The organism is Pseudarthrobacter siccitolerans (assembly GCF_030823375.1).
Taxonomy (GTDB): Bacteria; Actinomycetota; Actinomycetes; order Actinomycetales; family Micrococcaceae; genus Arthrobacter; species Arthrobacter siccitolerans_A.
The window spans coordinates 1,935,003-1,990,350 of the sequence record NZ_JAUSXB010000001.1; the positions used below are offsets into that span (position 1 = coordinate 1,935,003).

Genomic DNA, 55,348 nt, shown 5'->3' on the forward strand with positions numbered 1-55,348 from the left:
TGGACGAGGTGGACTGCAGCGACCTTTCCACCGGACTGGACGTTGACACGCCGGAGCAGCTGTACCTCCTGGGCTAGCGGCGGATCACGCCGGTGCTGAACAGTTCCTCCAGGCCCCGCTTGAAACCGGACCTCCCGCCGTGGGAAGGGTGCCGGACTTTTGGCACGTCCATTCCGCTGGACAGCAGGCTGCGGTGTGCCACGTTGCCCACCGCCACCACGGTTTCGATGCCGAACAGCTCCGCGAGCGACTGCCAGAACGGCGTCCCGGCCCTGGCGTCGGCAACCGTTGGCGTCCGGTTGGACTGGGGCTTTCCGGGCACGTGGGTATGCCACGGGCAGGCGCTCCACAGCAGGGGCAGGAACTGTAATTCGGCCAGGACCTCCCACATCACGGTTGCAGTCGGCTCGGCCGCGACCTCCGCTGCCTCCGGCGGCAGCGAGTAGCCCTTGCCCGGGCCGAACAAGCCGAAGCTGTTGGCCGGTCCCTGGAACATGGTGCGGTTGGTAAACGGAACTCCGGTGATCCTCATGCCCCGGAAACCCGGAGCCTCGCCCAGCAGCAGGACCTTGGGCGGCCGGTTCAGCATCTCCTCGAGGTACAGCTCCAGGTTCCGCCGGCGCCCTGCATTGCCGGGGCTGCTGTGGTCAAAGAAGTTGTTGCGCCCCGGAACCGTGGGCACGGCAGCGAGCTGCTCCACAAAGTCGTTGACAGAGGCAGTCACCGGCGTGCTCCCAGGCGAACGCTACCAGCGCGGGTGGATAACCTCACGGAAGTAGTGGTCGTAGATCCAGCGGACGCCGCCGTCGAACTCTTCATTGACTGCCACGGAAGCCGCGGCAGCATTTGCCGCAGTCTGTTCCACGTTGCGCGCCCCCGGGATTACGGTAGTGACGCCGTCCTGCGCCGCGATCCAGGCGATAGCTGCCTGGGCAGTGCTGGCACCTTCCGGAACGATCTGCTCAAACTCGGCCACGGCCTTCAGGCCCAGCTCGTAGTCCACGCCGGAGAACGTCTCGCCGACGTCGAAGGAGTCGCCGTTGCGGTTGTAGTTCCGGTGGTCGTTCTCCGCGAAAGAGGTCTCCTTCGTGTACTTGCCGGAGAGCAGGCCGGACGCGAGCGGCACCCGCGCGATGATGCCCACGTTGGCTGCCTTCGCAGCGGGTAGGACCTCGTCCAGGGGCTTGAGCCGGAAGGCGTTCAGGATGATCTGGACGGAGGCGGTGCCCTCATGGCGGATCGCTTCCAGGGCCTCGTCGGTGCGCTCCACGCTGACGCCGTAGTTGCGGATGGCGCCCTCAGACACCAGGGTGTCCAGGGCGTCATAGACCTCCGCGTTGCTGTACACCGGGGTGGGCGGGCAGTGCAGCTGGACCAGGTCCAGGGTGTCGGTGCCCAGGTTTTTCCGGGACCGGTCCACCCATTGGCGGAAGTTGGCCAGCGTGTAGTGCTCCGGCTTCTGGTCCACGCGGCGGCCCATCTTCGTGGCCACCGTGATGTCCAGTCCGGGGTTGTCCGCGAGGAACTGACCGATGGCCTGCTCGCTCTTGCCGTCACCGTAGACGTCGGCGGTGTCGAAGAAATTCACTCCCGCTTCAACGGAAGCAGCCAGGATTGCCTGCGCCTGGGCGGGGTCCACGTTGCCCCAATCCGCGCCTAGCTGCCAGGTTCCCAGCCCCACAATGGAGACGTTCCGTCCGGTCTTGCCTAAAATCCGCTGTTCCATCCCTTGACTATAGGGGGCGGTTGCGCAGCCGCCGGAATTTTACGGCCCCCGCCGCGCCGGTCATGCCGCCGCCGGGCAAGGGGCACGCGCCGCCCTCAGAGAGCCGAGCGCTGCAGGTTGGGCACCAGCCCCGCTTCCTTAAGTCCCAGGTAGATCTTGTCCCGGGCAATCGGCAGGGTGCCGAATCGCACTCCGGTGGCGTTGCGGATGGCGTTCGCGAGGGCGGGTGCCACGGGATTGAAGGGGCTTTCGCTCATGGACTTGGCACCGAGCGGGCCCAGCTTGTCGTTGGTATCCGCGAAGTACACTTCGCTGCGCGGCACGTCCGCAAAGGTGGGGATGTGGTACTGCCGCAGGATGTCCGTGGTGACCCTGCCGTCGTCGTCAATCACCACCTCCTCATACAGCGTGGCACCGATGGCCTGGGCAATCCCGCCCTCGATCTGGCCGCGGCACTGGCGCGGATTCACCACCACGCCGGCGTCCGCCGCCTGCACGCTCTGCAGGATTTTCAGCTCGCCCGTCCCGCGGTTCACCGCCACCCTGAAACCGTGGACGTTGAAGGCCACGGACCGAGGCGTCCCGCCCCAGCGGCCTTCCGCTGCGAGTTCGACGCCGGCTTCCGCAGCCGCCTGCGCTAGTTCAGCGAGCGGCACGGGCGTTCCGTCGATGATGATGGCGTCCCCGTCGAGGACGCAGGCGGAGGCCTGGGTCTGGTGGATTCCCGCGGCGAACGCGCGGATGCGTACGGCCAGTTCCTCGGCGGCGGCCAGCGTTGCCTTGCCGGCCACCACAGTGCCCGCGGAGCCGAAGGCCCCGGTATCGTGCTCCACCAGGTCAGTATCGGATTGCCGCACCGCTACCCGCGCCGCTTCCGTGGACAACGCGGTGGCCGCCAACTGGGCGTGGACGGTGGTGGTGCCGTTACCGAACTCGGCGGTCCCGACGTCGGCCTGGTACGTTCCGTCCGGCAGGAGCCGGAGCCGGGAATGGGCAAAGTGGCCGCGCGGGGGCACGGTGTCAATCATGGACAGCGCGGTCCCCTCGCCGGTCAGCCACTCCGGCCCCAGTTCGTCCAGGCCGGCAGCCCGGTAGCGCTCCCGGCCTCGGGCCAGCGCGTCGCGGACGAGGCTCAGGCACTGGTCCAGCCCGTAACTGCCGTAATGGACGTCCTCCTCCGGCTCCGGCTGGGTGGACAGCATCCGGTCCCCTTCGCGCACCATGTTCCGGCGGCGGAATTCCGCGGGATCCATGCCGATGCCGGCCGCGAGCTCGTCCATGGCCGACTCGATGGCAAAGATCATCTGGCTCAGCCCGTAGCCCCGGAACGCTCCGGCGGGGACCGTGTTGGTGTACATCGCGTGGGCGTCCACCTTCTTGTTGGTGCAGTTGTACACGCTCAGGGATTCGCCGCAGCCGTGGAACATCACACCCGGCCCGTGGTTGCCGTAGGCGCCGGTGTTGGTCAGGACATCCAGTTCCAGGGCCGTGAGCCGGCCGTCATTGCTGGTGCCGGCCTTGAGCTTGATGGTGAACGGATGGCGGGTGGTGGTGGCGGTGAACTGCTCGGTCCTGGTCAGTTCGAGCTGGACGGGCCGCCCCAGCTTGAGGGCTGCGAGCGCCACGATGTCCTCGGTCAGGACCTCCTGCTTCCCGCCGAAACCGCCGCCCACCCGGCCGGCCACCACGTGGACCTGCTTCTCCGGAAGCCCGAACACCCGGCACAGGGTCCGCCGGACCAGGAACGGCACCTGGCTGGAGGTCCGGACCTGCAGGCGGCCTTCGCCGTCCACCGACGCGATGGCGGCGTGGGTTTCCAGGGCCACGTGCTGGACGCGCTGGGTGCGGTAGGTGTGTTCGTGGATGAAGTCCGCGGCGGCGAAGCCCTCGGCAACGCTCCCCAGTTCGGAGTGGAGCTCGGCCACCACATTGCGGTCCGGGCGGGAGATGCGGGCCACCGTTCCATCCTTGTCCCCGTGGACCAGCGGAGCGCCGGGAAGGAGCGCGTCCTGCGGTGAGAAGACCGCGGGCAGTTCCTCGTACTCAACCTCCAGTGCCCGCACCCCTGCTTCGGCGGCGGCTACTGTTTCGGCCACCACCGCGGCGACGCGCTGGCCCCGGAACCGCACCACGTCATCGAGCACGCGGGTATCGTCCGGGTCATCGGTGAACAGTTCGTGCTGGGCGGTGGAGAACAGCTGTTCGGGTGCGTCCTGGTGGGTGAAGACCGCCACTACGCCGGGGAGATTCATCGCTGCATCGGTGTTGATGGACAGCACCCGGGCATGCGCATGCGGCGAGCGCAGGAGCTTAAGGTGGAGCAGGCCCTGCAGCTGGCCTGCCGGGACATCCAGGGTGTAGCGGGCGGTACCGGTGACCAATGCCCGGCTGGCGGGTGCGGGGACGTCGTCGCCCAGCTGCCCCGGCTCCGGATCCGGCTGCCCCTCCCCCGCAATTCCGGAGGCCTGACCCTTGGGAGCCGGGTGGCCGGCAGCCCCGCAGACGGCATCCGAAATGGCCCGGTATCCAGTGCACCGGCAGAGGTTTCCCTTCAGGTTCCGGGGCAGGTTCTCCTTCTGTTCGTCATCGAACGTTGCGGCCGTCATCAGCATCCCCGCCGTGCAGAACCCGCACTGGAAGCCCTGCCGCTCCATAAACTGCTGCTGGACGGGGTGGAGGTCCGCGCCGTCGCCTGCCGTTGAAGCCAGGCCCTCGATAGTGGTGACAGCGTGCCCCTCTGCCCGGACGGCGGGATAGATACAGCTGTGTACCGGAGTGCCGTCCACGTGCACGGTGCAGGCTCCGCAGTCGCCACCGTCGCAGCCCTTCTTGACGCCCAGGTTCCCCTGTTCCCGGAGGAAGGTGCGCAGGCACTGGCCGGGCCGCGGGGCAGTTTCAGCCGATACGCCGTTGATCTCGATGGCCATGCTCAGGCCCCTTCCTGCTGTGCGCGGAGTCCTTGTGCATGGTGTCCCCGGTCCGATGGCGGCCAGAAGTCGCCGGAGACCCGGAGCCCGGGCGCCCCTTCAGAGGCAGTGAGCTCGGCCCGGATCTCGTCGGCCAGGCGGTACGTCATATCCCGGCGCCACACAGGCAGGCCATGGATATCGTTATGGTAAAGGCCGGCGGGGATCGCCTCGTCGAGTGCCGCGGCCAGGGCATCGGTGTCCGGCAGCGTGTCGAAGCGCAGCTGCACCGGCCGTCTGGTGGCCGCGGTGACGGTGAGGACAAAGGACGTACCGGCGTCGAGCCTCCCGATCAGCAGAACCCCGGACCTGCCGAGGTTGCTCAACGACAGCCGGCGGAACGCCACGCGGGAGGCAAGGGCCGACGCCGGGAGGTGGATGCTGCGCAGGAGCTCGCCGGGTGCCAGGCAGTTCGTCGCGTCGCCCGTGACGAAGTCGCTCACCGGCACACTGCGGCTGGCGCCACCGGGGCCAAGGATGGTGGCGGTGCCGTCCAGTCCGGCGCAGAGCGAGATGACGGGGCCCGCGGGCAGGGACGTACACAGGTTGCCGCCCACTGTGGACATGTTCCACACCTTGAAGGAGGCCACGAAGGAGTCGCAGCAGGGACGGATGAGGTCCAATGCGGGCCAGGTTTCCTGAAAGACGCCCGGCTGCCCGGGGAGGTTGTAGAGCTCCGCGATGGTGCAGGTGGCGGCGAGCTCGATGCCGGCATCTGTCACGCTGACCGGCGTCCAGCCGGCCGAGCCCAGGTCCAGGAGGCGCTTCAACGGCTGGGGCCCAAAGGCGAAGCTGCCGTAGGAGAACAACACCGTGCCGCCGGCCAGCCAGGCGTCGCCGTCGCGCCATTGTGCGGGGTCGGTGGTGGGGACCACCGCCTCGATGGTGTTCATGTCCATACGATCTCCTGGTGCTTAACGTTGATGGGGGCCGGGGCGGGTGTGTCCGCCGATGGTGCGGCCTGCCGGTGGATGGGGCCGGAGGTCTCCCTCAACGGCTGGCGCGATGCTGCCTTGTTGCGGGCGGCGATGAGCTCGGCCAGGACGGAGACCGCCACTTCCGCGGGGGTTACTGCTCCGAGGTCCAGGCCGAGCGGTGAGTGGAGCCCGGCGATCCGCCCAGGGGGAACTCCCCTGTCCAGGAGTGCGTCCACCCGTTGGACATGGCTGCGCCGTGACCCGAGTGCTCCGATGAAAGCGGTGTCCAGTCCCAGCGCGGTTTCGAGCAGGGGAAGATCAAACTTGGGGTCGTGGGTGAGGACGCAGATCACGGTCCTGCCGTCCACGCGTCCTGCGGCGGCTTCTGCTGCGAGGTACTGGTGCGGCCAGGCGGCCACCACTTCATCAGCTGTCCGGAACCGTGCCTGGCCGGCAAAGGCCGGGCGCGCGTCCACCAGGGTGACGTGGTAGCCCAGCGGTTTGGCGGCCGGTACCAATGCGGCGCTGAAGTCGTTGGCGCCGAAGACCAGCAGGCGGGGCGCCGCGAGCCGGGACTCCACGAGCACTCTTGCGTCCCCGACACACAGGCCGGCACCGGCCAGATTCAGGACGCCCGTCGCCCCGCTGCGCAGGAAGGACTCAAGCCGGGCGGCCCGCGCCCTTCCTGCTTTAGCGCCTCCGCCCATATCCGGCAAGGTATCCGGCAACATGTCCAGCAGTGCAGCCAGTTCGGGATGTCCGGAGACACTGGCGGAACCAGGTTCGGGAATAACGACGGCGCTGCTGCCGCCACCCTCTCGCCGCAGGTCCAGTTTGCGGACCAGCGCCAACGGTTTATCCGGCGGGTAAGCCGCCAGCTGCCGCAGAGCCTTACCCAGCGCACAACCGTCGCTCATGTTGGCCGGTTCAATGTGCACGTCCAGTTCTCCCCCGCAGGTGAGGCCGGCAGCGAACGCATCTTCGGCGCTGAAGCCGAACGTCTCAAGGCGGGTGACGCCGTCGTCCAGTGATTCCAGGGCTGCCGCCACGACGGCTCCTTCCACACAGCCGCCGGACAGGCTGCCCAGGACAACGCCGCCGTCGGCCACGAGCATGGAGGTGCCCACCGGCCGGGGAACCGAGCCGCTGGCCCGGACGATGGTGGCCACAGCGAACCGCTGGCGGGCAAGGGCCGGAGCCCAGCCGTTCAGTGAAGGGATCAGGTCAAGCATGGCGGCACTCCTTCTTCCGCGCTGCGGTGGTGTCCATATTGTCGTTCCTATCGGGGGCCGGGCCAAGCCTTGGCCCGGCCCCCAATGTTTCGGGCGCGGTCAGGCGCCCAGCAGCAGGTTGATGGGGCCGCGGGCGAAGTACACCAGGAAGCCCGCGCTGACCACCCACATCAGCGGGTGGATCTTCCTGGCTTTCCCGGATGAGGCGCCGATGACCGCCCAGCTGATGAAGCCCACGCCGATGCCGTTGGCGATCGAGTAGCTCAGCGGCATGGTGACGATGGTGAGGAAGGCCGGCAGCGCAACGGTGAACTTGCTGAACTTGATCTCGCGGATCTGCGCCATCATCATCGCGCCCACCACCACCAGCGCTGCGGCCGCCACTTCGAGCGGAACCACGCTGGTGAGCGGCGTGAGGAACATCGAGCCCAGGAACAGGACGCCGGTCACCACTGACGCGAGGCCGGTCCGGGCGCCTTCACCAATACCGGCGGCGGAGTCGATGTACACCGTGTTGGACGAGCCCGAGGTGGCCCCGCCTGCCACTGCGCCGAAGCCTTCCACGATGAAGGCGGACTTCAGCCGGGGGAACGTGCCGTCCTTGTGGGCGACGCCGGCGCTCTTGGCCAGGCCGGTCATGGTGCCCATGGCATCGAAGAAGTTGGTGAACACCAGCGTGAACACCAGCATGGTGGCAGCCAGCCCGCCGATCCGGCCGAAGGCGCCGAACAGGTCGAAGTGTCCCACCAGGCCCAGGTCCGGTGCGGACACCAGCTGGCCCGAGAGAACTGGGGTGTTCAGGTGCCAGCCGCCGGGGTTGGTATCGCTGGCCGGGCCGATCTTCAGGACTGCTTCGACGACGGCGGCCAGGACCGTGGTGGCCACGATCCCGATCAGCAGCCCGCCCTGGATCTTGCGGGCCACCAGGATGCCCATGGCCAGCAGGCCGACGACGAACACCAGGGTGGGGATGGAGGTGATGGAGCCGCCGTCGCCCAGCTGGACAGGCGGGCCGCCCGCCGTCGCCCGGACGAAGCCGGAGTCCACGAAGCCGATGAAGGCGATGAACAGGCCGATGCCCACCGTGATGGCGGCCTTCAGCTCCTTGGGCACTGCGCGGAAGATGGCGGTGCGGGCGCCGGTGATCCCGAAGAGGACGATCAGGATGCCGTTGATGACCACCAGGCCCATCGCCTCCGCCCAGGTGACCTCGTGGATGACGGAAACGGCGAGGAAGGAGTTGATGCCCAGCCCGGCGGCCAGGCCGAACGGCAGGTTCGCAATGAGGCCGAAAAGGATGGTCATGACGCCGGCCGTGAGTCCGGTGACGGCGCCTATCTGTGCCGCTGAGAGCCAGCCCCCGGCGACGTCGGTGGGGGCGTTCTCCGCGGTGAAACCGCCCAGGATCAGGGGGTTGAGGATGACGATGTACGCCATGGTGAAGAAGGTGACCAGGCCGCCGCGGAATTCGCGGGCCAGGGTGGAGCCGCGCTGGGTGACCTGGAAGAACCGGTCCAGGACAGAGTCCGGCGCCGGCGGTTGGGGAGTGCCCGTTGCGGGCTTGCGGGTGCGGGGACTTGGAGCCGAATGCTCCTCGTGGGAATTGTCCAGGATGGTCATGTCAGCCGCCGGGCCTAGTAGTCGATCCTGGATTCGAGTGTGTTCCAGGTGTTGAACGGTTCCAGCGGGGCGGGAGCCCCGGGATCGTCCAGCACCAGCTTCGAGACCGGCATCAGGGCGTCCCTGTCCTGGTTGTCGAAGTATTCGTAGAAAACGGCGTCATCGAAGCCAACGGAAGCGGCGTCATGCCGGTCCGCGGCGAAGACCACCTTTTCCACCCGGGCCCAGAGCGCGGAGGCCAGGCACATGGGGCATGGCTCGCAGCTGGTGTAGAGGACGGCGCCGCTGAGGTCGAAGGTGCCGAGCTCGCGGCATGCGGTGCGGATCGCGGTGACTTCTGCGTGTGCGGTGGGATCGTTGTCTGCGGTGACGCGGTTGACGCCGTCGAACGCCCGGCCGTCAGCCGTAACGATCATGGCGCCGAAGGGGCCCCCGCTGTTCAGGACGTTGGCCGTGGCCAACCTGATGGATCTGGCCAGAAACTGTTCGGCCGTGACGGTGGTACTCATGATGCGACTTCCTTTTGCCGGGAAGCCTGATGCCGCGTGCAGGACCAGTAGAACCAGGTGCGAACGGTTACCAGGCTTCAGCATGTGCTGTGAAGGTTAAGTTGCGCCTGGTAGATAGCTTCCCGGTGACCCGGTGCCCGCCTTTGGCAAGATCGAGATTAGCACCGGAATGTGGGCTGCGCCATAGTTTTCTGGAATTTTAATTTCACAATGTGAAATCCATGTTTCGAGGTTTTCACGTCTCCAGTCACATTCTGAAGGCATTGACGCCCGTTGGCCGCTCCACCTAGCCTAGGTGCCAGCCGCAATGCTGCCGGGCACCTGAACCGGCACGGAGCGGCCACCTGGATCAGCAGACAGGGCCTCACTGAGCTGGAATGTATCCTCCAGCGCTCAGAGAAGGACAACCGTGACGCCCTCCCCCGCTTCCCGTTTGTGGATCAAAAACCCGCAGGCGGCTTTCACCGCCAACCATCTCGACGCCTCGGGCGGCCTGGTGGTCAGCGGCGGTGTCATCACCGAGGTCCTCGCAGCCGGGCAGGCGCCCTCGCAGCCGTGCCAGGAGATCTTCGACGCGCGAAACCATGTGCTGCTTCCGGGCCTGATCAACTCGCACCACCACTTCTACCAGACCCTCACGCGCGCCTGGGGCCCCGTGGCGAACGCCCCCTTGTTTCCCTGGCTGCAGAACCTGTATCCAGTGTGGGCCCGGCTCACTCCGCGGGACCTTGAGCTCGCCACCACGGTTGCACTGGCGGAACTTCTGCTGTCCGGCTGCACCACGGCTGCCGACCACCACTACCTCTTCCCGGCGGGCCTGGAGGATGCGGTCGACATCCAGGTGGAGGCCGTCCGCCGGCTGGGCATGCGGGCCACCCTCACGCGGGGGTCCATGACACTGGGAACGGACGACGGCGGCCTGCCGCCGCAGTCGACAGTGCAGGCAGCAGAGGTGGTACTGGCCGACAGCGAACGGCTGGTGCACCAGTACCACGAGCGCAGCGACGACGCGGTCATCCAGATTGCCCTGGCGCCGTGCTCGCCATTTTCGGTCACCAAGGAAATCATGGCCGAAAGCGCCGCGCTCGCCGAACGCCTGGACGTCCGGCTGCACACCCACCTCGCGGAGACCCTGGACGAGGAGGACTTTTGCCGGAAGATGTTCGGGCTTCGGGTCGTGGACTACCTGGACAGTGTGGGCTGGCTGACGGACCGCACCTGGCTGGGCCACGGCATCCACTTCAGCGACGCGGAGATTGCCAGGCTGGGAGCCGCGGGCACCGCCGTCGCGCACTGCCCAACCTCCAACATGCGCCTGGCCTCTGGAACTGCCCGGGTGCTGGAACTGGAGGACGCGGGAGTCCCCGTGGGGCTGGGCGTGGACGGCTCGGCGTCGAACGATGCCTCGAACATGATCCTGGAAGCGCGCCAGGCGCTCTACCTCCAGCGGCTGCGCTACGGCGCCGATGTTCCGGTGGAGCGGGCTCTTGGCTGGGCCACCCGCGGCTCGGCTGCAGCGCTGGGCCGGTCCGGGCTCGGCCAGCTGGCTCCGGGAATGCAGGCGGACCTTGCCCTCTTCCGGCTGGATGACCTGCGGTTCTCGGGCAGCCACGATCCGGTGGCCGCACTGCTGCTGTGCGCCGCGGACCGGGCCGACCGGGTAATGGTTGGCGGGCAGTGGCGGGTGGTGGACGGCCAGATCCCCGGACTCGATGTCGCCGGGCTGATCGCGGAGCACTCCGCGGCTGCGCGGCGGCTGGTCAACGGCTAGCTACGAACGCCTGCTGAACCCCGGCAGCGCCTGGACCCAGCGCGAGAAGCGGCCGGGAACGTGCTCACGGTCCGCGGGCAGGTAGAAGTCCGGATCCGTTCCGCCGCCGAGGGGGAGGTAGAACTCCTGGACTGCGGGCGCCGCCGCGGGTACCGGTGAAACCGGCGCTTTGTCCTGCTGGTACATCTGATCCTCCTTCGAGGCAGTTGGAATAGTTCCGCAAAATGGAAAGAAACTTTTGCTATGTGGAATAGTCTAGGCTGTGGCCAACGGCTTCGTCAATGGTTCGGATGCCTCCCGGTCACAAACCGAATTTTCGCTTTGTGATGTACACCACCGGTTTCGGGAGGTACGCTGATGTCAATTCGTGGTGTATGTCACGTAACCTGGGAGCAGCAGGCAGGGTCGTAATGAGCTGGCATCAATGGATGCCGGCTCTTTTTTGTTGGGTCGGCTCCACCGGAAACGCGCTTGAAACGCGCGCTTAATCTCAGTGATGGAACCTAGGTTCCACATACCGGAAGTTGGGACAGACCATGAGCAGCAAATTCATCCTCGGCGAAAACCAGTACGGAAAGGCCGAGGTCCGCGTCGTCAAGATCACCCGTGACAGCGACCGCCACGAAATCGAAGACCTGAACGTCACCTCGCAGCTGCGCGGTGACTTCGCAGCCGCCCACCTCGAAGGCGACAACGCCCACGTGGTGGCTACGGACACCCAGAAGAACACCATCTACGCGTTCGCCCGGGACGGCGTCGGCTCCCCCGAGGCGTTCCTGCTTCGCCTCGGCGAGCACTTCACCTCCAGCTTCGACTGGGTCACCGGTGGCCGCTGGGAAGCTGAGTCCTACAGCTGGGACCGGATCCAGGCCCACGGCGCCGGGCACGATCACTCCTTCGTGCGCAACGGCCAGGAAGTCCGCACCGCGGTCCTGGTCCGCGACGGCGCCACCACCCACCTCATCTCCGGGCTCAAGGACCTGACCGTCCTGAAATCCACCCAGTCCGGCTTCGTGGGCTACCCGAAGGACAAGTACACCACCCTGCCCGAGACCACCGACCGCATCCTGGCCACCGATGTCTCGGCCCGCTGGCGCTTCAAGACGGGCACCGACTTCAGCGCCCTGGACTTCAACAAAAATTACGACGACGTCAAGGGACTCCTGCTCGAAGGCTTCACGGAGAAGTACTCCCACGCCCTCCAGCAGACCCTGTTCGACATGGGCACCAAGGTACTGGAAGCCCACAGCGAGATCGACGAGATCAAGTTCTCCATGCCCAACAAGCACCACTTCCTGGTGGACCTCTCGCCGTTCGGCCTCGACAACCCCAATGAGGTCTTCTTCGCCGCGGACCGCCCCTACGGCCTGATCGAGGCCACCGTCCAGCGCGAGGACGCTAACCCCGCGGACATCGCCTGGTCCGGCATCGCCGGCTTCTGCTAAACCCGCTGCCGCACTTCCCGTTTTCCGGGGCCGCTCCTTCTCGAGGAGCGGCCCCGCCCCAGCAACGTCTTTCAACACCGTTAGCCAGACCCCGTTAGCCAGACAATGTCGTCTGCCATGAACCAAGAAAGTCTGCCATGAACACCAGAAAGAAACCGGCCGCTGCTGCCGCCGGAAAAGGCACCCGCTCAAGCCGCCCGGAGGACCAGCGCCTTCCCATTGCCAGCACCTTCGCCTACGGCTTCCAGCACGTCCTCACCATGTACGGCGGCATCATCGCCCCGCCCCTGATCATTGGCGCCGCGGCCGGGATGTCCTCGCAGGATATCGGCCTGCTGATCGCGGCCTGCCTCTTCGTCGGCGGGCTCGCGACCATCCTGCAGACCGTCGGCATCCGCTTCTTCGGCTCGCAGCTGCCGCTGGTCCAGGGTGTCTCCTTCGCGGGCGTTTCCACCATGGTGGCCATCGTGCACGGCGGCGGCGGGATCCAGGCGGTGTTCGGGTCGGTCATCGCGGCATCACTGATCGGCCTGCTGATCACACCGCTCTTTTCCAAGATCATCCGGTTCTTCCCGCCCGTGGTCACCGGAACGGTCATCACCACCATCGGGCTGACCCTCATGCCTGTGGCGGCCAACTGGGCCATGGGCGGCAACAACAAGGCTGAGAACTACGGCAGCATGGCCAATATTGGACTGGCTGCGGCCACCATGGCCATCGTCCTGCTGCTGAGCAAGGTGGGCAGCGCCGCTATCTCCCGGCTGTCTATCCTGCTGGCGATGGTCCTGGGCACGGGGATCGCTTTCGCCTTCGGCATGGCCGACTTCTCCAAAGTGGGCCAGGGCGAAATCGTCGCCTTCCCCACCCCGTTCGCCTTCGGCCCGCCAGTCTTCGAAATCGCCGCCATCATCTCCATGCTCATCGTCATCCTGGTGACCCTGACGGAGACTTCGGCGGACATCATCGCGGTGGGCGAGATCGTGGGCACCAAGGTCGATTCCAAGAGGATCGGCGACGGCCTCCGGGCTGACATGCTCTCCAGCGCCATCTCGCCGCTGTTCAACTCCTTCACTCAGAGCGCCTTCGCCCAAAACGTGGGCCTGGTGGCCATCACGGGTGTCAAGAGCCGCTTTGTGGTCAGCGCCGGTGGCCTGATCCTCGTGATCCTGGGCCTGCTGCCGGTCCTTGGCCGGGTGGTCGCAGCGGTGCCGACGCCTGTCCTCGGAGGTGCCGGCGTCGTACTCTTTGGTACGGTGGCCGCCAGCGGCATCCGCACGCTGTCCAAGGTGGAGTACCGGAACAACATGAACCTGATCATCGTGGCGGCGTCCATCGGGTTCGGCATGATCCCGATTGCCGCGCCGGCTTTCTACGACAAGTTCCCGTCCTGGTTCGGCACCATCTTCCACTCCGGCATCAGCTCAGCCGCCGTGATGGCCATCCTGCTGAACCTGCTCTTCAACCACCTCAAAGCCGGCAACTCCGAAAACCAGTCCGTGTTCGTGGCCGGCACCGAACGGGTTGTGCGGGAAGAGGACCTGAAATGCCTGGCCGACGGCGACCGCTATGAAGGCGGCAAGCTCATCGACTGCGAGGGCAAGGAAGTCCGGATCGAGTCGACCGAGAAGGCGTCAGAACACTAGCACCACCGAACCAAAGACGGCGGCCCGCTCCGGAAAGGAGGGGCCGCCGTCGTGGTCAGCGAAAGGAGTGGATTCAGGTGCGGTTCAGTTCCAGCGAGATGGCCTCGGCGGCTTCGCGGAGGACCGGCACCGCTCTGTCCGCAAAGTTCTCGTCCACCCGGGAGACGGGACCGGACACCGAGATTGCGGTGGGGGTGGGAGCGTTGGGCACCGCCATGGCGAAGCAGCGCACACCGAGTTCCTGCTCCTCCTCGTCAATGGAGTAGCCCCGCTCGCGGATGAGCTTCAGGTCGGCCAGGAGGTCCTCGACGTCGCCGATGCTCTTGACGGTGGGCGTCGGCATCCCGGCGCGGGTCACAATGCCGCGCACCGTCTCGTCATCCAGCTGGGCCAGGATGGCCTTCCCGACGCCGGTGGCATGGGTGTGGGCGCGCCGGCCCACCTCGGTAAACATGCGCATGGAGTGCAGCGAGGGCACCTGCGCCACGTAGATCACCATGTCCGAGTCCAGCACCGCCATGTTCGAGGTCTCCCCCAGCCGGTCCACCAGTGTTTTCAGCTGCGGGCGGGCCACGGCACCAAGCTGCTTGTTGGCTCCTTCGCCCAGCCGGATGAGCCGTGGGCCCAGTGCATAGCGGCGGTTTGGCAGCTGCCGGACATAGCCAAGGGACACCAGCGTCCTCAACAGGCGGTGGATGGTGGGCAGCGGAAGGTCTGTGGACGACGACAGTTCGCTGAGCGTAACGTCACCCCCCGCGTTCGTAATGAGCTCCAGCAGTTCGAAGACGCGCTCTACCGACTGCACGCCGCCCGAGGCTTTTTCTGCCATTCCGTTGTCTCCTACGGCTCGGAATCCGACAACTCTTATCCGCATCGTGAAAAGAGTTGTTTAGAACACCCAACATACCGCACCCCACCACGCACCGCGATGCATCCCTTTCAGTCTTATTCGGAGGGCTTGCATTTCCATCTTGTAGATAATAATATCCATAATACGAAAACATTGGTTTCGGGAGACAGACCGGACACGGCCCGATACGAGGCCCAACAGGAGGACATTCAATGGCGAACCCCAGCCCCGGAAATTCGATCACCCTGCGTGTGGAAGCACCGTCAAGCTTCAGCGCCACCAGCGAACTCGCTGCTGCCGTGGGAGCGGCCGGTGCCGCGATCACCGCACTGGACGTCAGCGAATCCCACCACGAGACACTCGTCGTGGACGTCACCTGCAACACCACCGACGACGAACACGCCGCCCGGGTCAAGGACGCCCTTAACGCGCTCGACGGCGTCACCGTCCAGCACGTCTCGGACCGCACCTTCCTGATGCACCTGGGCGGCAAGCTGGAAGTTGTCCCCAAAGTAGCCCTGCGCAACCGCGACGATCTTTCCCGCGCCTACACTCCCGGCGTCGCCCGCGTCTGCCTCGCCATCGCCGAGGACCCCGCGGCGGCCCGCAACCTGACCGTCAAGCGCAACACCATCGCCGTCGTCACCGACGGTTCTGCCGTGCTGGGCCTGGGCAACATCGGCCCCGCTGCAGCACTTCCCGTGATGGAGGGCAAGGCTGCCCTGTTCAAGCAGTTCGCCAACGTGGACGCGTGGCCGGTCTGCCTGGATACCCAGGACACCGAAGAGATCATCAAAATCGTCAAGGCCCTCGCCCCGGTTTACGGCGGTGTGAACCTCGAGGACATCGCCGCCCCGCGCTGCTTCGAAATCGAGAACCGGCTCCGAGCGGAGCTGGACATCCCGGTATTCCACGACGACCAGCACGGCACCGCCATCGTCACCCTCGCGGCCCTGGTCAACGCACTGCGCGTGGTGGGCAAGAAACTGGACGAGGTGAAGATTGTGGTTTCGGGAGTTGGCGCGGCCGGCTCCGCCATCATCCAGCTCCTCAAGGCACAGGGCGCGCAGCACATCGTCGCCGCCGGCCGCTCCGGTGCCATTCACTCGGGTGAGACTTACGGGGATGAGCACCGCAGCTGGATCGCGGCGAACACGAACGAGGAAGGCTTCGCCGGCACGCTCCACGAGGCAATCGTCGGTGCGGATGTGTTCATCGGCGTCAGCGCCCCGCACGTCATCGGCGAGGAACAGGTGGCAGCGATGGCCGCGGACGCCATCGTGTTCGCCATGGCCAACCCGACGCCGGAAATCGACCCGGTCATCGCATCCCGGCACGCCGCCGTAGTAGCCACCGGCCGCAGCGACTTCCCCAACCAGATCAACAACGTACTGGCCTTCCCGGGCTTCTTCCGCGGCCTGCTCGACGCCGGCGCATCAGACATCACCCCGGAGATGCTGGTGGCCGCCGCGGAAGCGATCGCCAAGCGGGTAGCTGACGACGAGCTCAATGCCAGCTACATTATCCCCAGTGTCTTCGATCCCCACGTGGCCGCCGATGTTGCCTCAGCCGTTGCAGCTGCCGCCCACGCCGCAAACGTGGCAACCGCGGCCGAAGCAGCCGAGGAACCCGAAGCCGCCCTGGCCAGCGCCTGATTCACTGCCTGACTTCAGCACAAGGAAAGGACCAGAAATGGCCATCACCGTCACAGACCCCCGGCCCATTGAACGCGCGGAGGAAATCCTCACCCCCAAGGCACTTGCCTTCATCGAGGAACTCCACACGCGCTTCGCCGGCACCCGCAACGAGCTCCTGGCAGCCCGTGCCGTCAAGCGGCAGCGTGTGGCCGAAACCGGCAAGCTGGACTTCCTGCCGGAGACGCAGGACGTGCGCGACGGCGACTGGAAGGTTGCGCCGGCACCGGCAGCCTTGCAGGACCGCCGGGTTGAGATGACCGGGCCGGCCTCGCCGGCAAAGATGGCCATCAACGCACTGAACTCGGGCGCCAAGGTGTGGCTCGCGGACCTTGAGGATGCCAGCACCCCCACATGGGGCAACGTCATCGACGCCATCCTGAACCTCCGCGACGCCGCCCAGGGCACCCTCAGCTATACGTCGGACGAAGGCAAGGAGTACAGGCTCCGCACGGACGCTCCGCTCGCCGTCGTGGTGGCCCGCCCCCGCGGCTGGCACATGCCGGAGAAGCACCTGCTCCTCAACGGTGAACCGGCTGTGGGCGCCCTGGTGGACTTCGGCCTGCACTTCTTCCACGTGGCCAAGCAGCTGGTGCTCAACGGGCAGGGCCCGTACTACTACCTGCCCAAGATGGAGAGCCACCTCGAGGCCCGGCTGTGGAACGACGTTTTTGTCTTCGCCCAGGATTACCTGGGGTTGGGCCAGGGCACCATCCGCGCCACGGTGCTGATCGAGACCATTCCGGCCGCTTTCGAGATGGACGAGATCCTGTACGAACTGCGGGACCACGCCTCCGGCCTGAACGCCGGCCGCTGGGACTACCTGTTCAGCATCATCAAGTACTTCCGGGACGCCGGCGAGGAGTTCGTACTTCCGGACCGCGCTTCGGTTGTGATGACCGCGCCGTTCATGCGCGCCTACACCGAACTATTGGTCAAGACCTGCCACAAGCGCGGAGCCTTCGCGATGGGCGGCATGGCGGCCGTCATCCCCAACCGCCGCCACCCGGAGGTTACCGAGGCGGCCTTCGCCAAGGTCCGCGCAGACAAGACCCGTGAGGCCAACGACGGGTTCGACGGTTCCTGGGTTGCGCACCCGGACCTGGTGCCCACCTGCCGCGAGGTGTTCGATGCGGTGCTCGGGGACAAGCCGAACCAGCTGGACAAGCAACGCCCCGAGGTTTCGGTAACGGCGGAGCAGCTGCTGGACGTCACCTCCGCCGGGGGCCAGGTCACCGAGGCCGGGCTGCGGCTCAACCTTTACGTGGCCGTCGCCTACACGGCGGTCTGGCTGTCCGGGAACGGTGCAGTGGCCATCCACAACCTGATGGAGGACGCCGCCACCGCCGAAATCTCCCGCTCACAGGTTTGGCAGCAGATCCGCAACAAGTCAGTCCTCGCAGACACCGGCAACACGGTGACAAAGGAACTCGTGGAGCGGATCCTGGGCGAGGAGACCGAACGGCTCCGCACGGAGGTGGGCGACGAAGCGTTCACCCGCTACTACCAGCCTGCCAGCGGACTGATCACGGACATCTGCCTCTCCGACGATTACACGGACTTCCTCACCACCCCGGCCTACGAACTGGTGGGCTGAGGCATGGCCGCACCCAAGCCCTCCTTGTCCCCGGGGAACCTTGCGCACATCGACGGGCAGCTGGCCGCCACAGACCGCCTGCTGGAGCAGAACTACCCGGGCGACGACGGCTCGCGCCAGCCCGTCCACACGGTGTACGTCCCTGCGGACCGGTTCACGCCGTCGTTCGCTGCTGAGTGGGGCGCCGAAGCACTGGCGACGGCGGAAGCGCACGGCGGGCTGGAAAAGCTCGGCGCGCTGCTGGGCCAGGACGCCGCACTGGCCGGGGCGGTCGCTCCGCGCGTCGAAGCGAAGCTTGCCAGCGAACCGATCGAGGACCTGCGGCTCGATTTTGAGGATGGTTTCGGGGACAGGGGCGACGACGCCGAGGACGCCGCCGCGGTTGCTGCAGCTTCCGCGGTGGCCACCGCCGTCGCGGCCGGCTCCGCTCCCCCGTTCATCGGCATCCGGTTCAAGTGCTTTGAAGCGGCCACCCGTGCCCGCGGACTGCGGACGCTGGACCTGTTCGTCTCCGGCCTCGCCTCAGCCGGTGAGTTGCCCGAGGGGCTGGTCCTCACCCTGCCCAAGGTGACCACTGTGGCCCAGGTCCAGGCCATGGACTACGCCGTGTCCCGGCTTGAGGAAGTCCACTCGCTCCCCGCGGGCCGACTCCGCTTCGAGGTGCAGGTGGAAACGCCGCAACTCATCCTGGGGCCGGAAGGAACCTCGCCGGTGGCGCAGCTGCCGCACACCGTTCCGGGCCGCATCAGCGGCCTGCACTACGGCACCTACGACTACTCGGCATCGCTGCAGATCTCCGCCGAGTACCAGTCCATGGAGCACCCCGTGGCGGACTTCGCCAAGGAAGTCATGCAGCTGGCCGTGGCAGGCACCGGCATCCGGCTGTCCGACGGGTCAACCAACATCATTCCGGTGGGCGACAACGTGGGGAACGCCTGGCAACTGCACGGCCGCCTGGTCCGGCGGTCGCTGGAACGCGGTTACTACCAGGGCTGGGACCTGCACCCGGCCCAGCTGCCCAGCCGCTTCGCCGCCACCTACGCCTTCTACCGGCAGGGGCTTCCCGCGGCTGCCGGCCGGCTGCGCAACTATGTGGAGCAGACCGAAGGCGGCGTCATGGACGAGCCAGCAACTGCCCGGGCCCTGGCAGCCTTCGTGCTGCGCGGCGTCCAATGTGGCGCCGTCGGTGCGGAGGAAGTCCAGGCGCTTGCCGGCGTCGGCATCCCCCAGCTCACCGGACTGGCGCACCCGCGGCTCGCCATCACTTCCAACTCCTAGGTAAGGATCTCTTTTATGGGCAAGTACTACTCCCCCACCGGCGGTCTGCCGCCGCAGACCCACCTGACCACAGAGCGGGCCATCGTCACCGAGGCCTACACGGTGATCCCCAAGGGCGTCATGACGGACATCGTCACGTCCAACCTGCCCGGCTTTTCGAACACCCGCTCCTGGATCATCGCGCGCCCCATCTCCGGCTTCGCCACGACGTTCTCCCAGTTGATTGTGGAGATCGGCCCCGGGGGCGGCGCGCCCAAGGCCGAGTTCGAGGCCGGCGTCGAAGGCGTAATTTTTGTTACCCGCGGCAGGGTCAACCTCACCCTTGACGGCGAGCTGCACCAGCTGGAGGAAGGCGGCTACGCCTACCTGGCCGCTGGTTCGGAGTGGGGCCTGGAGAACGTCTCCAGCGACGTTGTCTCCTTCCACTGGATCCGCAAGGCCTACGAGCGCCTTGAGGGCTTCGAGGCCAAGTCCTTGGTCACCAACGAAAAGGACGTTGAGCCCACGTCGATGCCGGACACCAACGGCGCGTGGAAGACCACCCGCTTCACGGACTCCAGCGATCTGGCCCACGACATGCAGGTGAACATCGTGACCTTCCAGCCCGGCGGCGTGATCCCGTTCCCGGAAACCCACGTGATGGAACACGGCCTGTACGTCCTGGAGGGCAAGGCCATGTACCTGCTGAACAACGACTGGGTGGAGGTGGAGGCCGGGGACTTTATGTGGCTGCGCGCCTTCTGCCCGCAGGCCTGCTACGCCGGCGGCCCGGGCGAGTTCCGCTACCTGCTCTACAAGGACATGAACCGCCAGGTGCGCCTCACCTGAGCAGCCTCCCCCAACCAGGTAGCGCCAAGTGTCGTTTTGGAGCCCCAAAACGACACTTGGCGCTACTCAGTTGGGGGAAAATGAGTGCTATGGGCACAACCCAGGGCCAGCCGTGGAAGCGGATCGCGGCCGCCCTGTGCGCGGTCCTGCTGGTGGCGCCGTCAGCGGGCTGCACCGGGGAACCGCGTCCGCCCGAGCCGGACAAACCGGCAGCCTTCACACTCTTGGAGTCCTTCAGCTCCCGGATGCTGGAGGAAGGCGCGCCCGCGGTACTGATCGCCGTCCGGAACCAGGGCAACAGCTGGACGCACGCTGCCGGCGTCCGGAACCTGGAGACGCGCGAGGCCGCAACGGCCACTGATCCCGTCCACATCGGCGGCATCACCGAATCCATGGTTGCTGTTTCGGTCCTCAAACTGGTGGAGGAGGGCAAACTCAACCTGGACCGCCAGGCCAGCGACTACCTCCCGGAGTTCGGCAGCGTCCTCCATCCGCCCGGGCCGATCACCGTCCGCCAGCTCCTGACCCACGAATCCGGCCTTCCCGATTTCTCCGTCCCCCTTCTGGCCTCCGGTACCTGGGCGGAGACGATGAACCGGCCGCTCAGCCTTGAACACCAGCTGGCCCTGGCCGCCACCCTTCCCTGGGAACGGCGGCTGGCGCAGATTTTCAACTACTCCCGGTCCGATTACGCAGCCCTGGGGCTGATCATCGAACGGCTGCGCGGCCAAAGGCTCAGCCGCGTCCTGGCGGCAGATATCGTGCAACCGCTGGGCCTGGCGGCAACCAGCCTTGGCGGCGGCCCTTCGGCCAGCATGGTGCACGGTTACGTCACGGTCGAGGGCAAGCAGCTGGACGTGGCGCGTCCCGCGTGGCAGGCCGAACTGCCCTCCGGCGGAGTTGTCTCAAGCGTGGAGGACGTAAACAGGTTCTACGCCGCCCTGTTGCAGGGCAGCCTGCTCCCGCCGGACCAGGTGACGGCCATGAAAGGCGGCTTCTCGCAGTATTACGGCTTTGCCCTGCGGCGGTGGAACAACACCTGCAACAACCGTTTCTACTACGGCCTTCCCGGCGACACCGACGGCTACGGCATGGTCACCATGACCAGCGAGGACGGCAGCAGGCAGCTGACCTTGTCAGTTGCCTACCCGGCGGCCCCGCCAACGCTCCAGCTGAACCCGTTGATCTATGAGATGCAGGATGTGGCGCTGGAAGCCCTCAACAGCCTGTGCAGCGAAAACTAAGGGTTCAGGACCACCTTGATGCAGCCGTCCTCCTTCTTCTGGAACTTCTCGTACAGCGCCGGCGCCCCCTCCAGCCCCGAGCGGTGGGTGACCAGATCCATCACACCCAGCGGATCGGCGTCGTCCTCCACCAGGGGCAGCAGATAGTCCGTCCAGTGCCGCACGTTGCACTGGCCCATCCGGAACTGGATCTGCTTGTCGAACATGGTGAGCAAGGGCATGGGGCTGGCCTGGCCGCCATAGACCCCGCTCAGGGACACTGTGCCGCCCCGGCGCACGGCGTCAATGGACGCATGCAAAGCAGCCAGCCGGTCCACGCCTGCCGTCTCCATCGCCTTCTGCGCCAGCTTGTCCGGCAGCAGGCCCAGTGCCTGGTGCGCGAACCCGGCCACAGGGGATCCGTGCGCTTCCATGCCGACGGCGTCCACCACCGCGTCCGGTCCCCGTCCGGCAGTCATTTCCCTCAGCTGGTCTGCCACATCCCTGGTGTAATCGAGAGTTTCCACCCCATGCCGTGCTGCCATCTCCCGCCGTTCGGGGACCGGGTCCACGCCAACTACCCGGAAACCACGGTTGACGCCGATCCTGGCGGAAAACTGCCCTACGGGTCCCAAGCCGAAAACGGCCAGGGTGCCGCCAGGCGGGACGTTGGCGTATTCAACGGCCTGCCAGGCAGTAGGAAGGATGTCGGAGAGGAACAGGTACCGTTCGTCCGGAAGTTCTGTTCCCACCTTGATTGGACCGTAGTCGGCATGCGGGACGCGCAGGTACTCAGCCTGGCCGCCGGGGACGGAACCGTACAGTTCCGAATAGCCAAAGAGGGCGGCGCCGGAGCCTTTGTCCTTGACCTGGGTGGTCTCGCACTGGGACTGCAGGCCTTGGGCACAGAAGTAGCAGTGGCCGCAGGCGATGTTAAAGGGGACCACCACGCGGTCGCCCTTGCGCAGGTTGGTGACGCCGCTGCCCACTTCCTCCACGATGCCCATGGGTTCGTGCCCTATGACGTCACCCTTGTGCATGTACGGGCCCAGCACCTCATACAGGTGGAGGTCCGAGCCGCAAATAGCGGTGGAGGTGATCCGGACAATGGCGTCCGTGGGCTCCTGGATTGCCGGATCAGGCACCTCTGCCACGCTTACCGAGCGTTTTCCCTGCCACGTCAGTGCTTTCACAGTCTCCCTTTCTCTGGATCCGGGCGTCATGCCCTTTCTTCGACGCTAGCGGCTGGCAGGCAAAAAAGTAAGCAGGCTGATGAAAGTCTTGTCGTCCCGGCCCGCTGCTCCTAGCGTAGGAAGGGCCAGACCACCAGAGATGACGAATGAAAGAGGAACATCATGTCGCTCTACCAGCCGGAACCCGTTGAGATCTCCACGCGGATGCGTCCCGGAGAATGGTCGGAGGCCAGCCTGGAGGAGCTCGTGCGCACCTACCGGCAGAGGATCGTGGAGATGGGAGCGAGCGTCACCGACGTGGTGACGGACATTGAGCGGGGCGACGACGGCTCCGTGCGGGTGGCGGTTTCCTGGGACAAGCCAGCCAATGCCGGTGGCGAGGACGCCGTCACCGGCGGGCAGACGCTCTAAGGCAGGATCAGGAGGCTGGCGACAGGAGCCGGCCCACGGCGCTGGCAACCAGGTTATCCAGCAGGTCGCGCGGCCCTTCGTAGACTTCTACAGCACCCGCCTCCCGAAGTTCGGCGCCATTGACCCCGCCGCAGGTGACGCCGATGGCCGGGATACCCAGCGCGGCGGCGGCCTTCATGTCCCACACGGCATCGCCCACGAACACGGCGTCCGCCGCCTCCACGCCCAAGGCTTCCAGCGCAGCGGAAAGGATATCGGGTGAAGGTTTGCTTTCCTCGGCGTCATTGGCACTGGTGGCGGCATCAATGAATTCGTCGGCGTCCAGGGTGGATTTCATGACCTCCAGGTCCTGGTTGCGCGCGGAGGATGCAAGCGCGACGGCGAGACCCACCGCATGGCACTGGGCCAGCAGTTCCTTGGCGCCGTCGAACCTGCGCAGTGCCGGCCAGTGGGAGGCGTAGAGAGCGGCATGGCTGGCCATGATTTCAGAATCAAGGGACTTGTCCCGATCGCCCGGCAGGAGGTTGTCCACCAGCCGGTCGCCGCCCATGCCCACAAAGTGGTGGATCGACGCCATCGGGATGTCGTAGCCCTGCTGGCGGAAGGCACCCCACCAGGAGATGGTGTGGATGTAGGAGGAATCGATCAAGGTGCCGTCAACGTCAAAGAGAATCCCCCGGCGGCGTCCGCTGTCAGGGGACTCGTATTCCTGCGGCACCATCAGCTGACCGCAGCCCGCTTGGCATCCGCGGCTTTCCGGGCCCGGGACGCATCCTCCTTGGGGCTGCTCACAGGACGCACGCGTTCCCTAATGACCGTACCGGCACCGTCATGGCTCTTGTCCCTGATGAGGCCCGTGCCGGCAATCTCCCGGGCCATTGCCACCCCGGCAACGGCGGCCCTTTTCGTGGGAAAGGTGACCGAGATGGCCATCAGGTTCCCGGTACCGTCCATCATCCGGACCCTATAGCCGCCGTCGGGCGCGTCCACGAGCTCAAAATACCCGGCCATTGCAATCACTCCTCCATCAGTCACGGCTTGTGCTTTTTGGGGGCACTCCATGAAGTGTTAGTAAGTATACTTATCTATTTCGCGAAGGAGAAGCCGGATGCCCCGGATGCGCCGCCTCAGCGCGTTTCTGCCGTTTCCGGTGGAATGGGGGTGTCACTTCGCCGAACCGTATCCTGATGCAGCTCCAAAGCGCTAGTCACAAGGGCGAAGTGACTGAAGGCCTGGGGTGTATTTCCGAGCTGCCGGCCAAGCCGGACGCCCCATTCCTCACTCAGGAGCCCCACGTCGTTGCGCAGGTCCAGGAGCCGCTCGAACAGCTTCCGGGATTCTTCGTGGCGGCCGGCACCCAGCAGCGCTTCCACCAGCCAGAATGAACAAGCCAGGAAGACGCCCTCATCGCCCGGCAGCCCGTCGTCCGAATCGGCCGGGCGGTAGCGGAGCACGAATCCGTCCTCGGTCAGCTCCCGCTGGATGGCCTCGATGGTCCCGATCACCCGGGGATCGTCCGCCGGCAGGAAGCCCACCCGTGGAATCAGCAGCAGGCTCGCGTCCAGTTCCGGCCGCCCGTAGGACTGTACAAAAGTGTTGCGTTTGGCGTCGAACCCGTTGGCCATCACATCCCGGCGGATGGTGTCCCGCAGTTTTTCCCAGCGCTCCACCGGCCCGGGCAGCCCTGAGTCGCGCACGCCCTTCACCATCCGGTCCGCTGCAACCCAGGCCATCACCTTCGAGTGCGTGAAGTGCCGGCGCGGCCCCCGCATTTCCCAGAGCCCGTTGTCGGGCTGGTCCCAGATGGTCTCCAGGTGCTCCATCAGCGCAATCTGGAGGTCCCACGCCTCATCGGAGTGCGTCAGCAGGGAGTTGCGGGTGAGCGCAAGGCAGTCCAGCACCTCACCCCACACATCCAGCTGGAGCTGTTCGGCAGCGCCGTTGCCAATGCGCACCGGCGTGGAGTTCTCGTAGCCCTTCAGCCAGGGCAGCTCCATTTCCGGAAGGCGCCGTTCACCGTGGATCCCGTACATGATCTGGAGGTCTGACGGGTCGCCGGCCACGGCCCGGAGCAGCCAGTCCCGCCAGGCGGCCGCTTCGGCGGTGTAGCCGGCAGCCAGGAGCGCCTGGAGCGTCATGGTGGCATCCCGGAGCCAGCAGTAGCGGTAGTCCCAGTTACGGGGCCCGCCCGGTTGTTCCGGCAGCGACGTGGTCACGGCCGCCACGATCCCGCCCGTGGGAGCGTAGGTCAGGGCCTTCAGCGTCACCAGCGAACGGAGCACGGCTTCCTTGTACTGGCCCTCCACTGTGCATTGCGAGGCCCAGCCCCGCCAATACGCGTAAGTGGTGCCCAGTACTTCTGCGGCGTCGACAGTATGCGGCCGCCCCACGTGGCTCGGAGCCCAGGTGAGGACAAACGGAACCCGTTCGCCCGCATTGACCGTGAAGTCGCTGACGGTGTGCATGTTCTCTCCGCGCAGCGGGGCCGGGGTCACAAAATAGACGGCGTCCGGACCTGCGATCGCGTGCAGGCCGTACTCGTCTTTACGCACCCAGGGGATGATGTGGCCGTAATCGAAGCGGAGGGTCAGTTCGCTGTGCATCTCCACGCTTCCGGTGACGCCTTCGACGATGCGGACGATGTCAGCCACCGAGTCGCGCGGCGGCATGAAGTCGATGACCCGCACCGTACCGTCCGGGGTTTCCCACTCCGTTTCCAGGATCAGGCTGCCGTCCCGGTAGCCGCGGCGGGTGCACGGGCCGCCGCTGGCCGGCGCCAAAAGCCACCGTCCGGCGTCGGGTGTGTCCAGCAGCGCGTTGAAGCAGGCAGGAGAATCGAACCGGGGAAGGCAAAGCCAGTCGATGGAGCCTTCCTTGTTGACCAGCGCCCCGGTATGGAGGTCACCGACAACCGCATAGTCTTCAATTCGCGCCATGACCTTACCCTGCCACAGCCGGTGCCGGAGTGGACCAGTCAGCCGGGTGTAGCCTCGAAGAACGGCAGCGGTCACGGGAGGCACATGGCAATCCACATCGGAACCTCAGGGTGGAGCTACGACCACTGGGAAAACGTCCTGTATCCGCCCAAGCTGCCCGTGAAGGACAGGCTGCAGCATTACGTGGCCCGGTTCCATACCGTTGAACTCAACGCCAGCTTCTACCGCTGGCCCCGCGACACCACCTTTGCCGGCTGGAACCAACGGCTTCCCGCCGGGTTCAGCATGTCTGTCAAGGCACCCCGCGGACTGACCCACGCCAGGAAGCTGAACGAACCGGAGGTCTGGCTGGAGCGCATCACCCGGTGCTGGCACGAGCTCGCTGACAAGCGGGCAGTCCTGCTGGTCCAGCTGCCGCCCGGCATGGAACGGGACGATGCCCGGCTGGACTACTTCCTCGCCGCAGTGCCGGACTGGATCCGGGTGACCGTGGAGTTCCGGCACCCGAGCTGGGAATGTTCCGAGGTGTTTGCCCTGCTGGAGCGGCATCAGGCAGCATACTGCATCATGAGCGGCGCCAACCTACCCTGCATCCTTCGGACCACCGCCCCCTTCGCCTACGTGCGGCTGCACGGCCCGGACCACCAGCACCTCTACGCGGGCTCCTACTCCGATGCGGACCTGCAGTGGTGGGCCGACCGGATCCGCGAGTGGGCGGGCAACGGCCTGGACGTCTACGCCTATTTCAATAACGACGGCGGCGGGAACGCCGTGCGGAACGCCGAGACCCTGCGCGGGATCCTTGGCGAAGGGTAACGTCATGAAGCGTCTGCGGACGTCCGGCTCCTCTCCCGCTCGTGCCGCGCTGTGGCAGAGTGGAGCCATGGACTCGGCTCCGAAGGATTCTCCACAGAACACAGCGCCCGCCTTTTCTCCGGACGCACTCTCCGGGAACCAGGTGTTCCGGCTCGCGCACTGGCTCTCGGACGCCGTTAACTCGGTTCGGATCCGGCTGGCCAGGCGCTGGAAGTTCGATCCCCAGACCGTGGTGTACCAGGGTTACGGCTCCACCAGCCAGGTGCGGGTGCTGGGCCGGGTGCTGCTCACGCAGAAGCCGCTGCCGGGGAGCAAAGCCGATCATGCGGCGCGCAATGGCAACCAGAACGTCCGCGGCTGGCGTGCCTTCACCAGTGTTCCGCTGCAATTTACCGACGTCGAAATCAGCATCGGCGATGTTGTCACCCATGTCCGGGCGGACCGGGGCGGACTGATCGATACCGAGGTGGACGTCCGGCTTTCGCCCGGCTGGCACACGGCCATCCTGCGGGCGGAAGGTACTGAGCCTGCCGAGGCGCTGATCCACGTCATCGCGCCGGACGTGAAGTTCGGCATCGTCTCGGATATCGATGACACCGTGATGGTGACGGCGCTGCCCCGGCCTTTCCTGGCCCTCTGGAACACTTTTGTGCTGAGCGAACGGGCCCGCATGGCCACGCCCGGCATGGCGGTGCTGCTGGACCGGCTTACCGTTGAACACCCGGACGCACCGGTGGTCTACCTGTCCACCGGCCCCTGGAACGCAGCGCCCACGCTGGCCCGCTTCCTGAGCCGCAACATGTACCCGGCCGGAGCCCTGCTGCTGACGGACTGGGGCCTGACGCAGGACCGCTGGTTCCGCAGCGGCCAGGACCACAAGCTGCGCAACCTCGAGCGGCTCGCCAAGGAATTCCCGGACATGCGCTGGCTGCTCATCGGCGACAACGGCCAGCACGATGAAGCGATCTACTCACGCTTCGCGCAGGACAACCCGGACAAGGTTGCCGCCATCGCCATCCGCCAACTGTCCATCAGCGAGTCCGTATTCGCAGGTGGCCACTCCGAGGACGGGGACCACACCACGTCCCGGGTGCCGTGGATCTACTCCCCTGATGGCGCCGGGATCGCCAAACAGCTGGCCATGCTGGGCGTCCTCCAGCGTTGAGTTCCCACTGCAGGCTTGGCCCGGCAGCGCGCTGCCCTAACCCGCAGCCGGCCTAGGCGCTGGCACCCAACGGGGCCACGCCGTCGTCGGGCGATTCTGCATCCAGGACCTCCGGATCGAGCCCTTCGGGCGCGACGGCCGCCGCGATGGCAACGTCCGCCGCGGCGGCAAGGTCGCGCTCCTCGATGAGCTCCTGGTACCAGAAGTAGGAGGCCTTGGGGGTGCGCTCCAGGGTTTCGAAGTCCACGTGCAGCAGCCCGAACGGCTGGTTGTAGCCCGCGGACCACTCGAAATTGTCCATCAGGGACCACACGTAGTAGCCGCGCAGGTCAATCGACTCAGCCACACCACCCGGGGCGGTAGCGCGCAGCGCTGCGTCAAGGTGGTCGGAGAGGTATTTCAGGCGCCGCTCGTCGGGAATGAACCGGGTGTTGGTGGACTTGTCCCGGACGATGATGTCCTCGAAGCTGGCCCCGCCCTCGGTAAGGATGACGGGCGGCAGGTTTGGGTAGCGTTCGGCCATCTCCTTCAGCGCGACCGCCATGTATTCCGGTTTCACGGGCCAGCCGTAGGACGTGATGTCCGCTTCCGGCCAGGTTTCCACGTGGAAGGGGGTGCCTCCACTGCCGGCTGCGTTGAGGTCGCTGCCCATGGCCTCGGCCATGCTCGCCGGCACCGCCCCGCCACCCGGGCCCACAGCCACCTTGGTTGGCATGTAGTAGTTGAGCCCGTAGAAATCGAGCGGCTGGGAAATGAGTTCCATGTCCTGTTCGGGGTGCTCGAACGAGCTGAAGAACTTGGCGGCCCGGATCACGTCCGGATATTTCCCGGTGAGCACGGGGTCGGCGTAGAGCCGGTTCTGGGCCAGGTCCATCAGGCCCGCACTGAGGTAGTCCAGCGGGTTGATGGAGTTGGGGACCATGGGCGAGTAGACATTCGTCATGCCGATTTCGCCCGGCACCTTCGCGGCGCGCAGCGCCTGCACGGCGAGCCCGTGCCCCAGCAGCTGGTGGTGGACGGTAGGGAAGGCACCCAGGAGGAGTTCCTTGCCCGGCGAATGCAGGCCGAGTGTGTAACCGTTGGTGCTCACCGTGGCCGGCTCGTTGATGGTCACCCAGCGGGCGACGCGGTCGCCGAAGGCCTCGGCCAGGATGCCGGCGTACTCGCCCAGGCGGTATGCGGTGTCCCGGTTCATCCACCCGCCGTCCTCGTCCAAGGCCAGGGGTGTGTCCCAGTGGTAGATGGTGGCCATGGGCGAGATTCCGTTGGCCAGGAGTTCGTCCAGGAGCCGGTCGTAAAAGGCCAGGCCGGCCCGGTTTGCCGGACCGCTGCCGGTGGGCTGGATGCGCGGCCAGGCGAACGAGAACCGGTACGAGTCAACGCCCAGCTGCTTCATGAGGGCGACGTCCTGGGGCATTCGGTGGTAATGGTCGCAGGCCACTTTCGGGCTTTGGTCCTCTACGATGGCGCCGGGCTTGGCCGCAAACGCATCCCAGCCCGCGGGTCCGCGGCCGTCCTCCTCCAGGGCGCCTTCGATCTGGAACGCTGCCGTGGCAACCCCAAGCGTGAACCCCTGCGGGATGCGTGCGGCGAGGTCCCTGGCGGAGATGTGCATTGAATCAACCCTTACTACGGACAGGACGGTGCGCGCGCCACTCCTTGGACCCGCGCGAGGTCAGGACCATATCCTCGCACGATTCCTGTGCTCCGTGCCGGGCGCCCTGCCAGTGTCCTGGACTGAACACAATTCCCCGCCGCCAGCGGGCAGCCGGTCCAGTCCCGCGCGGCTACTGCTCGCCGAACAAGAATTCCTTCGCGTGCGCCACGGCCTTGCGGAAGGCATCATTGCGGAGCGTCACCAGGTGTTCCGTATCGCCGTCGGCCGGTTCAAGGTACCCCGTGTAGCCCGGCCGGAGGACCCAGATGTCTCCCCCAGGCGGAAGATAGAAGACGCCAAAGGACCGCTGCTGTTTTTCCTCCGATGTCCATACCGGCACCACGGCCAGGGCAGCGCCCGTTGTAGCGTTAATCCACTGGGCACGGGGCAGGGGCTCCTCGTGTTCTTCGGGGTCCAGGAACGGCGCGGTGCCTTCGCCCCAGCGCTGTTCGAAACGCTCATGGAACGCCGGCATCAGGTGTGAGTCATAGCGGCGCCAATCGCTCATTCGGTTCTCCGCCTCTCAAGGTACTGCCGCAAGGGTTGGTTCCCGGGCGGCTGAAGGTATCCGTTGGATCAGGTGCCTGCGTAGGAGCGCTTCGGGGCCGCTACGCCCAGGGTCCGCTTTCCCAGTGCACGGGACTGATCCTGATGGTGGTCCCGGAAGGTCCGCTCCGGCGTTGGACTTTGCGCACCGGAATATCCCGCGCGGTTCCCGACGCCGATGCTGCCGGCACCGCCTTTGCCTCACGGTCGTAGGCTGCCCGCCGGGCCGGATCGCGCAGGACGGCGAAGGCCTGCATGATCCGCAGCAGTTCCCCGTCGGGTGCCGGCAGTTCCGCCACCGGATCCTGCCCGCCTGCATTTGCCCTGCCCATATCCAGGTCCGGGTGGCGACTGCGCATCAGGGCCCGGTAGGCGCGCGAAATCTGTTGCTGCGTGGCGTCCCGCGGGACACGCAGCGCCGCGTAGTGGTCCGGGATCTCGCTCATCTCAGCCTTCCGGTTCCAGGCCTGTCCGGGCGTGGGTGGCGGCGCCGGGCAACCGCAAGGGTTGCCCGGCGCAGGCGGGAGGGTCCTAGCTTCCGATCTCCTGCATTTCACCCTGCTGGCTCTGGATTTCGATCTTGCGTGGCTTGGCCTGCTCCGCCACAGGGATCCTCAGCGTCAGGACTCCCTGGTCGTAGCTGGCCTTGATATTGTCCGTGTCCAGCGTGTCGCCCAGGATCAGCTGGCGGTTGAAAACACCGCGGGGACGCTCAGACGCCACCAGCTCCACGTTGGGCTGCGTGGGGTCCTGGCGTTCGGCGCGAACCGTAAGGACGTTGCGCTCAACGTTCAGGTCCAGCGAATCGGGCTTAACGCCCGGAAGATCAAAGGCAACAACAAACTCCCCGTCCTCCTGCCAGGCATCCATGGGCATGGCAGCCGGGCGGGCAGAGGTTCCGAAAACCTGCTGCGTGAGCCGGTCCAGCTCACGGAACGGGTCGGTGCGCATCAACATCATTTCCCACTCCTTCAGCTCGTCTGATGTTGGTTCGGTGACATATCCACCCACGTTATCTATGGTGGTGGATATAGATTTTTTATAGCACCCATGCGAAACTGAAACAAGATCGCCGCAGGAAAATTTTGGAGAACCGATGGCAGAGCAGGAAGCAGGACGGGGCCCGGCGCCCGCGAAGGGGCGTGCACTGTATGCCATTTCAGTTGCGGCGGAACTGGCAGGCACCGGCCAGCAGAATATCCGCCTTTACGAGACGCGGGGCCTGCTGACTCCGTCCCGCACTTCCGGTGGCACCCGGCAGTACAGCGATGCCGACATCGCCGTGCTGCTAAGGATCGGCGAACTCCTTGAGCAGGGCCTGAACCTCGCCGGTGTCGCCAAAGTGCTGGAGTTGGAGGAAACCAACCTCAAACTCCACCGGGCCTTGAAACGGGCCCGGTCCCGGCCGCGCTCTTGATCGCGGCACTCATTCCCGCGGTGTTTCAGCCTTCGAGAGTTCGCCGGTAATCCGCTCGCCCGGAATCCTTGCCGTCCGCCAGGTGTCCAGGGCGATGACTGCGCCAAGGATCGCCAGTGACAACGAGACCGAGGCGAGCGCGTCGCTGAGCCAGTGATAGCCCAGGTACAACCGGCTGACGGAGGCCAGCACAACGCCGATCCCCGCTCCGATAAACCCGGAAACCGCGGCCTTCCTGTTCTTCCGCCGGGAGAAGATCAAAAACGTGCCCACCAGCAGGAAATCGCAGGCCCCGAGGACGTGTCCGGAGGGGAACGAGAAGGTGTGGTCGATGCCAAAAAGCATTTGCTCCACCGGCGGGCGGGACCGGCGCACAATCTGGAGGATGATCTGCGAAATGATCACGCCGGAGAGCATCGCGGACGCCAGGACGACGGGACACCACGCATGCTTGGCCGCGAATCCCCACGCGACCACCACCACCAGCACGATGATGGGCAGGGCAATCGGACCAAAGACTATGGCCAGGAAGATCATGACGACTGTCAGCGTCTGGGACCTCAGCCCGAGCAGCCAGTCGCGCACGGGCCCGTCGGCAGCGGAGAGGCCGTCGGCCTGGACCACGCTGACGAGGGTGGCGAGGAAGATTGCCAGCCCCACCACCACCAGGATGGCAGCCGCGCGGTAGAGCCTGCGCCTGTCGGCCGGGTCCACATAGCGCTCCTCCACCACGAACTTGTCATGGAAGCTCTGCCATCTGCCCCTGCTTTTCCCGCTGCTTCCGGAGCCTGCTGATCCCTGCTGTCCCACCGGCACGTCCATCCCTCGGTAGTGAAGTTTGCCTAGGGTGAAGATTATCCCTGTTCCGCGGCGCTGGCGGAGGCAGCAAGCAGGGGCGCTTTCCGGCGGGTGATCGGCGACCGCCGGATACTGTCGTATCCCGGCGGTAGCCTGGATGGGCGTGATGACCGGCGAATTCGCCATCCGGCGCCTCCTCGCCAAGGACCCGGACCGCGCCCTGGAAGCAATCCGGGAGTTGACGGCGGACCCGGATGAGCATGTGCGCCGCCTGGCGAGCGGGGGCACCCGGCCCTATCTGCCGTGGGCGGTGCGCGTTCCCGTCCTCGTCGAGCGCCCGGAAGCCACCCTCCCCATTCTTGATGCCCTGTACCGGGATTCCTCAGAGTACGTGCGGCGCTCGGTGGCGAACCACCTCAACGACCTCGCCCGGCATGCCCCGGATGCTGTTGTTGCCACCGCCCGCCGCTGGCTCTCCGCAGCGGACAGCAACACAAAGTGGGTGTAGGCCAACGGCAGCCAGTCCGCGAAGGTCTTTAAGATCTGCACGCTGACCCTTGCGCCGGGAGAGAGCCGGAGCCTGTCCAAACGCCACGCGTTCCGGCAGATGACCACCCGGGTGCACCATCCGGGACTGCATGCGCTGGAGCTGCAGATCAACGGCACAGTGCATGGGCGCACGGAGTTCCTGCTGGAGACGGCCCAGGCCCGAACCTAGAAGGAACCCGTGGTGAACTGCCAGCTCCGGCCGGCGAAGGGGTTCCCTGCGAGGTCGCGCACTGCGGCACCGCCCCCGGTCACGGTCACGGTGTACTTGGTTTTGGCGCCCAGCGGCTGTGCGGGGTCAAGGATCCACTGGTTCGTGGTCCCGTTCCGGTATACGGAGGCCGGCACCAGGGCCCCGGTGGCAGCGTTCTTGATGGTGAAGGTGGTTCCGGTGACGCCCTGGACAGCCTCGTTAAAGGTGACGCTGATGTTGTTGGCCCGGCGCACCAGCAGCGCGTTGCTGCCGGGGGTGATGCTCGTGACTGCGGGCGCGGGCCCGGTGAGGAAGCTCCAACTGGTGGAGGCCAGCGGAGTGCCCGCGCTGTCCCGGATGGCCGAGGTTCCGCCCACCAGGGTCGCTGTGTAGGTTGTGTCGGTGGCCAGGCTGGCGGCCGGATCAAGGGTGGCCGTGCGCGTGGTTGCGTTGTAGGTGACGGTGGCGGGGATGGTGCTGCCTGCCGCGTTCTTGAGCAGGAACGTCCCGCTGGTGACACCCTGGACCGCGGCGCTGAAGGTGGCCGTGACGCTGGTTCCGGCCGTCACGGCTGTGGCATCGGCTCCCGGCGTGACAGCAGTGACGGTAGGCGCTGGGGCAACCGGTGCTGGAGCCGGTGCGGGCGCTGCAGCAACTGCAGCAGCGAAGAGCAGCCGGTTGGGCGTGCCGCTGGTTGCGCCGGTGATTACCCCGGCGGTGGCGTTGGATACCAGCGCTGCAGCCACCTGCGCCGGAGTGAGTGCCGGGTTCTGGGACAGCAGCAGCGCTGCGGCTCCTGCCACATGCGGCGAGGCCATTGAGGTCCCGGACATCGAGGCCGTGGCCGTGGCCGAGGTGTAGTAGGCGGAGGTGATTGCGACACCAGGCGCGTAGATGTCCACGCAGGAGCCGAAGTTGGAGAAGGAGGCCTGCCGGTCGGCAGAGTCGCTGGCCGCGACGGTTACGGCGGCGGGAACCCGGGCGGGAGAACTGGTGCAGGCGTCCACGGCAGAGTTGCCGGCGGCAACCACCGCGGTGACGCCGTCGTTTATTACTGCCTGGATGGCCGCGTCCACAGCGGTGCTCGCGCCGCCGCCCAGGCTCAGGTTGGCGACGGCCGGCGTCCCGGCGGCGTGGTTGGCGGCCACCCAGTCGAGCCCGGCCACCACATCGGAGTTGTAGCCGGAACCATTGCAGTCGAGCACCCGCACGGGCACTACGGTGGCAGCCTTCGCCACACCGTAGCTGGAGCCCGCCACTGAGCCGGCGACGTGCGTGCCGTGCCCGTTGCAGTCGCTCGAGCCGAGACCGTCGGCCACGGCAGACCAGCCTGCGGCCACCCGGCCGCCGAAATCGGTGTGCGAGGCCAGGACGCCCGTGTCCACCACGTAGGCCGTCACGCCGGCACCGGACGAGGTCCAGGAGTAGGACCCGGACAGGGGCAAGGACTTCTGGTCGATGCGGTCCAGGCCCCACGGTGCCGGCTGCTCGGTGGCAGAAACACTGACGGGGAGGTCCATTTCCATCGAGACCACGCGGCCGGAGCGCGCCAGGGCCGCCGCCTGGGCGCTGCTGGCGGTGATTACGGCGCCACGGACGGCATGCGAGAAGGTACGCCCCACGGCGACGCCCTGGGCCCGGAGTCCGGCCGCCTCTGCTGCCACGTCCGCGTTCGCGGCGTACTGGACGATGTAGCGGGCGGCACCGGCATCAGCCGGCGGAGCTGCCGAGGCAGGCACGGTAGAGGCGGAGAGCGCGACGGCGGAAACCAGCACTGCTGCGGCGGACAGCATAAAGGCGGGAGTACGAATTTTGGGGTCCTTGTTTTGGCGTTGTGGGCAGCGCGGGTGAAACATCCATCCGCCCTTACCAAAAGATTAGGACCCCAAAACGGGCGGGGTCGGGGTCCTTGCCGGATCCTGTGCCAACCTTGGGTGATTCCTGCGCCCGGCAGGAATCCCTTAGTTTGTGCCGCCTCCAGGGGTACCCGGCAGGTGGTTCCGCCAGGAGTGTTCGGGCTCGAAGCCGAGCAGCCGGCGGGCCTTGTCGATGGACAGCATTGTCTCGTGCTCGGCCAACTCCTTGGTGACTTTGACCCCGGGGAACACCTCCGCAGCGAGGCCTGCGCTTGACCGGCTCATCACGGTGTCCGCGTTTGCGATGATGTACGCCTCGAAACCGGGTTTGCCGTTTTCCAGGGCGCGGGCCACGGCCTGGGCACCATCACGGCCGTCGATGTAGCCCCAGAGGTTCCACTTCCGCAAGGTCGGGTCGACGTCGAAGTCCGGGAACCTGGCATAGTCCCCGGGATCCATGACGTTGGAAAACCGCAGGCCGGAGATGCTCAGCTCCGGGTCCCAACGGGTCAGCTCCACCGCCATCTGCTCTTCGAGGTGCTTCACCAGGGAGTAGGTGCTTTCCGGCCGCGCCGGGTACTCCTCGTCCACGGGAATGTAGGGTGGGTCGACGTCGAACGGCAGTCCCAGCACCGTCTCGCTGGAGGCGTACACCACTTTCTTGATCCCGGCCCGGCGGGCCGCCTGGAAGACGTTATAGGTGGCGAGCATGTTGTTCTCGAACGTGGCGGCGTCCGGGATGATGCCCGGCGCGGGAACGGCGCCGAGGTGGACCACGGCATCAAAGCCGGTGTGCCGGTCATCGACGCCCAGCAGGACGTCCAGGACCTGGCCGTAATTGCGCAGGTCCACCACCACAAGCCCGGGGTTCCGCTCCCCTGCCCGGTCGAGGTTCAGTACCTCGTGTCCGTCATCCGCCAGCCGCCGGACAACATGCCGTCCGAGCTTTCCGCTTCCCCCGGTTACTGCTACCCTCATGCGCGTTCTCCCTTTCCGTTGATGAAGCGTTCGACGGCGGTAATCGCCAGTTCGGTGATCTCGCCCGGGTCGCCGCTGCCGTTCACAGGCACCAGCAGTCCCCTGCCCGCGTAGACAGACACCACCTCATGGGTCTCCCGGTGATACAGGTCGAGGCGGCGCCGGAACACGTCCACGGTATCGTCCTTGCGGCCCTCTTTTTGGGCACGCCGCAGCATCCGCTGTTCCAGTTCGGAGTCGGGGGCCCGCAGTTCGATCACCGCATCGAGGGAGCCGCCCTGCGAGGCCAGGAAGTTGTCCAGTTCCACCACCTGGGGTGCGGTGCGGGGGTACCCGTCCAACAGAAAGCCGGAACGGACATCGGCGTCCTGGAGGCGGTCCTTGACCAAAGCGTTGGTGAGGTCGTCGGGCACAAAATCGCCGCCGTCGAGATACCTGGCAGCTTCGTTGCCGAGGTCGGTCTCCCTGCTCACGTTGCTCCGGAAGATCTCACCGGTGGACACCGCGGGGATCCCGAAGTGGCGGGCCAGGCGTTCGGCCTGGGTTCCCTTGCCGGAGCCGGGCGGACCGATGATGAGCAGTCTTGTCATGTTCCTGTCCCTCCGCGGCGCAGCAACCGCTGGTTTCCGGGTCGGCCGCCGGCAGCCCCGGCGCTGCCCCATTCTGCCCACAACGGGCACCACATTGCCAGCCTCCGGGAGGGGGCCGGAGGCCGGGACTGGCCTACAGTTGTGCTGGCAGCCCGTTGCCGCGCCGACCCGAAAGCGACGGCTCCACAGGCAAGAGCTGTATATACTTCTGCATATCGGTTTAGCAGCAGGCCGTTGGAAAGTTCTTCGATCCAGCGACTTCAGCCGCTTGCCGCCCCTTCGGGTGGAAGGGGTATGGTGCCGCCGGGTCGTTTTACCCTGAGCGAATGACACCGAGAAACCGTGGCCCGCGAGTCAACAGCAAAAACCGACACTTCAATAACTGAGCACCTGCATGAACTCGTCCTCAACAGCTCTGACGTTGAGGACTTCCTTAACGAACTGGCGCAGGTGTCCGCCCGTAATCTTTCCGAGCCCGGCGACGAGGTGCTGTGCGCCATCACCCTGCTGCGGCAGCGGAAGGCTGCCGCTGTGACCAGCAGCAGCCCGGCCGCCGCGGCCGTCGCGCGGCTCGAGTACGAGGTCAGCCAGACACCCAGCATGGAGGCCTCCACGTCCCAGGCCACGGTCTCCGTACCGGACGTCCGGGAGGACGGCCGCTGGCCGGAGTACTCCGCGTCCCTGCTGGGCCAGGGCGTCCGTTCCGTCCTGGCCGTCCCGTTCGAGCTGGAGGGCGAGACGAAAGCGGCGCTGTTGCTGTACTCGAGCCGCCCCAACCGCTTTGAGTCCCGCGTGCTTGAGTTTGCCGAAGACTTCGTCGGCCAGACGTCCCTGGCACTGCGGCTTGCGGTGCGCTTCGCAAATCACAGCGAGACTGCGGCCAACCTGCGGGCAACCCTGGAATCACGGACAGTGATCGATATGGCGGTGGGCATCATCATGGCCCAGAACAGGTGCAGCCAGCAGGACGCGTTTGAGATCCTGAAGACGGCGTCGAGCACCCGGAATTCCAAGCTGCATGACGTGGCAGCCTCCGTGGTCAACTCGCTCGGGCAGGGCCCTGCCCGTACCCATTACGACGGGTAGGCAACGGCTTCCCGGCATTATTACCCGCCCACCACCTGCGCCTAAGCCCGGGCGGAGCTCCACGGCGGTAGACTCATTCCAACTTTCGCCCGGGGGGCTCCAATGGAAAAGAAACGCGTCTGCGTGGTGGTTGAAGACGACTACGATATCCGCGGATTGATTACCGTCGTCCTGCGACGCGCAGGATTTGAGGTCAAGGCTGTGGCCACCGGCGCGGAGGGCATCGCCGCCGCGGCAGACCCTGCCGTCTCACTGGTCACCCTGGACCTGGGCCTGCCGGACATGGACGGGCACGTGGTGGCCCGAGCCGTAGCCGCGTTGACCAAGGCGCCGCTCCTTTTCCTCACGGCCAGGTCCGAGAACGACGACGTGCTGGCAGGCATGGCCTCCGGCGCCGCCGCCTACCTCACCAAACCCTTCCGCCCCGGGGAACTGCGGGATCTGGCCGAACAGCTGTGTCCCGCTCCCGCTCCTCTTTCACAGCTTCCACACATACCCGGCAAATCCCTCTGCTAGTTTGCCTGCCTAGAAATGAGGCATGACTCCTCAGCAGAACAAACCCCGTAAAGGCAGCCGTTTCCGGCGTGCCGTGGTAGCAGGGGCCGTTGCCCTCACCCTTTCAGCCGGCGGCGCCACCGCCTGGGCCCTGGACCGTTTCGTCGTCCAGCATGTGGAGATCTCCGACGTCTCCGCCTACGAAGCCAGCCAGACGGGCACCTCCACGGGAACGTCCGCGGGCACTTCCACCAGCACGACGGCGGACACGGCCTCCGCCGCCGCCGTCACCACGGATACCTCCCACGTTTCCGGTTCCTCCAACATCAACATCTCCACGGTGACCACCGGCAGCGGCAACAGCACCGTCACCTACTACGTGGCCGACGTCGTGCTCGATGACGCCACCACCCTGCAGTCAGCCTTCGCGAACGACAGTTTTGGTGAGAACATCACCGAAACCACCTCCGCCATCGCCGAAGCCAACAACGCGGTTTTCGCGATCAACGGCGATTACTACGGCTTCCGCGATACCGGCATCGTGATCCGCAACGGCGTCGTGTTCCGGGATGAGGGTGCGCGCCAGGGCCTGGCGTTCTACCGCGACGGAAGGGTGTTGGTCTACGACGAAACCACCACCACCGCCGAACAGCTGCTGGCCGACGGCGTCTGGAACACCCTCTCCTTCGGCCCCTCCCTGCTGGACAACGGCGGGGTGGCCAAGGGCATCGAGGACGTTGAGGTGGACACCAACTTCGGCAACCACTCCATCCAGGGCGAACAGCCGCGCACCGCCGTCGGAATCAGCGATGAAAACCACCTGGTGTTCGTGGTGGTGGATGGCCGCAGCCCCGGCTACAGCGCCGGCGTCACCATGACAGGCCTCGCCGAAATCATGCAGGGCCTGGGTGCCACCACTGCCTACAACATCGACGGCGGCGGCTCGTCCACCATGTACTTCAACGGCGGCCTGGTGAACAACCCGCTGGGTGAAAACAAGGAACGCGGCACCTCCGACATCCTGTACATAGCGGAGTAGGAAAGGCCATGATCATCCTGATCCCGGCCTACGAGCCGGACCAGCAGCTGCCGGCTTTGATCCGCAGCATCCGCGACGCAGAACCGTGGGTTCCCATCCTGGTGGTGGACGACGGAAGCGGCCCGCAGTACCGGGACGTGTTCGACGGCGTCAGGGCACTGGGGTGCCATGTCATCGGTTACGAGCACAACCATGGAAAGGGCTTTGCCCTCAAGACCGGCTTCGGCTTCATCGCCGACTACCTCCCGGGCCACGATGTGGTCTGCGCCGACAGCGACGGCCAGCACACAGTGGTGGACATCCTACGGGTGGGGGAAACCCTCGGCCAGAACCGGGCAGGACAGCGTTGGGCCACCATGGTCCTGGGCAGCCGGTCCTTCACCGGCAACGTCCCCGCACGGAGCCGGCTCGGCAACAGCGCCACCAGGTCACTCTTCACCCTCGCCACCGGCGAGCGCATCCCCGATACCCAGACAGGCCTCCGCGGCTACCCCGGAGCAATGATCCCCTGGCTGAGGTCGGTCCGCGGCGACCGCTACGAGTATGAGCTGAACCTGCTGCTCAAAGCCAAGACCGGCGGCTATTCCATCCAGTCGGTGGAGATCTCCACTGTCTACCTGGACCACAACTCGGGCTCGCATTTCCGGCCCTTTGCGGATTCAGTGCGCATCTATGCTCCGCTGCTGAAGTTCCTTGCTTCCTCCTTTACGGCCTTCCTGCTGGACACCGTCCTGTTCCTGCTGCTCACGCTGGCCGTCGATTCGCTGCTCCTGGCAGTGCTGGGCGCCCGCGCCGTGAGCTCCGTCGTGAATTTCCTGGTCAACCGGAACGTTGTTTTCGAACACGGCAGGGACAAACCGGCCAGTGCTGCCGTGGTCCGCTATTTCAGCCTGGCTGCCGTGCTGCTGGCCGCGAATTTCGGCGTGATCTGGCTGCTCGAAGCCGCCGGGCTGCCCGCCCTGCCGGCCAAGATCCTGGCTGAGGTCCTCCTGCTGGCGGCCAGCTTCGCCGCACAGCAGCGCTGGCTCTTCGCCGGCAAAACTTCCCGTGGGAAGGCCGGCAGCACGTCCAGCGAAGCACCAGCCCGCACTCATATATCCGGCTAGGTCTCTGCACAGCACCTGCACAGCTTGGGGCCCGAAAGTAAAGACAAGCCCACCGAAAACATCCCGGAGAATCCCATGAACTCACTGATCTTCATCCTCGCCAACCTGGCGGCCATCAGCATCCTGACCTTCGCCCTGTACCTCCGCCGGCACCGCCGCCGCGACCTGGTGGTGTCCTACCTGGGCATGAACGTCGGCGTCCTGGCAGTGGCCACCGCGTTGTCCGGGTCAGCTGCCAGCCTGGGACTTGGGCTGGGGCTCTTCGGCGTCCTGTCCATCATCCGGCTCCGCTCCACCGAGCTGGCCCAGCACGAGGTGGCCTACTACTTCTCAGCCCTGGCCCTGGGCCTCATCGCCGGCCTGGGCATCGAGCCCCTCTGGCTGACCGTATCCCTCATGGCCCTGATACTGCTGGTGATGTTCGTGGGAGACCATCCCCGGGTCCTGCCGGCACACCGCCACCAGACCGTGATCCTGGACCGGGCAGTGGCCGAAGACGGCGAACTCTACGCCCGGCTGGAGGAAGTCCTGCACGGCAAGGTCCACTCCGCAACCATCCAGCAACTGGACCTGGTCAACGACAAAACCATCGTTGACGTCCGGTACGCCTACTCCCCCGCAGCTTTCCCCGCCCGGCTGGCCATCCCCGCGGTACCCGCACCGGCACCCCGTCCCGCCGAACCCATGCCCACCGAACACGCACACGCTGAGCCCGCTTCGATGGCCCACTCGCAGGCAGGTGCCGCATGAGCACCACCGGAACAGACGTCGTCGGCAACCTTCGCCACCTTCCACCCGTAGGCCTCGAAGAGCTCAACAACGAAGCCGCACTCCAGACCCGGGTTGACCGGAAGTACGTGGTTCCCGCAGGGCTCGCCCGCCAACTCCTGGGCTCGTTCAGTAAAGGCGTGCGGGTGCTCGAGATGGACGGCTCCCGCAGCTTCGCCTACGACTCCGTCTACTTCGACACCGCCAACCTCGACAGCTACCTGCTGGCCGCCCACGGCCGCCGGCGCCGCTACAAGATCCGCACCAGGACCTATGTGGACAGCGCCGTGAGCTTCCTGGAGGTCAAGACTGAAGGCGCCCGCGAGGCAACCGTCAAGGAACGGATCCCGTACCACCTCTCCGACCGAGCCCGCCTGACGGAGGAAGGCCTGGACTACGTCCGCGAAACGCTGACGGCTTCCGTCGGCGCAATGCCTTCCGGCCGTCTCGAGCCGGTACTGGAAACCAGGTACAACCGGAGCACCTTGTTCCTCCCGGAATCCGGCAGCCGGGCCACGATCGACACTGACGTGACCTGGCAGCGGCCCGGCGAGCCGCCCTGGGTGCTGGATGAAGCGGTGATCCTGGAAACCAAGTCAGGCTCCACCGCCGGCCCGCTCGACCGTCATCTCTGGGCCCACGGAGTCCGGCCCTCCCGGATCTCAAAATTCGCCACCGGGATGGCGGCGCTGTGCCCGGACCTGCCCGCCAACCGCTGGAGCCGCACCCTGCGGCACAGCCTGTCACTTCGCCCCGCTGCCTGATCCCAGCCGGTCCGCTCAACTCCTTCCCGGCATTCCCCCACCCAAGCTTTCCAACTCCTTCAAAGGACCACTTGCCATGAAAAACCTCCGCACCTACCTCTCCGTCGCCGCCCTGGCCACCGCACTCGGACTCGCCGGCTGCTCCGTTGCCAGCACCACCCCCACCGGCGTTTCAGCCATCAGCAGCACCTCCTCCGCTGCCAGCTCGTCCTCTGCTGCCAGTTCGGGCGTCGCTTCCAGCACCACGCAGGCAGTTTCCCTGGACACGCTGGCCGAGGACACGCATTACGACGCCGACGACATCACCTGGGATGCCGCCTCCGAAGTAGCCGTGACGCTTGCGGACGGTGCCAGCAAAGCCGCCACCGGCACGTCGTCGGACGCTGTAAAGGTCGACGGCGGTACCGTCACTATCACCGCCGCGGGCACCTACCGCCTCAGCGGGTCACTCTCGGACGGCCAGGTGGTGGTCGCCGCCGGCGAAGAGGACGTAGTGAGGATCATCCTGGACGGTGCCAGCATCACCAGCTCAACCGGTTCCCCGTTTGTGGTGCAGAGCGCCAACGAGGCCATCGTCTACCTCGAGGACGGCACCACCAACACCCTGGGCGATGCGGCCACGTATGCGGACCAGGGGACGGACGCGCCGAACGCAGCCCTGTACTCAATGGCTGACCTGACCATCGCCGGCAGCGGATCGTTGACCGTGGACGGCAACTACAACGACGGCATCTCCTCAAAGGACGGCCTGGTCCTCGCCGCGGGCACGGTGACCGTGGACGCCGCTGATGACGGCATCGTGGGCAAGGACTACGCCGTGCTGCTGGACGGCGCGTACCAGGTGACCGCGGCCGGCGACGGCTTCAAGTCGGACAACGACGCGGACGAGGGCCGCGGCTGGCTCCTGATCAACGGCGGTACCATCAACGTCAGCGCCGGCGATGACGGCATCAAGGCGTACAACACGCTAAAGATCGCCGCAGGCACGGCCACGGTGGAGGAATCGGAGGAGGGCCTTGAGGCCCAGCACATCCTGATTGCCGGCGGAACCGCCACCGTCACTTCCAACGACGACGGCGTGAACGCCTCGGGCGCCAGCTCCACTTCCGGCGCGTCCGCACAGGGCGGAATGGGCGGCGGCGGCGAAACCGTGGGCGACTACACCGTGGAGGTCACGGGTGGACTGCTGACCATCAATTCGAGGGGTGACGGCCTGGATTCCAACGGCAACGCCAGCATCTCGGGCGGAACCGTGGTGGTCAACGGGCCCACTGACAGCGGCAACGGCGCACTGGATGTGAACGGCGAGCTCGCCGTCACCGGCGGAACCGTGGCCGCGGCCGGCAGCGCCGGCATGGCGGTCACCCCGTCCGATACCTCCACACAGTCCGGTGTCCAAGTGACCCTGCGTTCATCGGTTCCCGCCGGTACGGTCATCCAGGTCGCCGACCCGGCCGGCAAGGTAGTGGCCGCGTTTGTCACCACGAAGGCCACTGCCTCCCTGGTGTTCTCCTCCGCGGCGATCAACGACGGCGAGGAATACACGGTGTACACCGGAGGCACTGCTACTGTCAGCGCCGGGCTGGGCGAAGGCTCACTGGACGGCGCTAAGGAACAAGGCACCGTCACAGCCGGCGAGTACACCGCGGCGCAGGGTCCCGGAGGCGGCGGCGGACCGCGCTGGTAACCCCCGACGCCCCATCACTTAATTCAACGTTTGACCCAACGCCCCATCACCTTTCGCACCTTTTCCCGAAACGCCCCATCACTTTCGGCGACGGCGGACTCCCGCCGTCGCCGAAAGTTTTGCGTGAAGGGGGCTACTTGGCGAGGAAACGCAGCAGCGCTTCGTTGACCTCAGCGGCGTGGGTCAGCAGCAGGCCGTGCGGCGCGCCCTCGATCTCCACGTATTCGGCGCCGGGCAGCGCCTTGGTGAACTGCCGTCCCGTGGAATCGATGGGAAGGATGTTGTCGGCGGTGCCATGGAGGATCAGTGCAGGGACGTCGATCTTCGGGATGTCCCCGCGGAAGTCAGTGATCCAGGTTGCCTGTGCCGCAACGGATGCTGTGGCGCCGGCGCTGGAGGCTGTGTTCCAGCTGGCGTTGATGGCCTCCTGGCTGAGGCGGGGCGTACCGAGGAACGTGTCGCTGTTGTAGAAGTTCTTGAAGAACTCGGTGAAGAAGGCGTACCGGTCTGCAGTGACAGCCTCTTTCAGTCCGTCGAAGACGTCCTGCGGAACACCATCCGGGTTGTCCTCGGTCTTCAGCAGGAACGGTTCCAGGGAGCCCAGGAATGCTGCCTTTGCAACCCGGGCGGATCCGTAGTTGCCCAGGTACCGGGCCACTTCACCGGTGCCCATGGAGAAACCCACCAGCACGGCGTCACTCAGGTCCAGGGTAGTCAGGAGGGTGTTGAGGTCCGCGGCGAAGGTGTCGTAGTCATATCCTTCGGTGGTCTTGCTCGATTTCCCGAAGCCGCGGCGGTCATAGGTGATCACGCGGTAGCCGGCATCCAGAAGGGCGGTGGTCTGTTTCTCCCAGGAAGCGCCGTCCAGGGGGTAGCCGTGGATCAGCACTACGGGCTGGCCCGAGCCGTGGTCCTCGTAGTAGAGCTCGATGTCAGTGCTGTTTTCGGTTCCAACGGTGATCAAAGCCATCGCGGCGGTCCTTTCGAGACTGTGGGATCGAAGCGGGCGGGGAGTCGCCCTGCCCGCGCAGTTCCTACTCTAGGGTGGTCCGCCGTGCCCTGGGCTACCGGGAAGGTTGCGGCAGCTCGCAGGATATTTGGGGGTTTGCACCCATGTAGTTCAGCGGGCCCGCGGCAATAGTGATTGCTATGGTGCCCGCCTGGGCACAATTTCCCGGCGCTGAACCGAAGTAGCCGCGCTGCCAGGCGGCCACGCCGCCGATGATCAGCCAGATGACGATAAGTACTCCGAGAATCCGCATGATTCCTCCATAGGCCGCGGCGGCTGTGGGATCAATTATGCGGCGTCCATGCGAAAAGTGAGAGAGCGCCGGGGAAAACGTGCGGGAGCTGATGGAGCATCCCCGGAAAACGTGCGGGACCTGATGGAGCGTCCCGGGAAAACGTGCGGGACCTGATGGAGCGTCCGTCGTGGGGGAACAAAAAATGCACCTCCGGCCCCGGGGTGGTTCCCGGCACCGGAGGTGCAGTCAGTGCTTCTACGGGCTGTGATCAGGCCTTGGCGGCCTTGCCCGGGAGGGCCAGCTTGAAGACCTTCGCCCAGGAGGAGCCCACCTGCTTGAGCAGCGGCCCGGTGGTGTACTTCAGGCCGTAGCGCTGGCAGATCTCGCGGACCTTGGGCGCCACCTCTGCGTATCTGCTGGAGGGCAGGTCCGGGAACAGGTGGTGCTCGATTTGGTGGGAGAGGTTTCCGGTCATCAGGTGCATGAACTTCGAGCCGGAGATGTTGGCCGAACCAATCATCTGGCGGACGTACCAGTCGCCGCGGGTCTCCCCCTCAACCATTTCCTCGGTGAAGGTGTCGGTGCCTTCCGGGAAGTGGCCGCAGAAGATGACGGCGTGGGCCCAGACGTTGCGGACTGCGTTGGCGGTGAGGGTGCCGTAGAGCGCCTGCTTGCCGGAACCCGTGAGCATGGCAACGGCCGGGGTGGCGGCGTAGTCCTTCGTGAACTGCGTGACAACCTTCTTGCCCAGGGCCTTGAGGTCCTTGAGCAGGGCTTCCTTGGACTTGGTGCCTTCCTTGTACTCCGTGAGCTCAAGGTCGTAGATGGCGATGCCCCACTCGAAGACCGGTGCCAGGATGGCGTTGAACAACGGGTTGGCCAGGTTGATCGGCTTCCAAGGCTGTTGTTCGTCCATGCGCAGGAGGTTGTATCCGACGTCGTTGTCCTTGCCCACCACGTTGGTCCAGCGGTGGTGCAGGTCGTTGTGCGTGTGCTGCCAGGAGCGCGCCGGGGTTACGAAGTCCCACTCCCAAGTGGTGGAGTGGATGTCAGGATCCCGCATCCAGTCCCACTGGCCGTGCAGGATGTTGTGGCCCAGTTCCATGTTTTCGAGGATCTTGGCCAGGCTCAGCAGGGTGGTGCCCGTAACCCAGGCAGCCTTGTTCTTGCTGACCAGGAGTGCCGCACGTCCGGAGATCTCAAGGCCGCGCTGGATCTTGATCATCCGGCGGATGTAGGCGGCGTCTTCCGCGCCGCGCTTGGCCAGGACCTCGTCACGGATCGCGTCGAGTTCGCGTCCGAGCTCGGCCACCTGCTCGTCAGTGAGGTGGGCGGCCGCCGGGGGACGCACAGTGGGACTGCCGGATTCCGCAAGCTTCCCGGGGCGCGTCCTTGAGCTTCCAGTGGAACTGCTTTCGGCAGGGGTGGCCTTGCTGGGTGTTATTACAGACATACCTGGTGCTCCTCAGATTTCGAGGTTGACGGGTCCGGCGGCTGCCGAGACACACGTTTGGATCAGTTGGCCGGGTTCGCCGTGGACTTCCCCGGTTCGGAGGTCGCGGACCTGCCCGGACAGCAGGGGCGTGAGGCAGCTGTGGCAGATGCCCATCCGGCAGCCGCTGGGCATCAGCACGCCGGCGTCCTCGCCCACGTCCAGGATAGGTGTGTCGCCGTCGGCTTCCACCTCCCGGTCGGACGCTTCAAAGGTGACCAGTCCGCCGTCGTGCCCGACGCCGCCTTCGAAGGTGGTGTTGAAGCGTTCGATCATGAGGTTTCCGGGGGCGCCGGCCACCGCAACATCCGTGCCGGACCCCGCTGTTGTGAGCGCGGCGCGCTTCCACAGCGCCTCGGCGTCGTCGAGGAAGCTGTCGGGGCCGCAAGCGTAGGCCGCGCGTTCCTTCCAGTCCGGGCAGATTTCGTCCAGCTGGTCCGTGTTGGTCAAATCCATCCGGCCCTGCTCGCCGGTAAACCAGTGGGCAAGGCGGAAGTTGGGGAACTGGTCCGCGAGTTCGGCCAGTTCCTCGCGGAAGAGGCTGTCGCCGGGGGTGCGGGCGGAGTGGACCAGGACGACGTCGGCATCCGGACGCCGAGGAACAAGGGTGCGGATCATGGACATGACCGGAGTAATCCCGCTGCCCGCCGTGACCATCAGCAGGGGGCGGGGGTGCTCCGGGAGCACAAAGTCGCCCTGCGGCGGGGCCAGGAACAGGACGTCACCTGGCTTGGTGGTGCGGACCAGCGTGCCGGAGACGGCACCGACGTCGGTGACCGTGATGGCCGGATCCTTGCCGGCGGGGGCGCTGAGCGAGTAGGACCGCCAGTGGCGGACGCCGTCGAGTTCGACGCCGATGCGCGCCCACTGGCCGGCAAGGTGGGAGTGCCAGCCGCGGCCGGGCCGGAAGAAGATAGTGGCGGACTGCGCCGTCTCCTGGACCACCCGGGTGACGACGCCGCGAAGTTGCCGCGCAGAGTACACCGGGTTGAACAGCGCCAGGATGTCCTCGGGCGCCAAAGGAGTAGTAAGCACAGAGGCCGCCTGGGCCAGCTGACGTAGCCGGATCATGCGTTAAAGCCTAAAACGGCGCGGGCCATATTTCTCTCTCTCCGTCATATGACCGTTCCGCAGTCACGCTGTAAGGGGGGCGCTAAGCCCCCAAAGCCGCACTCTAAGAGTAACGGCTGCGATGTGCAGAAGGTTCCCAACTTCAGTAAGCATGCTTATCATACGCATCGAAACGGGTGCGCGGACAAGTACTGAAGGAATGACGGCGGCGTTGCGGCCTGGGCTTTACCTGGTCAGGTCCGGGCCGCCTTCCAGCCAAGGGCGGGGGCGACGTAGCGGGCCACGGTGCCCAGCAGCTTGGTGTTGAACCCGACGCCGAGCTGGTTGGGGACCGTGAGCAGCAGGGTGTCCGCGGCCTGGACTGCGGTATCGGCAGCGAGCTCTTCGGCCAGGGCGTCCGGAGCGCCCACGTAGCTTTTCCCGAACCGCGCGGTCAGTCCGTCGATGATGCCCACCTGGTCGCGGCCGTCCCGCAGTGCACTGCCGGCAAAGTAACGGCTGTCCTCCGCGTCAACGATGGGAAGAATGCTGCGGCTGACCGAAACCCGGGGTGCGTGGTGGTGGCCTGCTGCTGCCCAGGCATCCCTGAAGAGCTGGATCTGCTCTGCCTGGAGTTCGTGGAAGGGAACGCCAGTGTCCTCGGTCAGGAGAGTGGAGCTCATCAGGTTCATCCCCATTTCGGCTGCCCAGACGGCCGTCTTCCGGCTGCCGGCTCCCCACCAGATGCGTTCGGCCAGTCCCGGCGACTGCGGCTGGACGGGAAGCAACCCGGTGGCTCCGCCGGCGTAGCGGGGGTCCGCTTCGGCCACTCCGGCACCGGTGATTGCTTTCCGGAAGAGTGCCGTGTGCCGGCGGGCCATGTCGGCGTCGGACTCCCCCGGCTCGGGGCGGTAGCCGAAGGCCGCCGCACCTTGCCGCGCCGGTTCGGGTGAGCCGCGGCTGATGCCGAGTTGAAGCCTGCCGCCGCTGATGAGGTCTGCTGCTGCCGCTTCCTCCGCCATGTACAGGGGATTTTCGTACCGCATGTCGATCACGCCGGCGCCGATTTCGATCCGGCTGGTCCGGGCGGCAATGGCAGACAGGAGCGGGAACGGCGAGGCTTGCTGCCGGGCGAAGTGGTGGACCCGGAAGAACGCTCCGTCCACCCCCAACTCTTCGGCGGCGACAGCAAGGTCAATGGCTTGGTGCAGGGCTTCCGCGGCCGTCCGCGTTTGTGAGCCCTGGCCTGGGCCCCAGTGGCCGAATGAAAGGAATCCGATGCGCTGCATACCTCCCCTAACTGCCCTGGCACCCGGGGAATTCCCGCGGCATGGCTGGCTGACCCGTGGCTAGACTGGCACGGTGACCAACAGCGAGCCGCGCGCCCATGCCGCCACCACGCCGTCGCGGGGGAAGATCGCTGAGCGGCTCCTGCCCGGAGGCGAGGAACCGGATCCGCGCTTCACCCTCGCCAACGAGCGCACGTTCCTGGCGTGGATCCGGACGTCCCTTGCGCTGCTGGCCGGCGGCATCGCCATCGAGGCGTTCACGTCAGACCTGTTCCTGGAGCCTGTCCGGAAGGGCCTGGCGGTGCTGCTGCTCCTCATGGGAATGCTGCTGAGCGCAGGCTCTGCTTTGCGGTGGCTGCGGGTGGAACGCAGTATGCGCAACAAAGCCCCGCTGCCGCTGCCGCTCATAGTCCCGCTACTGGCGGGGGCAGGTGCGCTGGCGGCTGCCGTCTTACTCGTCTTTATCCTCTGGCGCTGAACCTGTGGCCGCTTTCCGCCCTGCCGGCAGCCACGGCGACCCCGGGCTGCAACCGGAGCGGACCACCCTCGCCTGGGGCAGGACCGTTCTGGCACTGGTGACGGTCAGCGCCATCTTCCTGCGCTGGCTCCCCCGGCACGGCCTCCCGATCCTTTTGCTGTTCGCCGTGTCGGCTGCCGCTGCGCTGGCCATTTACGTGACGCAGCGGCGCCGGTACAGGGCCAGCTCCCGCGGCCTTTTGAGGGAAAAGGTCGACGCCGACATCACTGCCGTGCTTTGGACGGCTTTTGCGGGCGTTGCGCTGGGCGGCCTGGGCATCGCGGTGGTCCTCACGGGCTAGTGCCCGCGGCCAAAACCCTAAAACATCGGCAGGACGAAACCTGCGAGCAGCGCCACGGCACCGATCGCGGTCAGGCAACGTCCCAGCACAGCAGCGGTTCTGCCCGGTTCTTCCGGCACCGCCGTTTGCCACTGCGTAGGCCGCTTGGGGTGGTAGTAGATGGGGAGGGTATCCCCCACGGCCATGTCCTTGATGTCGTGCGGCGACATCGGCGCGTGGTGCACCTGGTATTTGCGGTCGAACCATCGGAATCCGACCCCGCTGTTGTCCGAATAGACCACGGCTTCGGCTACATCCCAGGGGTGGACAAAGCGGCGCAGGAAGCCTGTATAGAAGAGAAGGCCCAGCCCGACGGGCAGGCACAACCAGGTGAGCATTTCCAGGATTGGACCTGCCATATCAAGCACGGTGGGCATGAATTTGATGGTACAGGCGTACGCTGAGGGAAACGTTCCTGCGGAAGGGGTAAACATGAACGACGAAGATCTTTTGGCCCGCATCCAGGCCCTGGTGGAGGAGGAACACACCCTCCGCGAAGGATCCGGAGACGGCCAGGCGCCGGACCAGAACCGGCTCCGGCAGGTTGAAGAACGGCTGGACCAGTGCTGGGACCTGCTCCGCCAGCGCCGGGCCAAAGCGGAGTCCGGAGAAAATCCCAATGACGCCGAAGCCCGGCCCGTCAATGAAGTCGAGGGCTACAAGCAGTAGCCGCTGCCTGTTCCCTACACCTCTGGCGGTATCGTTGCCAGAGCGTGCAGCAGTGCGAACAGAAGGAGCTACCCATGCGTCTGGCAGTCGCCCAGATCATCAGCAGCGCAGACCTTGAGGCCAACCTGGAGTTGATCCGGGAATATGCCACCGAGGCCAAGGCAGCCGGGGCGGCCCTGGTGGTTTTCCCGGAAGCTGCCATGCGCGCCTTTGGCCACTCCTTGAGCGACATCGCGGAACCGCTGAACGGTCCGTGGGCTGAAAAGGTCCGCGCCCTCGCCAACGAACTGGGCATAGCGATCGTGGTGGGGATGTTCACGCCCGGGAAGGACGGCCGGGTCCGCAACACCCTGCTGGTCACCGGCCCCGGTGTGGAAACGTCTTACGACAAGGTGCACCTCTTCGACGCTTTCGGGTTCCAGGAGTCCAGGACCGTGGACGCGGGAACGGACCCGGTGACCTTTGAAGTCAACGGCACGGTGTTTGGCCTGGCCACCTGTTACGACGTTCGCTTCCCTGCCCTGTTCACGGCCAATGCCCGTGCGGGGGCACAGGTGAACATCGTCTGCGCCTCGTGGGGAGCAGGGGAAGGCAAAGCCGAACAGTGGGACCTCCTGGTGCGGGCCCGTGCACTGGACAGCACTTCCTTCGTGGTGGCCTGCGGCCAAGGTGACCCCGAAACCGTCGGAGCCGGCCCGGCGGGCGCAGCGCCGACCGGCATCGGCCACAGTGCCGTCATCACTCCCCTGGGTTCAGCGGTAGTTGCGCTGGGCGGGAAGCCCGAACTCGCCGTCGTCGATATTGATCCCTCAGCGGTGGACGAAGTACGCACCAGGCTTCCAGTGCTGGCCAACGCCCGCCAGTTCTGATCCGTCAGGGATATGTCCCGCAAAGCCTCTCCCTGGACGCTGAACGACGACGGCCGTGAACTTCCGTTCACGGCCCGGTAATCTGCGGGATTTTACGTACGACGGCGTCATCTCACCGTTGGTTCCTCAGCCCGCCGGGGTACAGCAGGGCTTCCCGCCCCTGATCGCGCAGCTCACTCCCTCGCGGATGGCGGCTGTTTACATACCCGAAACATTGCCGACACGGGGACTTCACACAGAGGCCATTTCTGTAACCTGAGCGCAACTTTGAGGCGCCTTTCCCGAAACACGGACCGCGAAAGATGGACTGCGGGGGAAATGCGAGGGCCGGATGAGCGCCCCGCTTCGAGGCGCAACGCGAAGGGACCTTCAGGTGGAGATTTCTGCCCAACAAGTCTGGCTGATGATCTCAGCGGCGATGGTACTGTTGATGACCCCCGGGCTTGGCCTCTTCTACGGCGGCATGACCCGTGCCAAGGCAGCCCTGAACATGATCATGATGAGCTTCATCTCCGCCGGGATCGTCGGCGTCATCTGGGTTCTGTGGGGCTACTCCATGACCACAGGCGACGGCGTGCTCGGCATCTTCGGCAATCCCTTCGCCAACTTCGGACTGCAGAACCTGATGGGCTCCCCGGACCTGATCAAGGCCGGCTACAGCGCCACGTTTGCGATCATCACCGTTGCCCTGATCAGCGGCGCCATTGCCGACCGCGCCAAGTTCAGCGCCTGGGCCGTTTTTGTGCCCATCTGGATCACCGTGGTGTACTGCCCGCTCGCCTACATGATCTGGGGCGGCGGCCTGATGAGCGGCGGAGCCATCAGCGCTGTTTTTGGCCAGGTCATCGACTTCGCCGGCGGCGCAGTGGTGGAGATCAGTTCCGGCACGGCGGCCCTTGTCCTTGCCGTGATCGTCGGCCAGCGCCACGGCTTCGCCAAGGACCCCAACCACCGCCCGCACAACATCCCCTTCATCATGCTGGGCGCTGCCATCCTCTGGTTCGGCTGGTTCGGCTTCAACGGCGGCGCCGCAACCTCCGCGGAACAGGCCGGCCTGATCTGGATCAACACACTGGTGACGCCCGCTGCCGCCATGCTCAGCTGGCTGGTCGCGGAAAAGATCCGCCATGGGCACCCCACCTCCCTTGGCGCAGCCTCCGGTGTTGTGGCCGGCCTGGTTGCCATTACCCCTTCCTGCGCCAACATCAGCCCGGTGGCTGCTATCGGCCTGGGCCTGGTGGCTGGAGCGGCCTGCGCCGTCTTCGTGGACCTCAAGTACCGCTTTGGCCTGGACGACTCCCTGGACGTGGTGGGAGTGCACCTGGGCGCCGGCCTTATTGGCACCCTGGCACTTGGCTTCATCGCCTTCCCGGTGGACGGCCAGGGCGGTGGGCTCTTCTATGGTGGCGGCGTACAGCAGCTCATTGCCCAGACCGCGGCCGTGGTCATCACACTGCTGCTTTCGGGCATCGGCACCTTGATCATTGGCCGCGCCATCAACAAGACCATCGGATTCCGGGTCAGCCGCGAGGCAGAGACCGCGGGTGTGGACCTGTCCGAGCACGCCGAGAGCGCGTACGCCTTCGGGGAAACCGGCAACGGTTTCCGTCCCCTGAGCCACGCCATTCCCCACGCCGCTGCCGCCTCGCACGCTCCGGCCGAATCCAGTTCTCCGGCCAACGGAAACACTGCACAGCGGCACGCCAAGGAAGACTCCTTCGCCTGAGTCCGGCTAGTCCGCCAGGATTTTGTAGAGCGCGCGGCGGGTCTCGTCCAGCTTTTCAATGGCAGCAGCCCGCTGTTCCTCGGTGACACCGCTCCGGAACTGATGGATAGCGGCCATCAGCTTCCCGATGCTCTGGTGGAAGTCCCGGTCCGGACTCTCCGGTCCGGTGTTCCAGGCGTTCTCCAACTCCTCGGCGTGCTCGTCCACCCACGCCCTTCCGGCGTCCGTGAGCGAGAACTCTGTCCCGCGGCCTTCGGTGAGGGGCGTGATGAGTTCCTCATCGACCAACTGCTGCAACGTGGGATAGATGGATCCGGGACTTGGGCGCCAGGCCCCGTTGGTCTTTTCGGCAATTGCCTTGATCAGCCCGTAACCATTGGAGGGCGCTTCGGCCAGGAGCGAGAGGATGGCAGACCGGACGTCGCCCCTGCTGGCCCTGCGTGGGCCGCGGCCAAAACCGGGCCCGAATCCAGGGCCAAAGCCTGGTCCGGGACCGCCGCCAAAACCGGGCCCGAATCCGGGACCGAAGCCGGGTCCGAAGCTGCCGCCCCTGTGCCCGTGCGGTCCGCGCCTTCCCCTGCCACGTTCAAACCGGCCCCCGCCGTGCTGCTGGCCGGGGAAATTTTCTTCTGAAATGCCTTTCATGATGGCATCTTCCTTTCATTTTCATGATTGTCGCCGGTCCTTCGGCGATAGTTAACGATATGTCGTTAACTATCGGTGAGTCAATAGGAGAATTGATCAAATCATGACCTTCGATCCTCTGGATCGTCCGTCCGGACCGACGTAGTCTTGTGCCATTCCTCAAAGTCGAGGCTGGAAAATGGCGAAGAAAAAGAAGCGCAGGCGTCGTGCCGGTTCCGCCGTGGGAAGGATCCTGGGATTCCTCGCGGCGAGTGTTATGTGCGGTGTGCTGGCGGCCAGCCTGGTGGTCCCGGCAGTAGCAGCGGCGGGGTTCGGAGTCAGCACCTCCATCGGCTTTTTCGACAGCCTGCCGGAGGAACTCACAGTCCAGCCGCCGTCGCAATCCACCAGGATGCTGACCTCGGATGGCCAGCCCATCGCCACCTTCTATGCGGAGAACCGCGTCAGGATCCCCCTGGACCAGATGTCGCCTTACATCCGGGATGCTGTTGTTGCCATCGAGGACAGCCGGTTTTACGAACACGCAGGCCTTGATCCGCAAGGGATCCTTCGGGCGGTAGTGGCCAACCTGACCAAGGGCGACCAACAGGGCGCGTCCACCATCACCCAGCAATACGTCACCAACGTAGTCAACGAGGCGCGGCTGTCCCAGGACCGGCCGGATGAGGTGATTCTCAGCGGCCAAAAGGACATCGGCGACAAACTGCGGGAGATGAAACTCGCCGTCGCGCTTGAGAAGAAGTACACCAAGGACCAGATCCTTGAGGGCTACCTGAACATCGTCTTCTTCAACAGTGACGCGTACGGCGTGGAAGCTGCAGCCCGGTACTTCTTCAGTACCTCTGCCAAGGACCTGAACCTTCCGCAGTCTGCCCTCCTGGCCGGGCTTGTGAACAGCCCCACCTTCTACAACCCCGCAATCAACCCGGAGAACTCGCTAACCCGCCGCAACCAGGTGCTCGACGAGATGCTCCGTCTGAAGAAGATCAACCAGAAAGAGCATGATGAGGCCGCTGCCGCGCCTATCGAACTGAAGCTCAGCCCGGAGCGGCAGGGCTGTGCCAACGCCTCCATGGCGCCGTATTTCTGCGACTACATCTCGCATCTCATCCTGAACAACCCGGCGTTTGGTCCCAACCAGAGCGAACGCGAGCGGAAGCTCTACCGGGGCGGCCTCACCATCATCACCACCCTGGACAGCAGGCTTCAGGCCGCGGCCCAGGCGCAGGTGGATGGAACGGCGGGGCCCAACCCAGACCGCTGGGGTGCGGCCCTCACAACCATCCAGCCCGGCACGGGCAAGATCCTGGCGATGGCCCAGAACACAGTCTTCCTGCCGGAGCCGGGGAAGTTCGATACCCAATTGAATTTCAATGTGGATGCGAAGGACCCGCAAGGCAACGACCTGAACGGTGCCGGCGGGTTCCAGACCGGGTCCACCATGAAGCCGTTCACGTTCGCTGAGTGGTTGAACGAGGGCAAAACCATCACTGCCCAGGTGGACGCCTCCCGCCGGGTCTATCCCCTGGGCTTCCCGTGGCGCGACAGCTGCGGAAAGGTCTTGGGCGCCTACAGCACCGCGCAGAACAACCCTCAACTGGGCGCGGCCGATGACCTGCAAAACGCAGAAGAAGGCTTCTACCGGCCAATGCCCGTCAACTACGGCGTCTACAACTCCATCAACACAGCCACTTTTGCCTCGGCTGCCCAACTGGACTTCTGCGGGATCCAGAAGATGGTGGATGCAGTGGGACTCCACAGCGGCTTGGACGGCTCTCCCATCAACATGCACCAACTCGGAAACCTGCTCGGCGCCACCGGAGTTGCTCCCCTCCATATGGCTAACGGGTTTGCCACTTTCGCCAACGATGGCCGCTACTGCAACCCCATTGCCCTGCTGGAAATTACCGATGCCAACGGCGGCAAGCTGCCGGCGCAGTCGACCGAGTGCCGGGACGCGGTAAAGCCGGATGTGGCACGCGGAGTCAACTCCGTGCTCCAGGATGTGCTGAAGAAGGGCTCGGGTGTCTGGATCAACCCGAAGGTGCACGACAAGGTTCCTACGGCAGCCAAGACCGGAACATCGAACAACAACGGGTCCACCTGGGTGGTTGGTTACACCTCGGGACTTGCAACGGCTTCCTTCTTCGGGGACGCCCTG

General features: G+C 65.8%; 55 protein-coding genes (2 of these 55 only partly in view). 27 read left to right on the top strand and 28 right to left on the bottom strand.

Annotation, left to right across the window (positions count from 1 at the left end; genetic code table 11):
• Positions 1-77: the 3' portion of a nicotine blue oxidoreductase gene (nboR, locus tag QFZ36_RS09030; RefSeq protein WP_306635698.1), read on the top strand. 553 nt of this gene lie to the left of the window's left edge; the window shows 77 of its 630 coding nt (coding positions 554-630); its start codon lies beyond the left edge, outside the window; its stop codon occupies positions 75-77.
• On the opposite strand, the gene QFZ36_RS09035 is transcribed toward nboR, so the two are convergent.
• The 7 genes from QFZ36_RS09035 to QFZ36_RS09065 form a co-directional block, all read right to left on the bottom strand.
• Positions 74-724: a uracil-DNA glycosylase gene (locus QFZ36_RS09035; protein WP_306635700.1), complete on the bottom strand. Its 651-nt coding sequence runs from the start codon at positions 722-724 to the stop codon at positions 74-76. The genes nboR and QFZ36_RS09035 overlap by 4 nt on opposite strands.
• 21 nt (positions 725-745) lie before the next feature.
• Positions 746-1,726 (bottom strand): aldo/keto reductase, encoded by a 981-nt coding sequence (locus QFZ36_RS09040; RefSeq protein ID WP_306635702.1) that lies wholly within the window; start codon positions 1,724-1,726, stop codon positions 746-748.
• A gap of 95 nt (positions 1,727-1,821) precedes the next feature.
• Positions 1,822-4,653 carry a molybdopterin-dependent oxidoreductase gene (locus QFZ36_RS09045; protein ID WP_306635704.1) on the bottom strand — a complete coding sequence of 944 codons (2,832 nt, stop codon included), beginning with the start codon at positions 4,651-4,653 and terminating at the stop codon, positions 1,822-1,824.
• A 2-nt stretch (positions 4,654-4,655) separates the two neighbouring features.
• Complete coding sequence (locus QFZ36_RS09050; RefSeq protein ID WP_306635707.1) at positions 4,656-5,591, bottom strand: FAD binding domain-containing protein; 936 nt, start codon at positions 5,589-5,591, stop codon at positions 4,656-4,658.
• Positions 5,582-6,841 (bottom strand): XdhC family protein, encoded by a 1,260-nt coding sequence (locus QFZ36_RS09055; RefSeq protein WP_306635709.1) that lies wholly within the window; start codon positions 6,839-6,841, stop codon positions 5,582-5,584. The genes QFZ36_RS09050 and QFZ36_RS09055 overlap by 10 nt, the downstream gene beginning before the upstream one ends.
• 99 nt (positions 6,842-6,940) lie before the next feature.
• Positions 6,941-8,461: an NCS2 family permease gene (locus QFZ36_RS09060; protein ID WP_306635711.1), complete on the bottom strand. Its 1,521-nt coding sequence runs from the start codon at positions 8,459-8,461 to the stop codon at positions 6,941-6,943.
• A gap of 14 nt (positions 8,462-8,475) precedes the next feature.
• The gene (locus tag QFZ36_RS09065; RefSeq protein ID WP_306635713.1) at positions 8,476-8,970 is read right to left on the bottom strand and encodes a nucleoside deaminase; all 495 of its coding nucleotides are present in this window, start codon (positions 8,968-8,970) and stop codon (positions 8,476-8,478) included.
• A gap of 409 nt (positions 8,971-9,379) precedes the next feature.
• Between QFZ36_RS09065 and QFZ36_RS09070 the strand changes: the two genes are divergently transcribed.
• Entirely contained in the window at positions 9,380-10,741 is a 1,362-nt protein-coding gene (locus QFZ36_RS09070; protein WP_306635715.1) for an 8-oxoguanine deaminase, read from the top strand.
• Here the strand turns inward: QFZ36_RS09070 and QFZ36_RS09075 are convergent, their stop codons facing one another.
• Positions 10,742-10,927, bottom strand: coding sequence for a hypothetical protein (locus QFZ36_RS09075; RefSeq protein ID WP_306635717.1), 186 nt, complete (start codon positions 10,925-10,927; stop codon positions 10,742-10,744).
• 350 nt (positions 10,928-11,277) lie between these two features.
• On the opposite strand from QFZ36_RS09075, the gene pucL reads away from it, so the two are divergent.
• Entirely contained in the window at positions 11,278-12,186 is a 909-nt protein-coding gene (gene pucL / locus QFZ36_RS09080; protein WP_306635718.1) for a factor-independent urate hydroxylase, read from the top strand.
• A gap of 137 nt (positions 12,187-12,323) precedes the next feature.
• Positions 12,324-13,829 carry a nucleobase:cation symporter-2 family protein gene (locus tag QFZ36_RS09085; protein ID WP_306635720.1) on the top strand — a complete coding sequence of 502 codons (1,506 nt, stop codon included), beginning with the start codon at positions 12,324-12,326 and terminating at the stop codon, positions 13,827-13,829.
• Between the two features lie 73 nt (positions 13,830-13,902).
• On the opposite strand, the gene QFZ36_RS09090 is transcribed toward QFZ36_RS09085, so the two are convergent.
• The gene (locus QFZ36_RS09090; RefSeq protein WP_306635721.1) at positions 13,903-14,658 is read right to left on the bottom strand and encodes an IclR family transcriptional regulator; all 756 of its coding nucleotides are present in this window, start codon (positions 14,656-14,658) and stop codon (positions 13,903-13,905) included.
• 233 nt (positions 14,659-14,891) lie between these two features.
• Here QFZ36_RS09090 and QFZ36_RS09095 point away from each other — a divergent pair, with 233 nt between their 5' ends.
• From QFZ36_RS09095 to QFZ36_RS09115, 5 genes are all read left to right on the top strand, one after another.
• The gene (locus QFZ36_RS09095) at positions 14,892-16,334 is read left to right on the top strand and encodes an NAD-dependent malic enzyme (RefSeq protein ID WP_306635723.1); all 1,443 of its coding nucleotides are present in this window, start codon (positions 14,892-14,894) and stop codon (positions 16,332-16,334) included.
• Between the two features lie 37 nt (positions 16,335-16,371).
• Positions 16,372-17,970 (top strand): malate synthase A, encoded by a 1,599-nt coding sequence (gene aceB / locus QFZ36_RS09100; RefSeq protein WP_306635725.1) that lies wholly within the window; start codon positions 16,372-16,374, stop codon positions 17,968-17,970.
• Between the two features lie 3 nt (positions 17,971-17,973).
• Positions 17,974-19,248 carry a DUF6986 family protein gene (locus QFZ36_RS09105; protein ID WP_306635726.1) on the top strand — a complete coding sequence of 425 codons (1,275 nt, stop codon included), beginning with the start codon at positions 17,974-17,976 and terminating at the stop codon, positions 19,246-19,248.
• Between the two features lie 15 nt (positions 19,249-19,263).
• On the top strand, positions 19,264-20,076 hold the full coding sequence (locus tag QFZ36_RS09110) for a bifunctional allantoicase/(S)-ureidoglycine aminohydrolase (protein WP_306635727.1): 813 nt from the start codon (positions 19,264-19,266) through the stop codon (positions 20,074-20,076).
• 89 nt (positions 20,077-20,165) lie between these two features.
• Entirely contained in the window at positions 20,166-21,320 is a 1,155-nt protein-coding gene (locus QFZ36_RS09115; RefSeq protein ID WP_306635729.1) for a serine hydrolase domain-containing protein, read from the top strand.
• On the opposite strand, the gene QFZ36_RS09120 is transcribed toward QFZ36_RS09115, so the two are convergent.
• Entirely contained in the window at positions 21,317-22,492 is a 1,176-nt protein-coding gene (locus tag QFZ36_RS09120; RefSeq protein ID WP_306635730.1) for a zinc-dependent alcohol dehydrogenase, read from the bottom strand. The genes QFZ36_RS09115 and QFZ36_RS09120 overlap by 4 nt on opposite strands.
• Positions 22,493-22,654: 162 nt before the next feature.
• On the opposite strand from QFZ36_RS09120, the gene QFZ36_RS09125 reads away from it, so the two are divergent.
• Positions 22,655-22,903, top strand: coding sequence for a hypothetical protein (locus QFZ36_RS09125; protein ID WP_306635732.1), 249 nt, complete (start codon positions 22,655-22,657; stop codon positions 22,901-22,903).
• A gap of 7 nt (positions 22,904-22,910) precedes the next feature.
• Here QFZ36_RS09125 and QFZ36_RS09130 read toward each other — a convergent pair whose 3' ends face one another.
• The 3 genes from QFZ36_RS09130 to QFZ36_RS09140 all read right to left on the bottom strand — a co-directional run bounded on the left by QFZ36_RS09130 (position 22,911) and on the right by QFZ36_RS09140 (position 25,857).
• Positions 22,911-23,624, bottom strand: coding sequence for an HAD family hydrolase (locus tag QFZ36_RS09130; RefSeq protein ID WP_306635734.1), 714 nt, complete (start codon positions 23,622-23,624; stop codon positions 22,911-22,913).
• Positions 23,624-23,914 (bottom strand): hypothetical protein, encoded by a 291-nt coding sequence (locus QFZ36_RS09135; RefSeq protein ID WP_306635736.1) that lies wholly within the window; start codon positions 23,912-23,914, stop codon positions 23,624-23,626. The genes QFZ36_RS09130 and QFZ36_RS09135 overlap by 1 nt, the downstream gene beginning before the upstream one ends.
• A gap of 116 nt (positions 23,915-24,030) precedes the next feature.
• On the bottom strand, positions 24,031-25,857 hold the full coding sequence (locus tag QFZ36_RS09140; protein ID WP_306639147.1) for a glycoside hydrolase family 15 protein: 1,827 nt from the start codon (positions 25,855-25,857) through the stop codon (positions 24,031-24,033).
• Positions 25,858-25,923: 66 nt separating this feature from the next.
• Between QFZ36_RS09140 and QFZ36_RS09145 the strand changes: the two genes are divergently transcribed.
• Both QFZ36_RS09145 and QFZ36_RS09150 read left to right on the top strand, forming a co-directional pair.
• A complete protein-coding gene (locus QFZ36_RS09145) occupies positions 25,924-26,655 on the top strand; it encodes a DUF72 domain-containing protein (RefSeq protein ID WP_306635737.1) in 732 nt (243 codons plus the stop codon).
• A 67-nt stretch (positions 26,656-26,722) separates the two neighbouring features.
• A complete protein-coding gene (locus QFZ36_RS09150; RefSeq protein ID WP_306635739.1) occupies positions 26,723-27,820 on the top strand; it encodes an App1 family protein in 1,098 nt (365 codons plus the stop codon).
• A 52-nt stretch (positions 27,821-27,872) separates the two neighbouring features.
• Here the strand turns inward: QFZ36_RS09150 and QFZ36_RS09155 are convergent, their stop codons facing one another.
• From QFZ36_RS09155 to QFZ36_RS09170, 4 genes are all read right to left on the bottom strand, one after another.
• Positions 27,873-29,435, bottom strand: a complete 1,563-nt coding sequence (locus QFZ36_RS09155) for a GH1 family beta-glucosidase (RefSeq protein ID WP_306635741.1) — start codon at positions 29,433-29,435, stop codon at positions 27,873-27,875.
• A gap of 172 nt (positions 29,436-29,607) precedes the next feature.
• Entirely contained in the window at positions 29,608-29,985 is a 378-nt protein-coding gene (locus QFZ36_RS09160) for a hypothetical protein (protein WP_306635744.1), read from the bottom strand.
• Positions 29,986-30,085: 100 nt separating this feature from the next.
• Positions 30,086-30,469: a J domain-containing protein gene (locus QFZ36_RS09165; protein WP_306635746.1), complete on the bottom strand. Its 384-nt coding sequence runs from the start codon at positions 30,467-30,469 to the stop codon at positions 30,086-30,088.
• Between the two features lie 85 nt (positions 30,470-30,554).
• Complete coding sequence (locus QFZ36_RS09170; protein WP_306639149.1) at positions 30,555-30,980, bottom strand: Hsp20/alpha crystallin family protein; 426 nt, start codon at positions 30,978-30,980, stop codon at positions 30,555-30,557.
• Between the two features lie 139 nt (positions 30,981-31,119).
• Here QFZ36_RS09170 and QFZ36_RS09175 point away from each other — a divergent pair, with 139 nt between their 5' ends.
• Complete coding sequence (locus tag QFZ36_RS09175) at positions 31,120-31,440, top strand: MerR family transcriptional regulator (protein ID WP_306635748.1); 321 nt, start codon at positions 31,120-31,122, stop codon at positions 31,438-31,440.
• Between the two features lie 9 nt (positions 31,441-31,449).
• On the opposite strand, the gene QFZ36_RS09180 is transcribed toward QFZ36_RS09175, so the two are convergent.
• Complete coding sequence (locus tag QFZ36_RS09180; protein ID WP_306639151.1) at positions 31,450-32,262, bottom strand: phosphatase PAP2 family protein; 813 nt, start codon at positions 32,260-32,262, stop codon at positions 31,450-31,452.
• 142 nt (positions 32,263-32,404) lie between these two features.
• On the opposite strand from QFZ36_RS09180, the gene QFZ36_RS09185 reads away from it, so the two are divergent.
• Entirely contained in the window at positions 32,405-32,746 is a 342-nt protein-coding gene (locus QFZ36_RS09185) for a DNA alkylation repair protein (RefSeq protein ID WP_306635750.1), read from the top strand.
• A gap of 206 nt (positions 32,747-32,952) precedes the next feature.
• Here QFZ36_RS09185 and QFZ36_RS09190 read toward each other — a convergent pair whose 3' ends face one another.
• From QFZ36_RS09190 to QFZ36_RS09200, 3 genes are all read right to left on the bottom strand, one after another.
• Complete coding sequence (locus QFZ36_RS09190) at positions 32,953-34,770, bottom strand: S8 family serine peptidase (protein ID WP_306635752.1); 1,818 nt, start codon at positions 34,768-34,770, stop codon at positions 32,953-32,955.
• A gap of 168 nt (positions 34,771-34,938) precedes the next feature.
• Positions 34,939-35,811: an NAD-dependent epimerase/dehydratase family protein gene (locus QFZ36_RS09195; protein WP_306635754.1), complete on the bottom strand. Its 873-nt coding sequence runs from the start codon at positions 35,809-35,811 to the stop codon at positions 34,939-34,941.
• Positions 35,808-36,401: an adenylate kinase gene (locus QFZ36_RS09200; protein ID WP_306635756.1), complete on the bottom strand. Its 594-nt coding sequence runs from the start codon at positions 36,399-36,401 to the stop codon at positions 35,808-35,810. The genes QFZ36_RS09195 and QFZ36_RS09200 overlap by 4 nt, the downstream gene beginning before the upstream one ends.
• A 342-nt stretch (positions 36,402-36,743) precedes the next feature.
• Here QFZ36_RS09200 and QFZ36_RS09205 point away from each other — a divergent pair, with 342 nt between their 5' ends.
• The 7 genes from QFZ36_RS09205 to QFZ36_RS09235 all read left to right on the top strand — a co-directional run bounded on the left by QFZ36_RS09205 (position 36,744) and on the right by QFZ36_RS09235 (position 43,346).
• Positions 36,744-37,487: a GAF and ANTAR domain-containing protein gene (locus QFZ36_RS09205; RefSeq protein ID WP_306635758.1), complete on the top strand. Its 744-nt coding sequence runs from the start codon at positions 36,744-36,746 to the stop codon at positions 37,485-37,487.
• A 102-nt stretch (positions 37,488-37,589) separates the two neighbouring features.
• The gene (locus QFZ36_RS09210) at positions 37,590-38,003 is read left to right on the top strand and encodes a response regulator transcription factor (RefSeq protein ID WP_306635760.1); all 414 of its coding nucleotides are present in this window, start codon (positions 37,590-37,592) and stop codon (positions 38,001-38,003) included.
• 22 nt (positions 38,004-38,025) lie between these two features.
• On the top strand, positions 38,026-39,021 hold the full coding sequence (locus QFZ36_RS09215; RefSeq protein ID WP_306635762.1) for a phosphodiester glycosidase family protein: 996 nt from the start codon (positions 38,026-38,028) through the stop codon (positions 39,019-39,021).
• 8 nt (positions 39,022-39,029) lie between these two features.
• Positions 39,030-40,127, top strand: coding sequence for a bifunctional glycosyltransferase family 2/GtrA family protein (locus tag QFZ36_RS09220; RefSeq protein WP_306635765.1), 1,098 nt, complete (start codon positions 39,030-39,032; stop codon positions 40,125-40,127).
• 75 nt (positions 40,128-40,202) lie between these two features.
• Positions 40,203-40,877 (top strand): DUF4956 domain-containing protein, encoded by a 675-nt coding sequence (locus QFZ36_RS09225; RefSeq protein WP_306635767.1) that lies wholly within the window; start codon positions 40,203-40,205, stop codon positions 40,875-40,877.
• Complete coding sequence (locus tag QFZ36_RS09230; protein ID WP_306635769.1) at positions 40,874-41,659, top strand: polyphosphate polymerase domain-containing protein; 786 nt, start codon at positions 40,874-40,876, stop codon at positions 41,657-41,659. Before QFZ36_RS09225 ends, QFZ36_RS09230 begins: the two co-directional genes overlap by 4 nt.
• A 76-nt stretch (positions 41,660-41,735) precedes the next feature.
• Complete coding sequence (locus tag QFZ36_RS09235) at positions 41,736-43,346, top strand: carbohydrate-binding domain-containing protein (RefSeq protein ID WP_306635771.1); 1,611 nt, start codon at positions 41,736-41,738, stop codon at positions 43,344-43,346.
• A 133-nt stretch (positions 43,347-43,479) separates the two neighbouring features.
• On the opposite strand, the gene QFZ36_RS09240 is transcribed toward QFZ36_RS09235, so the two are convergent.
• From QFZ36_RS09240 to QFZ36_RS09260, 5 genes are all read right to left on the bottom strand, one after another.
• Entirely contained in the window at positions 43,480-44,316 is an 837-nt protein-coding gene (locus tag QFZ36_RS09240; RefSeq protein WP_306635773.1) for an alpha/beta fold hydrolase, read from the bottom strand.
• A 94-nt stretch (positions 44,317-44,410) separates the two neighbouring features.
• Complete coding sequence (locus tag QFZ36_RS09245; RefSeq protein WP_306635775.1) at positions 44,411-44,608, bottom strand: hypothetical protein; 198 nt, start codon at positions 44,606-44,608, stop codon at positions 44,411-44,413.
• 250 nt (positions 44,609-44,858) lie between these two features.
• Positions 44,859-46,043, bottom strand: a complete 1,185-nt coding sequence (locus QFZ36_RS09250) for a fatty acid desaturase family protein (protein ID WP_306635777.1) — start codon at positions 46,041-46,043, stop codon at positions 44,859-44,861.
• 12 nt (positions 46,044-46,055) lie between these two features.
• A complete protein-coding gene (locus QFZ36_RS09255) occupies positions 46,056-47,153 on the bottom strand; it encodes a ferredoxin reductase (RefSeq protein ID WP_306635778.1) in 1,098 nt (365 codons plus the stop codon).
• A 233-nt stretch (positions 47,154-47,386) separates the two neighbouring features.
• Positions 47,387-48,421, bottom strand: coding sequence for an LLM class flavin-dependent oxidoreductase (locus QFZ36_RS09260; protein WP_306635779.1), 1,035 nt, complete (start codon positions 48,419-48,421; stop codon positions 47,387-47,389).
• Between the two features lie 73 nt (positions 48,422-48,494).
• Here QFZ36_RS09260 and QFZ36_RS09265 point away from each other — a divergent pair, with 73 nt between their 5' ends.
• Together QFZ36_RS09265 and QFZ36_RS09270 are read left to right on the top strand one after the other, a co-directional pair.
• Positions 48,495-48,899 carry a YidH family protein gene (locus tag QFZ36_RS09265; protein ID WP_306635781.1) on the top strand — a complete coding sequence of 135 codons (405 nt, stop codon included), beginning with the start codon at positions 48,495-48,497 and terminating at the stop codon, positions 48,897-48,899.
• A 4-nt stretch (positions 48,900-48,903) separates the two neighbouring features.
• Positions 48,904-49,239 carry a DUF202 domain-containing protein gene (locus QFZ36_RS09270; protein WP_306635783.1) on the top strand — a complete coding sequence of 112 codons (336 nt, stop codon included), beginning with the start codon at positions 48,904-48,906 and terminating at the stop codon, positions 49,237-49,239.
• Between the two features lie 17 nt (positions 49,240-49,256).
• Here QFZ36_RS09270 and QFZ36_RS09275 read toward each other — a convergent pair whose 3' ends face one another.
• Positions 49,257-49,655, bottom strand: a complete 399-nt coding sequence (locus QFZ36_RS09275; protein WP_306635784.1) for a hypothetical protein — start codon at positions 49,653-49,655, stop codon at positions 49,257-49,259.
• Between the two features lie 55 nt (positions 49,656-49,710).
• Here QFZ36_RS09275 and QFZ36_RS09280 point away from each other — a divergent pair, with 55 nt between their 5' ends.
• The 3 genes from QFZ36_RS09280 (at position 49,711) to QFZ36_RS09290 (ending at position 52,542) form a co-directional block, all read left to right on the top strand.
• The gene (locus tag QFZ36_RS09280) at positions 49,711-49,947 is read left to right on the top strand and encodes a DUF2630 family protein (RefSeq protein ID WP_306635785.1); all 237 of its coding nucleotides are present in this window, start codon (positions 49,711-49,713) and stop codon (positions 49,945-49,947) included.
• Between the two features lie 74 nt (positions 49,948-50,021).
• Positions 50,022-50,816 (top strand): carbon-nitrogen hydrolase family protein, encoded by a 795-nt coding sequence (locus tag QFZ36_RS09285; protein ID WP_306635787.1) that lies wholly within the window; start codon positions 50,022-50,024, stop codon positions 50,814-50,816.
• A 373-nt stretch (positions 50,817-51,189) separates the two neighbouring features.
• Positions 51,190-52,542, top strand: coding sequence for an ammonium transporter (locus tag QFZ36_RS09290; protein WP_306635789.1), 1,353 nt, complete (start codon positions 51,190-51,192; stop codon positions 52,540-52,542).
• Between the two features lie 6 nt (positions 52,543-52,548).
• Here the strand turns inward: QFZ36_RS09290 and QFZ36_RS09295 are convergent, their stop codons facing one another.
• Positions 52,549-53,187 carry a PadR family transcriptional regulator gene (locus QFZ36_RS09295; RefSeq protein WP_306635790.1) on the bottom strand — a complete coding sequence of 213 codons (639 nt, stop codon included), beginning with the start codon at positions 53,185-53,187 and terminating at the stop codon, positions 52,549-52,551.
• A gap of 178 nt (positions 53,188-53,365) precedes the next feature.
• On the opposite strand from QFZ36_RS09295, the gene QFZ36_RS09300 reads away from it, so the two are divergent.
• Positions 53,366-55,348, top strand: partial view of a transglycosylase domain-containing protein gene (locus QFZ36_RS09300; RefSeq protein ID WP_306635791.1) — the 5' portion only. It continues 195 nt past the right edge of the window; only the first 1,983 of its 2,178 coding nucleotides appear in the window; the start codon lies at positions 53,366-53,368; the stop codon falls past the right edge of the window.

Coding starts and splice junctions, on each gene's coding strand:
- QFZ36_RS09090 (WP_306635721.1), bottom strand. CDS start 14,658: ATGGCAGAAAAAGCCTCGGGCGGCGTGCAGTCGGTAGAGCGCGTCTTC.
- QFZ36_RS09150 (WP_306635739.1), top strand. CDS start 26,723: ATGGACTCGGCTCCGAAGGATTCTCCACAGAACACAGCGCCCGCCTTT.
- QFZ36_RS09220 (WP_306635765.1), top strand. CDS start 39,030: ATGATCATCCTGATCCCGGCCTACGAGCCGGACCAGCAGCTGCCGGCT.
- QFZ36_RS09180 (WP_306639151.1), bottom strand. CDS start 32,262: ATGGACGTGCCGGTGGGACAGCAGGGATCAGCAGGCTCCGGAAGCAGC.
- QFZ36_RS09215 (WP_306635762.1), top strand. CDS start 38,026: ATGACTCCTCAGCAGAACAAACCCCGTAAAGGCAGCCGTTTCCGGCGT.
- QFZ36_RS09145 (WP_306635737.1), top strand. CDS start 25,924: ATGGCAATCCACATCGGAACCTCAGGGTGGAGCTACGACCACTGGGAA.
- QFZ36_RS09105 (WP_306635726.1), top strand. CDS start 17,974: ATGGCCGCACCCAAGCCCTCCTTGTCCCCGGGGAACCTTGCGCACATC.
- QFZ36_RS09055 (WP_306635709.1), bottom strand. CDS start 6,841: ATGCTTGACCTGATCCCTTCACTGAACGGCTGGGCTCCGGCCCTTGCC.
- QFZ36_RS09050 (WP_306635707.1), bottom strand. CDS start 5,591: ATGGACATGAACACCATCGAGGCGGTGGTCCCCACCACCGACCCCGCA.
- QFZ36_RS09260 (WP_306635779.1), bottom strand. CDS start 48,421: ATGCAGCGCATCGGATTCCTTTCATTCGGCCACTGGGGCCCAGGCCAG.
- QFZ36_RS09065 (WP_306635713.1), bottom strand. CDS start 8,970: ATGAGTACCACCGTCACGGCCGAACAGTTTCTGGCCAGATCCATCAGG.
- QFZ36_RS09085 (WP_306635720.1), top strand. CDS start 12,324: ATGAACACCAGAAAGAAACCGGCCGCTGCTGCCGCCGGAAAAGGCACC.
- QFZ36_RS09045 (WP_306635704.1), bottom strand. CDS start 4,653: ATGGCCATCGAGATCAACGGCGTATCGGCTGAAACTGCCCCGCGGCCC.
- QFZ36_RS09250 (WP_306635777.1), bottom strand. CDS start 46,043: ATGTCTGTAATAACACCCAGCAAGGCCACCCCTGCCGAAAGCAGTTCC.
- QFZ36_RS09165 (WP_306635746.1), bottom strand. CDS start 30,469: ATGAGCGAGATCCCGGACCACTACGCGGCGCTGCGTGTCCCGCGGGAC.
- QFZ36_RS09230 (WP_306635769.1), top strand. CDS start 40,874: ATGAGCACCACCGGAACAGACGTCGTCGGCAACCTTCGCCACCTTCCA.
- QFZ36_RS09170 (WP_306639149.1), bottom strand. CDS start 30,980: ATGTTGATGCGCACCGACCCGTTCCGTGAGCTGGACCGGCTCACGCAG.
- QFZ36_RS09200 (WP_306635756.1), bottom strand. CDS start 36,401: ATGACAAGACTGCTCATCATCGGTCCGCCCGGCTCCGGCAAGGGAACC.
- QFZ36_RS09175 (WP_306635748.1), top strand. CDS start 31,120: ATGGCAGAGCAGGAAGCAGGACGGGGCCCGGCGCCCGCGAAGGGGCGT.
- QFZ36_RS09110 (WP_306635727.1), top strand. CDS start 19,264: ATGGGCAAGTACTACTCCCCCACCGGCGGTCTGCCGCCGCAGACCCAC.
- QFZ36_RS09075 (WP_306635717.1), bottom strand. CDS start 10,927: ATGTACCAGCAGGACAAAGCGCCGGTTTCACCGGTACCCGCGGCGGCG.
- QFZ36_RS09125 (WP_306635732.1), top strand. CDS start 22,655: ATGTCGCTCTACCAGCCGGAACCCGTTGAGATCTCCACGCGGATGCGT.
- QFZ36_RS09190 (WP_306635752.1), bottom strand. CDS start 34,770: ATGCTGTCCGCCGCAGCAGTGCTGGTTTCCGCCGTCGCGCTCTCCGCC.
- QFZ36_RS09295 (WP_306635790.1), bottom strand. CDS start 53,187: ATGAAAGGCATTTCAGAAGAAAATTTCCCCGGCCAGCAGCACGGCGGG.
- QFZ36_RS09245 (WP_306635775.1), bottom strand. CDS start 44,608: ATGCGGATTCTCGGAGTACTTATCGTCATCTGGCTGATCATCGGCGGC.
- QFZ36_RS09240 (WP_306635773.1), bottom strand. CDS start 44,316: ATGGCTTTGATCACCGTTGGAACCGAAAACAGCACTGACATCGAGCTC.
- QFZ36_RS09135 (WP_306635736.1), bottom strand. CDS start 23,914: ATGGCCGGGTATTTTGAGCTCGTGGACGCGCCCGACGGCGGCTATAGG.
- QFZ36_RS09130 (WP_306635734.1), bottom strand. CDS start 23,624: ATGGTGCCGCAGGAATACGAGTCCCCTGACAGCGGACGCCGCCGGGGG.
- QFZ36_RS09155 (WP_306635741.1), bottom strand. CDS start 29,435: ATGCACATCTCCGCCAGGGACCTCGCCGCACGCATCCCGCAGGGGTTC.
- pucL (WP_306635718.1), top strand. CDS start 11,278: ATGAGCAGCAAATTCATCCTCGGCGAAAACCAGTACGGAAAGGCCGAG.
- QFZ36_RS09115 (WP_306635729.1), top strand. CDS start 20,166: ATGGGCACAACCCAGGGCCAGCCGTGGAAGCGGATCGCGGCCGCCCTG.
- QFZ36_RS09285 (WP_306635787.1), top strand. CDS start 50,022: ATGCGTCTGGCAGTCGCCCAGATCATCAGCAGCGCAGACCTTGAGGCC.
- QFZ36_RS09225 (WP_306635767.1), top strand. CDS start 40,203: ATGAACTCACTGATCTTCATCCTCGCCAACCTGGCGGCCATCAGCATC.
- QFZ36_RS09185 (WP_306635750.1), top strand. CDS start 32,405: ATGACCGGCGAATTCGCCATCCGGCGCCTCCTCGCCAAGGACCCGGAC.
- QFZ36_RS09040 (WP_306635702.1), bottom strand. CDS start 1,726: ATGGAACAGCGGATTTTAGGCAAGACCGGACGGAACGTCTCCATTGTG.
- aceB (WP_306635725.1), top strand. CDS start 16,372: ATGGCCATCACCGTCACAGACCCCCGGCCCATTGAACGCGCGGAGGAA.
- QFZ36_RS09095 (WP_306635723.1), top strand. CDS start 14,892: ATGGCGAACCCCAGCCCCGGAAATTCGATCACCCTGCGTGTGGAAGCA.
- QFZ36_RS09210 (WP_306635760.1), top strand. CDS start 37,590: ATGGAAAAGAAACGCGTCTGCGTGGTGGTTGAAGACGACTACGATATC.
- QFZ36_RS09160 (WP_306635744.1), bottom strand. CDS start 29,985: ATGAGCGATTGGCGCCGCTATGACTCACACCTGATGCCGGCGTTCCAT.
- QFZ36_RS09275 (WP_306635784.1), bottom strand. CDS start 49,655: ATGCCCACCGTGCTTGATATGGCAGGTCCAATCCTGGAAATGCTCACC.
- QFZ36_RS09235 (WP_306635771.1), top strand. CDS start 41,736: ATGAAAAACCTCCGCACCTACCTCTCCGTCGCCGCCCTGGCCACCGCA.
- QFZ36_RS09060 (WP_306635711.1), bottom strand. CDS start 8,461: ATGACCATCCTGGACAATTCCCACGAGGAGCATTCGGCTCCAAGTCCC.
- QFZ36_RS09195 (WP_306635754.1), bottom strand. CDS start 35,811: ATGAGGGTAGCAGTAACCGGGGGAAGCGGAAAGCTCGGACGGCATGTT.
- QFZ36_RS09255 (WP_306635778.1), bottom strand. CDS start 47,153: ATGATCCGGCTACGTCAGCTGGCCCAGGCGGCCTCTGTGCTTACTACT.
- QFZ36_RS09280 (WP_306635785.1), top strand. CDS start 49,711: ATGAACGACGAAGATCTTTTGGCCCGCATCCAGGCCCTGGTGGAGGAG.